The 57,671-nt window shown below is 46.0% G+C and carries 55 protein-coding genes (2 of these 55 cut by a window edge); 29 read left to right on the top strand and 26 right to left on the bottom strand.

Translation table 11 applies throughout. The features are described 5' to 3' along the window. Positions 1–1,572 carry the 3' portion of an aconitate hydratase gene (locus F8C67_RS03710; protein WP_151666444.1) on the top strand. 693 nt of this gene lie to the left of the window's left edge, so the window shows 1,572 of its 2,265 coding nt (coding positions 694–2,265); the start codon falls outside the window, past its left edge; its stop codon occupies positions 1,570–1,572. A 72-nt stretch (positions 1,573–1,644) separates the two neighbouring features. Here the strand turns inward: F8C67_RS03710 and F8C67_RS03705 are convergent, their stop codons facing one another. The 12 genes from F8C67_RS03705 to F8C67_RS03650 all read right to left on the bottom strand — a co-directional run bounded on the left by F8C67_RS03705 (position 1,645) and on the right by F8C67_RS03650 (position 11,916). Further along, positions 1,645–2,520 (bottom strand): DUF3575 domain-containing protein, encoded by an 876-nt coding sequence (locus F8C67_RS03705; RefSeq protein ID WP_151666443.1) that lies wholly within the window; start codon positions 2,518–2,520, stop codon positions 1,645–1,647. 85 nt (positions 2,521–2,605) lie between these two features. Then, positions 2,606–2,830, bottom strand: coding sequence for a DUF6095 family protein (locus tag F8C67_RS03700; protein WP_151666442.1), 225 nt, complete (start codon positions 2,828–2,830; stop codon positions 2,606–2,608). A 74-nt stretch (positions 2,831–2,904) separates the two neighbouring features. Beyond that, positions 2,905–3,852 (bottom strand): hypothetical protein, encoded by a 948-nt coding sequence (locus F8C67_RS03695; RefSeq protein ID WP_151666441.1) that lies wholly within the window; start codon positions 3,850–3,852, stop codon positions 2,905–2,907. A gap of 108 nt (positions 3,853–3,960) precedes the next feature. Beyond that, positions 3,961–4,479, bottom strand: a complete 519-nt coding sequence (locus F8C67_RS03690) for an EXPERA domain-containing protein (protein WP_151666440.1) — start codon at positions 4,477–4,479, stop codon at positions 3,961–3,963. Further along, a complete protein-coding gene (locus F8C67_RS03685; protein WP_151666439.1) occupies positions 4,476–5,378 on the bottom strand; it encodes a DUF1295 domain-containing protein in 903 nt (300 codons plus the stop codon). The genes F8C67_RS03690 and F8C67_RS03685 overlap by 4 nt, the downstream gene beginning before the upstream one ends. A 51-nt stretch (positions 5,379–5,429) precedes the next feature. Then, positions 5,430–6,608, bottom strand: coding sequence for an aspartate aminotransferase family protein (locus F8C67_RS03680; protein ID WP_223277506.1), 1,179 nt, complete (start codon positions 6,606–6,608; stop codon positions 5,430–5,432). Between the two features lie 30 nt (positions 6,609–6,638). Next, positions 6,639–7,115: a periplasmic heavy metal sensor gene (locus F8C67_RS03675; protein ID WP_151666437.1), complete on the bottom strand. Its 477-nt coding sequence runs from the start codon at positions 7,113–7,115 to the stop codon at positions 6,639–6,641. Continuing rightward, positions 7,115–7,498, bottom strand: coding sequence for a hypothetical protein (locus F8C67_RS03670; RefSeq protein ID WP_151666436.1), 384 nt, complete (start codon positions 7,496–7,498; stop codon positions 7,115–7,117). The genes F8C67_RS03675 and F8C67_RS03670 overlap by 1 nt, the downstream gene beginning before the upstream one ends. After that, entirely contained in the window at positions 7,495–8,058 is a 564-nt protein-coding gene (locus F8C67_RS03665; RefSeq protein ID WP_151666435.1) for an RNA polymerase sigma factor, read from the bottom strand. Before F8C67_RS03665 ends, F8C67_RS03670 begins: the two co-directional genes overlap by 4 nt. 679 nt (positions 8,059–8,737) lie before the next feature. Beyond that, on the bottom strand, positions 8,738–9,688 hold the full coding sequence (locus F8C67_RS03660; RefSeq protein ID WP_151666434.1) for a transketolase family protein: 951 nt from the start codon (positions 9,686–9,688) through the stop codon (positions 8,738–8,740). A 4-nt stretch (positions 9,689–9,692) separates the two neighbouring features. Further along, entirely contained in the window at positions 9,693–11,066 is a 1,374-nt protein-coding gene (locus F8C67_RS03655) for a vWA domain-containing protein (RefSeq protein ID WP_151666433.1), read from the bottom strand. Positions 11,067–11,076: 10 nt separating this feature from the next. Beyond that, entirely contained in the window at positions 11,077–11,916 is an 840-nt protein-coding gene (locus F8C67_RS03650) for a transketolase (protein ID WP_151666432.1), read from the bottom strand. A 150-nt stretch (positions 11,917–12,066) separates the two neighbouring features. On the opposite strand from F8C67_RS03650, the gene F8C67_RS03645 reads away from it, so the two are divergent. Continuing rightward, on the top strand, positions 12,067–14,820 hold the full coding sequence (locus F8C67_RS03645; RefSeq protein WP_151666431.1) for a T9SS type A sorting domain-containing protein: 2,754 nt from the start codon (positions 12,067–12,069) through the stop codon (positions 14,818–14,820). 15 nt (positions 14,821–14,835) lie between these two features. Here F8C67_RS03645 and F8C67_RS03640 read toward each other — a convergent pair whose 3' ends face one another. Continuing rightward, complete coding sequence (locus F8C67_RS03640) at positions 14,836–15,354, bottom strand: YfiT family bacillithiol transferase (protein WP_151666430.1); 519 nt, start codon at positions 15,352–15,354, stop codon at positions 14,836–14,838. A 615-nt stretch (positions 15,355–15,969) separates the two neighbouring features. Here F8C67_RS03640 and ychF point away from each other — a divergent pair. The 6 genes from ychF (at position 15,970) to F8C67_RS03610 (ending at position 24,991) form a co-directional block, all read left to right on the top strand. Beyond that, positions 15,970–17,061, top strand: coding sequence for a redox-regulated ATPase YchF (ychF, locus tag F8C67_RS03635; RefSeq protein WP_151666429.1), 1,092 nt, complete (start codon positions 15,970–15,972; stop codon positions 17,059–17,061). Between the two features lie 143 nt (positions 17,062–17,204). Continuing rightward, on the top strand, positions 17,205–19,061 hold the full coding sequence (locus F8C67_RS03630; protein ID WP_151666428.1) for a DNA topoisomerase IV subunit B: 1,857 nt from the start codon (positions 17,205–17,207) through the stop codon (positions 19,059–19,061). After that, entirely contained in the window at positions 19,058–19,546 is a 489-nt protein-coding gene (locus F8C67_RS03625) for a hypothetical protein (protein WP_151666427.1), read from the top strand. Before F8C67_RS03630 ends, F8C67_RS03625 begins: the two co-directional genes overlap by 4 nt. After that, positions 19,536–22,214, top strand: coding sequence for a DNA gyrase/topoisomerase IV subunit A (locus F8C67_RS03620; protein ID WP_170266347.1), 2,679 nt, complete (start codon positions 19,536–19,538; stop codon positions 22,212–22,214). The genes F8C67_RS03625 and F8C67_RS03620 overlap by 11 nt, the downstream gene beginning before the upstream one ends. 3 nt (positions 22,215–22,217) lie before the next feature. Continuing rightward, positions 22,218–23,810, top strand: a complete 1,593-nt coding sequence (locus tag F8C67_RS03615; RefSeq protein WP_151666426.1) for a choice-of-anchor B family protein — start codon at positions 22,218–22,220, stop codon at positions 23,808–23,810. Positions 23,811–23,821: 11 nt separating this feature from the next. Next, on the top strand, positions 23,822–24,991 hold the full coding sequence (locus F8C67_RS03610; protein ID WP_151666425.1) for a glycosyltransferase: 1,170 nt from the start codon (positions 23,822–23,824) through the stop codon (positions 24,989–24,991). Here the strand turns inward: F8C67_RS03610 and F8C67_RS03605 are convergent. Beyond that, positions 24,971–26,245 (bottom strand): glycosyltransferase, encoded by a 1,275-nt coding sequence (locus F8C67_RS03605; protein ID WP_223277500.1) that lies wholly within the window; start codon positions 26,243–26,245, stop codon positions 24,971–24,973. The genes F8C67_RS03610 and F8C67_RS03605 overlap by 21 nt on opposite strands. 75 nt (positions 26,246–26,320) lie before the next feature. Between F8C67_RS03605 and F8C67_RS03600 the strand changes: the two genes are divergently transcribed. Genes F8C67_RS03600 through F8C67_RS03585 form a run of 4 tightly spaced genes read left to right on the top strand, consistent with a single transcriptional unit; the run spans position 26,321 to position 29,838 of the window. Continuing rightward, positions 26,321–27,562 carry an oligosaccharide flippase family protein gene (locus F8C67_RS03600; protein WP_151666424.1) on the top strand — a complete coding sequence of 414 codons (1,242 nt, stop codon included), beginning with the start codon at positions 26,321–26,323 and terminating at the stop codon, positions 27,560–27,562. Continuing rightward, entirely contained in the window at positions 27,559–27,954 is a 396-nt protein-coding gene (locus F8C67_RS03595; RefSeq protein ID WP_151666423.1) for a response regulator, read from the top strand. Before F8C67_RS03600 ends, F8C67_RS03595 begins: the two co-directional genes overlap by 4 nt. After that, the gene (locus tag F8C67_RS03590; RefSeq protein ID WP_151666422.1) at positions 27,951–29,087 is read left to right on the top strand and encodes a sugar transferase; all 1,137 of its coding nucleotides are present in this window, start codon (positions 27,951–27,953) and stop codon (positions 29,085–29,087) included. The genes F8C67_RS03595 and F8C67_RS03590 overlap by 4 nt, the downstream gene beginning before the upstream one ends. Continuing rightward, positions 29,080–29,838: a TolC family protein gene (locus F8C67_RS03585; protein WP_151666421.1), complete on the top strand. Its 759-nt coding sequence runs from the start codon at positions 29,080–29,082 to the stop codon at positions 29,836–29,838. Before F8C67_RS03590 ends, F8C67_RS03585 begins: the two co-directional genes overlap by 8 nt. A 1,958-nt stretch (positions 29,839–31,796) precedes the next feature. Here F8C67_RS03585 and F8C67_RS14465 read toward each other — a convergent pair. Genes F8C67_RS14465 through F8C67_RS03570 form a run of 3 tightly spaced genes read right to left on the bottom strand, consistent with a single transcriptional unit; the run spans position 31,797 to position 34,145 of the window. Further along, on the bottom strand, positions 31,797–31,997 hold the full coding sequence (locus tag F8C67_RS14465; protein WP_407675830.1) for a multicopper oxidase domain-containing protein: 201 nt from the start codon (positions 31,995–31,997) through the stop codon (positions 31,797–31,799). Further along, a complete protein-coding gene (locus tag F8C67_RS03575; RefSeq protein WP_151666419.1) occupies positions 31,912–33,390 on the bottom strand; it encodes an O-antigen ligase domain-containing protein in 1,479 nt (492 codons plus the stop codon). Before F8C67_RS03575 ends, F8C67_RS14465 begins: the two co-directional genes overlap by 86 nt. Further along, the gene (locus tag F8C67_RS03570; protein ID WP_151666418.1) at positions 33,387–34,145 is read right to left on the bottom strand and encodes a hypothetical protein; all 759 of its coding nucleotides are present in this window, start codon (positions 34,143–34,145) and stop codon (positions 33,387–33,389) included. The genes F8C67_RS03575 and F8C67_RS03570 overlap by 4 nt, the downstream gene beginning before the upstream one ends. A 50-nt stretch (positions 34,146–34,195) precedes the next feature. On the opposite strand from F8C67_RS03570, the gene F8C67_RS03565 reads away from it, so the two are divergent. The 6 genes from F8C67_RS03565 to F8C67_RS03540 all read left to right on the top strand — a co-directional run bounded on the left by F8C67_RS03565 (position 34,196) and on the right by F8C67_RS03540 (position 41,287). Then, a complete protein-coding gene (locus F8C67_RS03565) occupies positions 34,196–35,101 on the top strand; it encodes a glycosyltransferase family 2 protein (protein ID WP_151666417.1) in 906 nt (301 codons plus the stop codon). After that, entirely contained in the window at positions 35,098–36,219 is a 1,122-nt protein-coding gene (locus F8C67_RS03560; protein WP_151666416.1) for a glycosyltransferase family 4 protein, read from the top strand. The genes F8C67_RS03565 and F8C67_RS03560 overlap by 4 nt, the downstream gene beginning before the upstream one ends. Positions 36,220–36,248: 29 nt before the next feature. Beyond that, on the top strand, positions 36,249–37,058 hold the full coding sequence (locus tag F8C67_RS03555; RefSeq protein WP_170266346.1) for a glycosyltransferase family 2 protein: 810 nt from the start codon (positions 36,249–36,251) through the stop codon (positions 37,056–37,058). Continuing rightward, on the top strand, positions 37,058–38,221 hold the full coding sequence (locus F8C67_RS03550; RefSeq protein WP_151666414.1) for a glycosyltransferase family 2 protein: 1,164 nt from the start codon (positions 37,058–37,060) through the stop codon (positions 38,219–38,221). Before F8C67_RS03555 ends, F8C67_RS03550 begins: the two co-directional genes overlap by 1 nt. Beyond that, a complete protein-coding gene (locus tag F8C67_RS03545; RefSeq protein WP_151666413.1) occupies positions 38,218–39,114 on the top strand; it encodes a sulfotransferase in 897 nt (298 codons plus the stop codon). Before F8C67_RS03550 ends, F8C67_RS03545 begins: the two co-directional genes overlap by 4 nt. A 151-nt stretch (positions 39,115–39,265) precedes the next feature. Next, positions 39,266–41,287, top strand: coding sequence for an LruC domain-containing protein (locus F8C67_RS03540; RefSeq protein WP_151666412.1), 2,022 nt, complete (start codon positions 39,266–39,268; stop codon positions 41,285–41,287). 125 nt (positions 41,288–41,412) lie between these two features. On the opposite strand, the gene F8C67_RS03535 is transcribed toward F8C67_RS03540, so the two are convergent. The 4 genes from F8C67_RS03535 to F8C67_RS03520 all read right to left on the bottom strand — a co-directional run bounded on the left by F8C67_RS03535 (position 41,413) and on the right by F8C67_RS03520 (position 46,464). After that, positions 41,413–41,778: a hypothetical protein gene (locus F8C67_RS03535; protein WP_151666411.1), complete on the bottom strand. Its 366-nt coding sequence runs from the start codon at positions 41,776–41,778 to the stop codon at positions 41,413–41,415. Positions 41,779–41,786: 8 nt separating this feature from the next. Beyond that, positions 41,787–42,494, bottom strand: coding sequence for an LOG family protein (locus F8C67_RS03530; protein WP_151666410.1), 708 nt, complete (start codon positions 42,492–42,494; stop codon positions 41,787–41,789). A 75-nt stretch (positions 42,495–42,569) separates the two neighbouring features. Next, a complete protein-coding gene (gene uvrA, locus F8C67_RS03525) occupies positions 42,570–45,422 on the bottom strand; it encodes an excinuclease ABC subunit UvrA (RefSeq protein WP_151666409.1) in 2,853 nt (950 codons plus the stop codon). Between the two features lie 73 nt (positions 45,423–45,495). After that, positions 45,496–46,464: a lytic transglycosylase domain-containing protein gene (locus F8C67_RS03520; protein WP_223277499.1), complete on the bottom strand. Its 969-nt coding sequence runs from the start codon at positions 46,462–46,464 to the stop codon at positions 45,496–45,498. Positions 46,465–46,524: 60 nt separating this feature from the next. On the opposite strand from F8C67_RS03520, the gene F8C67_RS03515 reads away from it, so the two are divergent. From F8C67_RS03515 to F8C67_RS03500, 4 genes are all read left to right on the top strand, one after another. Continuing rightward, a complete protein-coding gene (locus tag F8C67_RS03515) occupies positions 46,525–47,142 on the top strand; it encodes an outer membrane beta-barrel protein (protein WP_151666408.1) in 618 nt (205 codons plus the stop codon). A 15-nt stretch (positions 47,143–47,157) separates the two neighbouring features. Next, positions 47,158–47,802, top strand: a complete 645-nt coding sequence (locus F8C67_RS03510) for a hypothetical protein (protein WP_151666407.1) — start codon at positions 47,158–47,160, stop codon at positions 47,800–47,802. Between the two features lie 292 nt (positions 47,803–48,094). Further along, positions 48,095–48,403: a hypothetical protein gene (locus F8C67_RS03505; RefSeq protein WP_151666406.1), complete on the top strand. Its 309-nt coding sequence runs from the start codon at positions 48,095–48,097 to the stop codon at positions 48,401–48,403. Beyond that, complete coding sequence (locus tag F8C67_RS03500; RefSeq protein ID WP_151666405.1) at positions 48,393–49,262, top strand: hypothetical protein; 870 nt, start codon at positions 48,393–48,395, stop codon at positions 49,260–49,262. The genes F8C67_RS03505 and F8C67_RS03500 overlap by 11 nt, the downstream gene beginning before the upstream one ends. A 398-nt stretch (positions 49,263–49,660) precedes the next feature. Here the strand turns inward: F8C67_RS03500 and F8C67_RS03495 are convergent, their stop codons facing one another. Genes F8C67_RS03495 through F8C67_RS03475 form a run of 5 tightly spaced genes read right to left on the bottom strand, consistent with a single transcriptional unit; the run spans position 49,661 to position 52,459 of the window. Continuing rightward, the gene (locus tag F8C67_RS03495) at positions 49,661–50,068 is read right to left on the bottom strand and encodes a hypothetical protein (protein ID WP_151666404.1); all 408 of its coding nucleotides are present in this window, start codon (positions 50,066–50,068) and stop codon (positions 49,661–49,663) included. Beyond that, complete coding sequence (locus tag F8C67_RS03490) at positions 50,065–50,982, bottom strand: hypothetical protein (protein ID WP_170266345.1); 918 nt, start codon at positions 50,980–50,982, stop codon at positions 50,065–50,067. Before F8C67_RS03490 ends, F8C67_RS03495 begins: the two co-directional genes overlap by 4 nt. A 39-nt stretch (positions 50,983–51,021) precedes the next feature. Beyond that, positions 51,022–51,390: a hypothetical protein gene (locus F8C67_RS03485; protein ID WP_151666402.1), complete on the bottom strand. Its 369-nt coding sequence runs from the start codon at positions 51,388–51,390 to the stop codon at positions 51,022–51,024. A gap of 44 nt (positions 51,391–51,434) precedes the next feature. Continuing rightward, the gene (locus F8C67_RS03480) at positions 51,435–51,902 is read right to left on the bottom strand and encodes a type I restriction enzyme HsdR N-terminal domain-containing protein (protein WP_151666401.1); all 468 of its coding nucleotides are present in this window, start codon (positions 51,900–51,902) and stop codon (positions 51,435–51,437) included. Continuing rightward, positions 51,902–52,459, bottom strand: a complete 558-nt coding sequence (locus F8C67_RS03475) for a 1-acyl-sn-glycerol-3-phosphate acyltransferase (protein ID WP_151666400.1) — start codon at positions 52,457–52,459, stop codon at positions 51,902–51,904. The genes F8C67_RS03480 and F8C67_RS03475 overlap by 1 nt, the downstream gene beginning before the upstream one ends. A gap of 94 nt (positions 52,460–52,553) precedes the next feature. Here F8C67_RS03475 and F8C67_RS03470 point away from each other — a divergent pair, with 94 nt between their 5' ends. The 7 genes from F8C67_RS03470 to F8C67_RS03440 all read left to right on the top strand — a co-directional run. Further along, a complete protein-coding gene (locus F8C67_RS03470) occupies positions 52,554–53,042 on the top strand; it encodes a Dps family protein (RefSeq protein ID WP_151666399.1) in 489 nt (162 codons plus the stop codon). Between the two features lie 5 nt (positions 53,043–53,047). Beyond that, positions 53,048–53,713 (top strand): NUDIX hydrolase, encoded by a 666-nt coding sequence (locus F8C67_RS03465; protein ID WP_151666398.1) that lies wholly within the window; start codon positions 53,048–53,050, stop codon positions 53,711–53,713. A gap of 52 nt (positions 53,714–53,765) precedes the next feature. Continuing rightward, positions 53,766–54,542, top strand: a complete 777-nt coding sequence (locus F8C67_RS03460; RefSeq protein ID WP_151666397.1) for a lysophospholipid acyltransferase family protein — start codon at positions 53,766–53,768, stop codon at positions 54,540–54,542. 107 nt (positions 54,543–54,649) lie between these two features. Then, positions 54,650–55,405, top strand: coding sequence for an MbnP family protein (locus tag F8C67_RS03455; protein ID WP_151666396.1), 756 nt, complete (start codon positions 54,650–54,652; stop codon positions 55,403–55,405). 4 nt (positions 55,406–55,409) lie between these two features. Then, a complete protein-coding gene (locus tag F8C67_RS03450) occupies positions 55,410–56,138 on the top strand; it encodes an MbnP family protein (protein ID WP_151666395.1) in 729 nt (242 codons plus the stop codon). Continuing rightward, positions 56,135–57,112: a cytochrome-c peroxidase gene (locus F8C67_RS03445; RefSeq protein WP_151666394.1), complete on the top strand. Its 978-nt coding sequence runs from the start codon at positions 56,135–56,137 to the stop codon at positions 57,110–57,112. Before F8C67_RS03450 ends, F8C67_RS03445 begins: the two co-directional genes overlap by 4 nt. Positions 57,113–57,150: 38 nt before the next feature. Continuing rightward, positions 57,151–57,671, top strand: partial view of a UDP-N-acetylmuramate--L-alanine ligase gene (locus F8C67_RS03440; protein WP_151666393.1) — the 5' portion only. The gene runs 835 nt beyond the window's last position; the window shows 521 of its 1,356 coding nt (coding positions 1–521); its start codon is at positions 57,151–57,153; its stop codon lies off the right edge, out of view.

Genomic DNA, 57,671 nt, shown 5'->3' with positions numbered 1-57,671 from the left:
ATCATCGAATATTTCGGCGAAGGTGCTAAATCACTTAGCTGTACTGGTAAAGGAACCATCTGTAACATGGGAGCTGAGGTAGGTGCTACTACTTCTACTTTCGGTTATGATGACTCGATGGAGCGCTACTTGCGTTCAACAGATCGTAACGATGTCGCTGATTTGGCGAACGGCGTGCGTGAGCATCTTACAGGTGACGACGAAGTTTACTCGAACCCTGAGCAATACTTCGATCAAGTAATCGAAATCAATCTTTCTGAGTTGGAGCCGCATTTGAACGGTCCATTCTCTCCAGATATCGCTACTCCAATCTCTAAGTTGGGAGATGTTGCTCGCGAAAATGGATGGCCACTAGATATCGAAGTTGGACTAATCGGTTCTTGTACGAACTCTTCGTATGAAGACCTTACACGTGCCGCTTCAGTAGCTACTCAGGCGAAAGAGAAAGGCATCAAAGTAAAGAGCGAGTTTACCGTAACTCCAGGTTCTGAGCAGGTACGCTTTACTGCTGAGCGCGACGGAATCCTTCATGACTTTGAGGAAATTGGCGGAAAAGTATTTGCAAATGCTTGCGGTCCATGCATTGGTCAGTGGGCGAGAGCAGGAGCTGAGAAAGCCGAGAAGAATACAATCGTTCACAGCTTCAACAGAAACTTCGCAAAGCGTGCCGATGGTAACCCGAACACGCACGCCTTCGTAGGTTCACCTGAATTGGTGACCGCCATGGCGATTGCCGGAACATTGGACTTCAACCCGCTTACAGATACGCTTACAACAGAAAGTGGTGAGCAGGTGAAACTCGACGAGCCAAGCGGAATCGAGAATCCAGAGAAAGGCTACGCAGTAGAGGACAACGGATATCAAGCACCAGCGAAAGATGGTAGCAGTGTTGAAGTTGTTGTAAAAGAAGGATCTGAGAGACTTCAGCTTCTCGATCCATTCTCGCCTTGGGACGGAAAGAATATATCTGGTGCCAAGTTGCTCATCAAAGCGGCAGGCAAGTGTACGACCGACCATATCTCAATGGCAGGTCCGTGGTTGCGTTACAGAGGTCACCTCGATAACATCGCTAACAACACACTAACTGGAGCGGTGAACGCTTACAACAGCGAAACCAACAAGGTGAAAAACCAATTGAACGGCACTTACGGTGAAGTTCCTGCGGTACAACGTGAATACAAAGCTGCCGGAATCCCAACTATCGTGGTTGGTGACCATAACTACGGAGAGGGTTCTTCCCGTGAGCACGCTGCAATGCAGCCACGCCACCTCGGTGTTCGTGCCATCCTAGTGAAGAGCTTTGCGCGTATTCACGAAACAAACTTGAAGAAGCAAGGAATGTTGGCTTTGACTTTTGACAATGAATCTGACTACGACAAGATTCAGGAAGACGATACCATCAACTTCCTAGATTTGGAAGCATTCGCTCCGGATCGTCAGCTTACGCTAGAGTTCGTTCACGCAGACGGATCAAGTGATCAAGTGAAAGTAAATCACACATACAACGAGCAGCAGATTGGCTGGTTCAAGGCTGGTTCTGCACTCAACCTTATCAAGCAGCAGAACGCATAATTGAAAGGTTTATAAAAAGAAAATCCCAGCCGCGAGGCTGGGATTTTTTTTGCTCTAGTGATTCGGTCGCCATCAGAACATGAAGCCAATGCTCAATCGTGCTTTAATCACAATTGGCACCTCATTTCCGAAATGCAGGAAGTTGTAGGTTGTTGAAGGAAAGGCATCAAAATCGTCGACGTAATCAATTACGTCCTGATTGTTCTTAAACTCATCATCGCTTACGGAAGAAGTTCTGAATCCGTACCCAGCACCGATGCTGTAGTCTAGCAAGATTCTTTCACCGAAAACGTACTGCTTACCGTAACTTACGATAAGTGCACCTGCGAAGTTGGAAGTGCGAACGTCTTGGTACTGGTAAAACCCGTTATTGTCGTAATAACCCACCATCTCGTCTACACCATAGAATGAAGTAGCCGCTTCTAGCATGAGGTATGATCCCATCATTCGGTGTGCACGCTTCTGGCGCTCGAGATAATAAGAAGGGCTAGTCATGAACTTATAGCCGAAGTTCAAACCAAGACCTGCTTGGTTAGACTCGTAAGGATTCAGGCCAAGTCCAATGATGTTTGCCGAGGCCATAATCGATCGTCCCGGTCTTAAGTTCTGCTCGTACTCTACGCGGAAGCTACCCATTACAGGGGTGAACATTCCAACCTTGATTCCTCTGCTATACTGCTCCTGGTAAGGAACTGTGCGGAATTCAAGAGGATCGCTCTCGAACTTGTACATTCGACCATTTTCCATGTCGATACGAACGATTTCAGACTTATCTACGGTGATACGAAGATCATCGCCAGTTTCTGAATACGTCACTTCGTGTACTCCAATTTCGTGAACAGTTCCTTCGATGAGGTCACCGTTTCGAAATTCGATAAGGTCTTGTGCCTGTGCAAAATAGCCCAGAGAAAGGGCCATTACTGCAAAAAGGAGTTTTGAGAGTTTCATAAGTATTGGTTTAATGATATACGAATGTACATCAAGAATTTAACCAAAATGTTAACTCACCAAAGAATTAGTAAACGGCGGGTTTTCAGTGCTTATCGAAAAAGGCATCAAGGATGATGGCCAAAGCACGAACGGTGAAGGCGATTGCTACGAACATGAGGATGATGGCCGCTGCAGCCCATATCCAATTGCCCTCGCGCATTTCGGGAGCGCCCTTCCAATAATAGAAGGCAGGTCCAAAGAAGTAGAATGGAAAGGAGATGGCCAGAATATTCAGGCCTTTCATCAATTTAGCTTTATCCGTAGGCATAGGACAAAATTCAGCGAATTGAATGAAGAAAGAAAGGGTTTCCAATTTTATTTTGAAAACCCTTTCGCAATGTGTTATTCGCCATAAAGGCAATCGAGCCAACGCTCTTCGGAGAGATAATATGTCTCATTCGAGAATACTGGCATACTGCTCATAATACACTCATCACCATCTTCATCGATCATTTTAAAATCGTAGTTACCGGCTGGGAGTGTCAATGTAAGTCGGTTTCCATCGGCTAGAATATTACTACCGAGGTGATCGCTTCCCCAATTCGTATCCGAGCTAAGCGAAGCATATACATACGTGATGTCCCAACCACTGTTGTTCACTAAGGTCACTTGATGAACTGCACTAGTAGACTCATCTGGGAAAAGGCAGTCTAGCCATTCTTCTCTTGTGATAGATACTGTTTGGCTTCCTGATATTTGGATATCCTCTAGGATGCACTCGTCTCCATCTTCATCAATAAATTTGAAGTCGTACTCGCCGACAGGTAATGAGAACGAAAAGCTCGAACCTGTTTCCAGGATATCGCTTCCCAAGTGGTCGGTTCCCCAAGTGTCGCTGGAGGTTGAAGAGGCGTAAATGTATCTGATATCCCATCCACTTTCATTGTAAAAAGTGAGGTTTGCTGAACTTGAGCTGCTCGATGAGGTGGTGGTGCTAGAGCCTTCATCAGGGAACAAACAGTTTAACCATTCATCGTTGCTGTAGTTGAGAACGACGTCACCTGAAAGTCTCAGCCCCATTTGGGTGCAGATATCTCCATCCTCATCAACAATCTTCAAATCATAGGTTCCTGCAGAAATCAGGAATGAAATCTCTTCACCCGGGTTGAGCAATTTCGACCCAAGTCGGTCATTGCCCCAATCTTCAGAATCAGAATCTGAAATGTAAACGTTCATAAACGTGTACTCAGAGTTGTTCGCCAACGTAAAGTTGATCATAGGAGTGGCGAAACTCAGTGTGGGTAATACAATGGCTATAACCAGCCAGTTCAAGTAGCGTTGTACTCTCATCACTATTAAATGTTAGGTTAGTTGCAAGTGGGTGTGGTCGCTCCCACCACATAAAAATAACGAAAAACTGGTTTAGAGAGATTCTAAAAACGTGCCAGAATGCTATTTCTAGTTGAAAGGGTTTGGTTTCCACATTCTTATGATCATCAAGAAGGGTACGAGTAAGTAGGGCAAGTTCGTGAAGAAGTAGTACATGGTGTCCGGCTGTTGCACGAGTGGCAATTGACTCCAGCCCTCTGTTGCCCACCAACCGAACATCCCTTCGGACATGTACGTAATCATTCCGTGTGTAAGCGCACCGCCATAAATTAGTCCCGGTACTCGAATGCTGTTCCAACCTTTGACGAAACCAAGTACAAAGAAGATGTAGAGCGGCAGCCAAATAAACGCCGAGATCCATGCGCTCACTCTTACCTGAGGTGGGTTCACAATGAGGAGCGGATCTGCCTTCGCGGCGTAGTTTGTATAGATGAATCGCTCTACCGCGTAACTGCTCTCTGGGTCAAGCTGACCATTAAGGCCGTTGACAGAATCTGTGACAATCGATGTGATTGTGAAGAAGGTAAATGCGATGATGAAGAACCAATCGCCCTTGCGCTGTCTCAGTGGTTTTGGAAGTCGTTTCATTTTGAGAATCTTTTAGGGAGGAGCATTCCTGTATTTGCAACATATTCTTGCCAGCCAGGTTTGTGAGCTTGACGTTTCTCCATCATTGGAATACTGATGAAAACGAACATCAATACCATAGAAAGTGGACAAAGGATCCCTGGCCAGAAAGGCATTCCAGCATCCAAGCCGAATAAGTAGACGGAAACCCACAGTAGTATTTCACCGAGATAGTTTGGATGCCGAGAGTACTTCCACAATCCACTTTTATTCACCCCACCAGAACGTCGCCTTCTGAATTGGTGCATTTGATAGTCGGCTGTGCCTTGTAGCAGGACCGCAGCTAAACCCACTACAGTTGCTAGAATGGTTAACCATCCCACGTGGTACGAAGCATTATTAAACACATAAATGGCGGGGATGAACGCAATGAAAACCATAAGAGTGGGGAAGAGATGAATGCCAAAGAAGTTGACTAGTGGATATGCCCACTTTGACTTTTCTCTTAGTGCTGTATACCTCCAATCTTGATGATGTAAACCTGGCCACGTGTAGATCCAGTTTCCTGTGAGTCGCACAGACCACGCTACAATCACAAACGTGATGAGAATTTCATTCCAATGCAGTTCGTATCCCGAGTTAAGGAGTGGGAGCACAAGGACAAAGTACAAAGGAGCCACGCTCCAATACGCATCATACATACTTGAGTTACGTGCAAGTATAGAAGCGATGAAGATGACGACAGTCATCCATAGTGTCGCATAGAAGATGATATTGTAAATAGGAGGGAGGGGGAGTTCCAACATCGTCAATACCCTGAATACAGGGTTTTGAGGCCAGTTGAATAACTGAATGAAAGAATATGGTGCAAGTATGTACCAGAATAGAACGGTGAGCAATCCAATAAATCTCTTCCCCATGTGTGGTCGTTTGGAGAAAGATAGGAAAGCTCAGGCACTTAATACCCTTTCTTAAACCGTCCGGTCAATTCCTTCCACAATCACCTCACATGCCCTTCGAATTTCATCGTCTGTAATAATCAACGGTGGAGACAACCTTAGTGAGGTGTCGTTGAATAAGAACCAGTCAGTGATCACGCCATGCTCAAGGCAGTATTCAATTACTTTTTGAACGCGTTCGAATGTGTCGAGTTGAACCGCAAGCATAAATCCTCTACCGCGAACTTCCGTGATGAGAGGGTGAACGAGCAATTCTCGGAAGAGCTTTTCGCCTTCGAGTGGACGTTTCCAAAGCTCCTCTTCTTGAATCACCTGCAGTGAGGCTAGGGCAGCAGCGGCCGATACGGGATGGCCGCCGAAGGTTGTAATATGCCCGAGAATGGGATTCTCCTTAAGGCTATCCATAATCTCCTTTCGGCTAGCAAAGGCCCCAATCGGCATTCCTCCACCCATACCCTTAGCGAGCGTAACAATGTCAGGGTGAATGTCTTCAGTATGAAAAGCGAACAAGCTTCCGGTTCGGCCAAAGCCCGCTTGGATTTCGTCTAGAATGAGAAGTGCGCCCACTTCATCACACTTTTCCCGCAGGGCTTTCAGATAGCCAGCGTGAGGGGGAATATATCCTGCTTCGCCTTGCACGGTTTCGACGATGACGGCCGCGGTGTTTTCTGTAATGTGTTGGAATTCAGCAGTGTCGTTGAATTGGATGTGGCGAATACCTGGTAATAATGGACGATAGCCTCTGCGAAATTCTTCATCACCAATGATGCTCAACGCACCTTGCGTACTGCCGTGGTAGGCCTTGTCGAAAGCTATAAATTCTCGTCTTCCAGTGTAGCGTTTCGCCAATTTCATGGCGCCCTCAATGGCCTCGGAGCCGCTGTTTACGAGGAATAAATTATCGAGATTCGAGCCAAGTGCCTGCGACAATTCGTTGGCTAAAAGCACCTGTGGACTTTGGATGAACTCTCCGTAGACGAGGAGGTGCATGTACTTGTCTACCTGGCCTTTGATGGCATCTACAACCTTAGGATGGCGGTGGCCGATGTTGCTCACCGAAATGCCGCTGATTAAGTCGATGTATGCTTTTCCATTAGTATCCCAAATGTGGACACCTTCAGCTCTCTCCATTTCGAGAGCAAGTGGAAAATCTGTGGTTTGCGCCAGATTGGCAAAAAAGAGTTGTTTGATGCTCGCCATGCGGCGAAGGTACAAAAGAGGTTACTCTCTGCGGCCTTCGGAACGACCTCCTTCACGACCTCCTTCTCGGCCAACTCTGCGGAGTAGCTCTCGCTTAAACTCTTCTTCTGCTCTGTAAATTAGCGCTACTTTTTGGGCGCTGAGCACTTCTAGGAACCGTGTGTGGTATTTTTTGCGAATGGCAAGTTCCTCGGCTTCAAGTTCGAAGAAGCGTTCCATCATTTCTTTGAGATCGTCGCTATCCGCATTTTCAATGGAAGAGGAGGATCTATATCTTCTCAAGAGCTGATGTCTTTCCTCTCTGGTTTCTTTGAGTTCTTCGCTCATTTCATTGTGTATGGGCCAAAACTTCTCGGCCTCCGCGCTTGTGAGATTTACCTCTTGGGTGATGTATGCCGTTCTTAACGCTTCGAGGCGTTCACCACGTCCCTGTGGCTGTGCGAAAGCGGTGTAGCTAAAAGCCAAGAACGCGAAACATGTAAGTAGTAATGATTTCATCAGTTCAAGATATTATATAGTTCTTCGTCATTGAGGTCGTCAAGTAGCAAGTCGAGCTCCTCTTCATTCGGGTCTATTTCTACCGTAAAATCGTCCACCGAAGTATACTCCATGAGCAAATCGGTTTCAACATCGATAAGTCCGGAATCATAATATTGGTAAACTTCTTCGGAAGTTACATCGGCAAAGAGGTCCGTGTTCTCTGAAGGCTGGAGTCGGAATACAAGTACAGCGGCTAAAGCTGCAGCTACAGCACCGAAAGTGAAACCGAGGCGCAGAGGAATAACTCTTCCTTTAACCGGGGTATCTGGTATCCCTTTGAGTTTTTTGGCATTCTCAAGCAGGAATTGCTCTGAAATATTTAGTCCGTCGTTCTTTTTCATGACACTTCTTTGATGTCGGAATGACCTCCAGGTTTAAAATTTGAAACTTCAGCCTCAATCTTTTTGACGGCATGGTGATAGCTGGCCTTAAGAGCTCCAACACTCGTATTTGTTATTTGTGCGATTTCCGCGTAGGGCAGATCGTCGAAATACTTCATCTGAAATACCAACCTCTGCTTGGCTGGTAGCTTATCCAATGCGGAGTAAAGAGCTGCCAAAGCATCATCCCCATCGAAAAATGAACCGGCCGTAAGCTGTTCGGTAACAATAGGGTCGGATGTGGTCAGGAACTTCTTTTTCTTCCTCAGGTGCATCAATGCTTCATTGCTCGCTATTCGATAGGTCCACGTACTCCATTTGCTTCCACCTTTGAATGAAGCCAGATTCTTCCAAATCTTGATGAAGGTATCCTGAAGTACATCCATGGCCTCATCTTCATCTCCTACAATTCTTAGAATTATGCGCAGGAGTTGGCCTTGCTGAATATCAACAAGCGCTTCAAACGCTTTGCGATAATCTCCAGCATTGTAGGCTAGCCAGATGCGGTCTTCGTTGTGCACGGCAGTGTGATGCTGTGAAGGGGTAAAGGTTTAAAGGTAGGAAGAGATTTGGAGGTTCCGACTGGAAGGAGGAATCCCGAGAGGGGGGAAGCTGATTCGGGAGTTGGATGATTGGAGGTTCCGACTGAAAGGAGGAATCCCGAGAGGCGAAGCCGATTCGGGAGTTAGACAGCTAGAGGTTCCGACTGAAAGGAGGAATCCCGAGAGGGGAAGCTGATTCGGGAGTTGGACAGAATAGCTAAGGCTAAGAGGCCACGGGCTGAAGCCCTGTGGCAATTGGATGGGCCTTACCGATACCACGGGCTAAAGCCACGTGGCATTCGGAGGAAACCTTTTTGGTACCACGGGCTAAAGCCCCGTGGTACTTGGATTCAAGTTAAACCCGAGGCTAAATCTTAAGTCTAATGGCTAGGCCTAACTTGCCGAGGAACGAGGACTTATTGATCGCCGTAGGCGACAATCCTTGCGGCCGAAGGACGCCTTGTGCATGCCGAAGGCAGGCGCCTTATCCTCCGCCGAAGGTCGGAGCGATCCCTTGCCGACCGCAGGGAGGCACCTTTCGACCGCCGCAGGCGTCGACCTTTCGCCTACGCGGCAGCGGAGCGCGATCCTTATCCGCCGGTAGGCGGATTCCTTTGCCGACCGGAGGGAGGCATCCTTTCCGCCGATAGGCGGATCCTTATCTTCTACCCATCACCTTTTCTGCAGCAGCAATGATACTCGCTTCGTTCAAACCGTACTTTTCAAGTAGTTGATCCGGCGTTCCAGATTCTCCGAAGCTGTCGTTTACCGCAACAAATTCTTGTGGAGTCGGAGTAGAAGTCGCCAACAATTGGGCAACAGAGTCTCCAAGGCCACCATTCATTTGGTGCTCTTCTGCTGTAACAACACATCCCGTCTTGCGTACAGACTTCAAAATGGCCGCGTCGTCTAGTGGCTTGATTGTGTGAATGTTAATCACTTCTGCACTGATGCCCTTAGCCTCGAGTTGATCTGCAGCCTGAAGTGCCTTCCAAACGAGGTGTCCGTTTGCAATAATGGTAACATCTTTCCCTTCTTGAAGAAGCTGAGCTTTTCCGATTTCAAACTTCTCATTGGGATCGGTGAAGTTGGCAACTTTCGGACGACCGAAACGTAGGTAGACAGGACCGTCATAGTCAGCAATCGCAATAGTTGCAGCTTTTGTCTGGTTGTAGTCGCATGGAGAGATAACGGTCATGCCCGGAAGCATTTTCATGAGACCAATATCTTCCAAAATTTGGTGTGTCGCGCCGTCTTCCCCAAGTGTGAGACCAGCGTGAGAAGCACAAATCTTCACGTTCTTGCCACTGTAGGCAATTGACTGACGAATCTGATCGTAAACACGACCTGTGCTGAAGTTTGCAAACGTTCCCGTGAATGGAATTTTACCACCGATGGTCATACCCGCGGCGATTCCCATCATGTTCGCTTCGGCAATGCCAGTCTGGAAAAAACGATCAGGAAAATCGTTCTTGAAGGCATCCATTTTCAACGAACCAGTAAGGTCTGCACAAAGTGCTACCACATTTGGATTGGATTTTCCGAGCTCGTGTAATCCTGCTCCGAAACCTGATCTTGTGTCCTTGCTACCGCTGTCTGTGTATTTCATCTTACTAGAGTTTGACTGTGGTTGAGCCGCCCGGGCTAACGGTAAACGACTTGCTTTTAGAATATAAACTTGACTGCGCCGTGGTTGGCCTGTGAATTACCGTGTAATCACCTGGCTGAAGCGCAAAGGTATGACGTGTTTCTTCTGCTTGGAGTTCTGCAACCCAAATTAGCTCATCTCCTCTTCTTACGTACACTCCTCCAGGACCAGCACTACTGGTTTGAATGAACACCGTTCCCGGAGCCGGAATACTTACTGTGTTTGTTTCATCCTGAGAAATAGTAACTGTCTCATAGATTCTAGGCAACGTAAGTATTTCAATTTCATACGTTCCAGTGAGGTATTCCTGAGTTGTGTTGAAGGTCTGAACGTGTAGTGTTCGAGATTCGCCTGGTCGACGGACGAGCACTTCTGGGGTTTGGGCAGATCTTGACCCGCTCATACGAAGGTCAAGAGTTCCTCTTCCCGCAGGAATGTTGATGTGATTATGCGTTCCCTCTTGAACTTCAACTCCACGTTGGTGTACGGTGGGGACGGTGAAAACGGAAACATCATAGGTCACTAAAGGGTCGAGCACTAGCGTATCTGGATTTCCATTGGCATCGAGCGTATGCACGAAGCTTTCGATAAGCTTTCCGGAAACGGCATCATATACCGCTAAAGGGACATCCGTTTCGATAGGCTGACCATTATCATCGAGGAGATTGATTTGCCCGCTTGTATTATTCAAGGCTTGGCTAATAACTACTCCGAGTACCTTTTTGAAAGTGGATTCTTCGGCGGCGTCAAAATAGTTTCCAACACATTCAAAGGTTGAACGAAACTCTGGGTCTAGTCCAATTCCAATCACAAAAGGTTTCAATGCAATACCGCGTTCTTGAAGCATTCTGGACACCGCGCAGGGGTCTTCATTGCACTCCTCGAGTCCATCTGTTATTAGGATGATGATGTTTCTGCAATCATTGCATGGCGTGAAGTCATCCGCAGAAAACTCCAAGGAACGCGCAATAGGCGTAGTACCTTTTGGGATGATGCTTCTGAGGACCTGCTTGATTCTCACATAGGTGTTGTTCCCAAATGGAACTTCTAGATGAGTATCATTACAGTCTTGCGGTGGAGACGGCTTATTATGTCCGTACACGCGTAGTGCGAGTTCCAAATTCTGAAGCCTCAAGGATTGAAGGCTATCGAGCATTTGGGTCATCAAGCGTTGTGCTACATCGATTTTCTTACCCGTTTCCCAGCGTCCCTGCATGGAACCTGATCCATCGAAAATGAACAGAATGCGGGTCGTTGGCGCATCGTTTTGTTGAGCGAAACCAGCGAGGGGGCTCGACAGAACGAGAGCAAATACTAAACCGTGAATAAAACGCTTCAAAAGAGACTTCTTAGTAGTCGGTCAATGTTGAGGATAGCTGACCAAGAGCATCTGCCAATTGATCATCGTTTGGAGCAACCCCATGCCATTTGTGTGTACCCATCATGAAGTCAACACCTGCACCCATTTCAGTCTTCATGATGATGCAAACTGGCTTTCCTTTTCCTGTGCGACTTTTGGCTTCGTTCAAACCAGCAATTACACTGTCGAGGTCGTTGCCATTTTCAATGGTCATCACATCCCATCCGAAGGCCGCGAACTTCTGACCGATATCTCCCATTGGAAGAACATCGTCGGTAGATCCGTCGATTTGTTGACCGTTTGCGTCGATGGTAGCGATGAGGTTGTCGACATTCTTGCCAGCGGCATACATAGCAGCCTCCCAGATTTGTCCTTCTTGGAGTTCGCCATCACCGTGCAGTGAGAAAACGAGGTGATTGTCGTTGTTCAACTTTTTTGCTTCTGCAGCTCCTATGGCAACAGACATGCCTTGTCCGAGTGAACCTGACGCAATTCTCACGCCTGGAAGCCCTTCGTGGGTTGTAGGGTGACCTTGAAGGCGGGAATCGATCTTTCTGAACGTATTTAGTTCATCAACCTTGAAGAAGCCATTGCGTGCGAGAGTGCTGTAGAAAACGGGAGAAATGTGTCCGTTCGAAAGGAAAAAGAGGTCTTCGCCTTTTCCATCCATATCAAAATTCGCTGCATTGTATTCCATAATCTCTCCGTAGAGAGCCACGAAATACTCGGTACAACCGAGGGATCCGCCTGGGTGACCAGAATTAACAGCGTGCACCATACGTACAATGTCTCTGCGAACTTGAGTGCAGAGGTTCTTCAAATCGTTCATGTCCAAAGTGGGTTGAAATTGAATCTCGGGTGCAAAGATATGCAAAGTGGGCGGTAGGGAATTGGGAAAATGATCCCATTTATGAACGTGATACTAACGACACGGTCAATTCTTTTCTGTTATCTTGCAAGAGCTATCAAATCTTGACAGATGAATTCTCTATCTCTCTCTATTTCTGCCCTTTTCTGGAGCTTGTTTGCCTCATTATTAGTCTTTAGTGCTGATGCTAACGCGCAATGCACAGCGGAGACATTGCCTTATCAGAATCAGTTTGGTAATTGGGCTACCTTTCAATGTTGGTCGACATCAGGAGGTACACCAAACGTTACTGCGACTCGAGCGAATAATAGATTGACAATCAGTTCAACCGGAGGATACCTGGGGAATAAGCCCGTTCACACGCCATATTTCGCAATCACGCACAAGGCTGTCTTGAATTTTACATTGAGACACCAATACACATCGACATCAGGAGTAAATGACTTTTTTCGAGTGTTTGTCCAAAGGCAGAATGACTCCAGTTGGAGTGTGTTGAGAAAGGTGGGACCATCCTTCCGTAGCTGGAGTCCAGGTGGAACCGACAATACGAAATACTTAGAGATCTTTCTTCCTGATTCTCTAGTTGGAGATACGGTGAGGTTTCAGCTCAGATTTGAGATGAGTGTTTCATCGTCCCCTTGGGAACTAGCGAATTTCAGATTGTTGAGGTCAGAAACTGATTCTGTATACAGTTTGCCTTATGCGGAAGATTTCGATGGCAGCGATTGGGTTCCAGACCAAACGCTCAACAATACTGGTATTCCTCAGTTTTCGCATTCGGCAGATTGGAGGTTTCACCCATGGCCTAGCACTGATTTGCGTGCTGTGAAATGGGTGGTAAGAGAGGACTCTACCAATTCTATAGAAACTGGACCTCAAGCCGATAAATCAGGCACTGGGAATTACTTGTACACAGAAGCGTCAATGGATAGTGGAGATTCGGTTTACCTGTATTCTCCCCGTATTGACTTCTCGGGTATCCAATACCCCGAATTGAAGTACAGCTATTACATGCGTGGCTCTGAAATTAAAGTTCTCTATGTCGGCCAAAAAGTTGACGGTATCTGGATTACTGTCGATTCACTAGTGGGAGAACTACAACCAAGGAAAACTGATCCTTGGAGGGACCGATACGTACTTCTTGATTCAACAGGTGAAAGTCAAATACGATTCATCATGGTATTTGATATAGACCCTCTTTCTGCTTTTCAACAAGATGTTGCGATTGACGAGGTTTCAATCACCTCAAATCCATGCCCAATTCGTCGTGATATGGGCGTCACTTTTTCAAACCTCACAGCAACCTCGGTTGATGTTTCATGGAATTCCGGACTCTCTTCAAACAACTTCATTTTCCAGTATGCACCAGCGGGTACTTTTTCTGGAAATAGAACAACTGTTAATCTAAACGCAACGTCTTATTCCGTGAGCGGTTTAACGCCGAATACTGAATACGAAGTCTTTCTTCGAGAAGATTGCGGTGCCTCTGGAACGTCCGCGATTAAAGGTCCTTATTCTTTTTGGACCCCATGCTTGCCAATATCAGCTCCATTCATTGAAACATTTGACGACACTATTATTCCAACATGTTGGAGGACAGAACCTTTGATTGAAGGCAGAATGAATTCGGCATGGATACCAACAGGTCTGTCAAACGCATACTTTCCAGCATATGGTGCTCAAAATCAGGTTGATTATACTGGAAATGGAGGGTATGCCATAGGGGTTGATGGAAGTTCTCCAACACCTTTAGATAGTGTCTTCATTGTAACTCCACTTATTGATGTTTCCAACTTGCAAGTTCCTCAACTCTCGCTTTGGTTATACAGTAACAACACCAATTACCCTGGGGATAACAATAGCTTCTACATAGATTATTATGATGGCGCTACTTGGCACTACGATGTAATAACCTACAGCGGTGACAGTGCCGATTGGGTCAATATCAAATACATCTTGAATCCGCCACAAAATCCGGATAGCATCCAGTTTGTATTAAGGGTAGATATGGATGCCGTGAACCAAACCTTCTACAACGACATTCTCATAGATAACTTTGAAATTTTGGAAGGGGTGAACAATGCCTGTCCTCCGCCGACAAATATCTATGTTTATATACCGGATTGTGGTGTTGCAGAAGTCACATGGACAACGTCGAATCTCAACACCAATTTAATTTATGGTCCTAAGGGATTTGATCCATCATCGAGTGGTACGACGATTACTTCAGTAACGAGTCCACACAGGTTGTACAATTTGGTTCCTGGAGACTCTATTGATATCTATTTGATTGACTCTTGTGCTCTCGGTCGATGGATTGAATATGTAGAAGCGAATGTGGATATCGTTCCACCAGTGGTCAATGACGGATACGTGTATGTATCCAACACCGACTCAACGGTCACATATATGTTTTATGCACAAGTAAATAGTGCAGATTCTATAGAATGGAGATTCGCTGGACTGCCGGCAATGATGGGTGACACCGTGTTTGTGACGTTCGATGACGAAATCTTGAATTATTACAACATCCTACCGCATACGCCTTGTGGACAACCGGTTGTATCACGCTCTATCTTAATCGAAAACATTAGTGTGCGGGAAGAATCTGTGGTTCGCGCCATGTTACTATCACCAAACCCGACGGATGGTGTTATTCAAGCATGCATTCCGAACGCGTCTTCCGGTGAGAGAGCTTTTGCTATTTACAGTCTGAATGGTGACTTGGTGAGGACTACAGGCAAAGCAAACTCGCCTGATGGCTGCTACACTTTAGACCTATCTGACCTTCCGAAAGGAATGTATGTTTTAAGTGTGAAGGATGAATCTGGTGAAGTTTTGAGGGAAAAAGTAGTGTTGAGGTAGCCCCGTGACCTTCGATTAGAGCTTAGATATACCGAGCGCCAACTTCACATGTGCCAGATGGTGATCCCCGTGCCACGCATACATCTCTGCATGCTGAAACAGCTTGTACTCAACATTCCCATCGGGATGAATGAAGACCTTGTTCAATTCCTTCTCAGAAAGGTTTCTGAATAAATAGGTCCATCGCGTGTGGATGGATTCTATCAGATTCAAGCTTACCTCAATCGGTAGGTCCAGAACATCAGGCTGTTCGGTCCACTTTTTTTCATCGTAAGGCTTTATCACTGGTTTAGACTCTGACAATGCCCATTTCGTCCTCACAAAACCGTTCATATGACTGTCAGCAATATGATGAACCACCTGCTGGATAGTCCATGAATTTTCACGGTACTGGGCTTGGAGTTCATCCGCATTCAATCCTTCAACTTGACGCTTAAGTATTGCCGGAAGCCTTTCGATTCTATGAATAGCGTTGGTAAAGATTTCATTGTTGAGTTCCGAAGAAAATTGGGCTTTGCCGATGGGATATTTCATGGGGTGCGCTGTTGGAGGGTTGGATTGTCAGAGGGTTGGAGGGTTGGAGGGTTGGAGGGTTGGAGGGTTAGAGGGTTGGAGGGTTAGACTGTTGGAGGGTTAGATGGTTGGAGGGTTGGAGGGTTAGACTGTTGGACCTTTTAATTTGCGTTGATTTAACGGGGCTTATCAGCCCCTCCCCGGTCTCAAGTTCGAGATTTTATTCAAGACAACCAGACTTTTCAGATGGACAAATCGGGGACAATAGCTATCGTTTAGAATTATTTATGTGAATCCCGCGTTCATGTTCGTAACTAAGCGTTTGTAAACGTTTACCATCCGACTTGTTTCAGCTTTGATGCGTAGCTTGAGACCGGGGAGGGGATACATAGCCCCCACAAAAAATCCAAGCATCCTCCACACATTACACTCCTCCAGTCACTAGCACCAGCCTGAAGCCCCATGCTTATCGGCTCACTTCAGTCGCCGCGCGCCTCACGCTTGTTGCATGTCGCCAACTCCCTCAGCCTATCGCACAAGCCTCGCGCCTGAGCCTGTTGCTTATCGCCTGACGCTTCCAATCGAAGTTTTCTCGCGCCGAATAAGTACCTTTGCGGCCTCTAAATCACGCAACGTATGAAATGTGGCATTGTCGGACTTCCGAATGTGGGTAAATCAACCCTCTTTAACTGCTTGAGCAACGCAAAAGCGCAAGCAGCAAACTATCCATTCTGTACAATCGAGCCCAACATGGGCACCGTCAATGTTCCAGATCCCAGAATATATAAACTCGAAGAGCTTGTAAACCCCGAGCGTGTGGTTCCCGCTACTGTAGAAATTGTGGATATCGCTGGTCTGGTTAAAGGAGCAAGTAAGGGCGAAGGTCTTGGCAACAAATTCCTCGGTAACATCCGAGAGTGTAACGCCATCATACACGTCCTCCGCTGTTTTGAAAATGGGAACATTACGCACGTAGACGGCAGTATCGACCCTGTTCGTGATAAAGAGACTATCGACACCGAGCTTCAGCTCAAGGATCTTGAAACGCTAGAAAAGCGACTCGAAAAGGCCAAGAAGAACGCCAAAGGGTCAAACAAAGAGGCATTCAGAGAGGTTGAAATGATTGAGCGTTTGACTGCATTCATTGAACAGGGAAAATCTGTTCGTTCCTTCGAAAGAAATGAAGAGGAAGCAGAGTGGTTAGACGACTACCAATTATTGACCGATAAGCCGGTGCTTTACCTCTGTAATGTTGAGGAAGCCAATGCTGCAAAAGGCAACGCACACGTCGATGCCGTAAAGGCCGCTGTTGCCGATGAGAACGCAGAAGTTATTCACATTGCCGCTGCCACAGAGGCCGATATCGCCGAACTTGACTCATTCGAAGAACGCGAAATGTTCCTCGAAGAAGCTGGACTTGAAGAACCAGGTGTGAACCGTGTAATTCGTGCAGCTTACCAGCTCCTTAAACTTCAAACCTATTTCACAGCGGGTGAGAAGGAGGTTCGCGCATGGACCATCGATATGGGAAGTACTGCTCCTCAAGCCGCAGGCGTGATTCACACTGACTTTGAGAAAGGCTTCATCCGTGCTGAGGTAATCTCATACGACGACTATGTGAAGTATGAAACCGAAGCCGCAGCTCGCGATGCAGGTCGACTCCGTGTAGAAGGCAAAGAATACATCGTGAAGGACGGGGATGTGATGCATTTCCGCTTCAACGTGTAATCATTTTTCACTTCAAATTACTAGTTAACAGTCTGTAAGCCAAAGCTGTTAAAAAGTTGATTCCCGAGCGCCTTCGGAGGCTTGGCTAATTGTGTATTTTTAGCCCTTATTGAGGATAAAAGCGTCAATTAGCCTAATCACCTATGTCCGAAACTAAGTATACGGAAGACAATATTCGGAGTCTCGATTGGAAGGAACACATCCGCCTTCGTCCTGGTATGTATATCGGGAAACTTGGCGATGGATCATCTCCCGACGATGGTATTTACATTCTTCTCAAAGAAGTTATCGATAACTCTATCGATGAATTCGTCATGGGGTCTGGTAAAACCATTGAGGTTGCCATAAAGGACGGCGTAGTAACCGTTCGCGACTATGGTCGAGGTATTCCACTCGGAAAGCTGGTTGACGTTGTTTCCAAAATGAATACAGGTGCCAAGTATGATTCGAAAGCTTTTAAGAAGTCTGTCGGTCTGAACGGTGTAGGTACAAAGGCTGTAAACGCCCTTTCCAGCCATTTCAAAGTGCAAGCGGTACGCGACGGCGAAACCAAATTTGCCACTTTCGAAACCGGCGCCCTTATCGAAGAGTCTGCACCAGAGGCAAGCTCACTGCGAAAAGGTACCAAGGTTCAGTTTACTCCTGACCCAAGCATCTTCGTGAACTACAAGTTCCGCAGCGAGTATGTCGAAAAGATGCTCTGGAACTATGTGTACCTGAATCCGGGCCTCACCATCATGTTCAATGGTGAGAAATATTATTCCGAAAACGGACTAAAGGATCTCCTTAGCGACAATATCAACGGCGAGATCATGCACGATATCATTCACCTCAAGGGCGAGGATATCGAAATTGCACTTACACACGCCGAGCGTTCCCAGAGTGAACAATACTATTCCTTCGTCAATGGTCAGCATACCACCCAAGGTGGTACGCACCAAAGCGCCCTTCGAGAAGCCTTGGTACGCACGATTCGTGACTTTTATGGTAAGAATTACGATGCTGCCGACATCCGTCAAAGCGTCATTTGTGCGGTGAGCGTTAAGGTGATTGAGCCAGTGTTTGAGTCGCAAACAAAGACCAAACTAGGCTCCAATGATATCGGTCCAGATGGTCCGACACTCCGCACTTTCGTAAACGATTTCTTGAAGAATAACCTCGATAACTTCTTGCACCGAAACGCAGATGTTGCCGAAGCAATTCAAAAGAAGATCGTTCGGGCTGAGCGAGAAAGAAAGGAACTGAGCGGTATCCAGAAGCTAGCTCGAGAACGTGCGAAGAAGGCAAACCTTCACAATAAGAAGCTTCGCGATTGCAAGATTCACTACACGGATAAGGATGAGCGTCACAGCGAAACCACACTCTTCATTACGGAGGGTGATTCTGCATCTGGTTCCATCACCAAGAGTAGAGATGTAAAAACGCAAGCGGTATTTAGCCTGAAGGGTAAACCGCTCAATTGCTATGGCCTGACGAAAAAGGTCGTTTACGAGAATGAGGAATTCAACCTTCTTCAAGCTGCATTGAATATTGAAGATGGCTTGGAGAATCTTCGTTACAACAACGTAGTAATTGCTACGGATGCGGATGTCGACGGTATGCACATTCGTCTACTATTGATAACATTCTTCCTGCAGTTCTTCCCAGAGCTCGTTCAGGAACGTCACCTTTATATCCTTCAAACTCCACTTTTTAGAGTTAGAAACAAGAAGGAAACCATTTATTGCTACAGTGAAGAGGAGAGAAGGGCAGCCATCCTAAAACTTGGATCAAAGCCTGAGATTACTCGATTTAAGGGACTTGGTGAAATCTCACCTGATGAGTTCAAACACTTCATCGGTGAGGAGATTCGCTTGGAACCTGTTCTTTTGGGACCTGGCCAAAAAATCGAAGATATTCTCGCCTTTTACATGGGCAAAAACACCCCCGAGCGCCAAGAATTCATTATCGACAACCTTCGTGTTGAAAAAGACACGGAGGAAAACCTAAAAGAGGTATGAGACTGAATACGATCAAGCGCTACACTTATTATCGCTACATCTACCTAATCTTGATTTTAGCCGTAGGTTTTGATATCCTGCTCATCAATATCGACGGATCTATCGGGAATCAAACACCGGTGATAACAATCCTAGTTCTCGCAATAGCATTGGTATTGATATACCGAGGGAATCCGGTGTTTAGATATGATAGCGATGGAGAGGTCTTGATCTTGGACAGCAAAGAACCCATATTAGGAGGTTTTCTTCGCTCAAATAAGCTCTATGAGTTTCCCAAGCGAAAACTTATCGGATTCCGAATTATTAGATGGCCTCTCCGAAAGGTTTTAATCTTGAAAATCAAGAGCAAAGAGGCAAAGTATAAAACACTCAGAGTAGTTATATCCAGCTTAAAAAGCTCAGAGGTACGCGATTTGGGAAGGTCGCTAGACTCAGTAGCAAAAGCGAATAAGAAGCTCAATCTCGACGAACACGATGATGATTGAAAATGAGGATGGGGTCAATATGAATGAAGACCCAAACAACGATTCACATAATGAAGAGTCTTCCAATCCGGAAGAACTAGAAAATCTCTCAGATGAGTCCGATTCTCAAGAGCGGATCTCGAAGGTTTCCGGTATGTACGAGGATTATTTCCTCGATTACGCTTCCTATGTAATCCTAGAACGTGCCGTTCCTTCTCTCGAAGATGGTTTTAAACCCGTTCAGCGCCGACTACTTCACGCGTTGCGCGAAATGGATGACGGTAGATTCCACAAGGTGGCCAACGTTATTGGTCAGACCATGAAGTATCACCCCCACGGTGATGCCTCTATTGGTGATGCTCTCGTTCAACTGGGGCAAAAAGAACTGTTAATCGATACCCAAGGTAACTGGGGTAACGTGCTCACAGGAGATAATGCCGCAGCTCCTCGTTATATCGAAGCTCGACTTAGCAAGTTTGCACTTGACGTTGTCTTCAACCCAAAAATTACAGATTGGCAGCTTAGTTACGACGGTCGAGGCAAGGAACCCATCCACCTCCCAGCTAAATTCCCGTTACTTCTCACCCAAGGCGTTGAGGGTATCGCGGTCGGTTTGAGCACACGTGTGCTTCCGCATAACTTTAACGAGCTTATCGACGCAAGTATTAAGATTCTTCGCGGTAAGAAAGCGACTATCTATCCCGATTTTCCAACAGGTGGCATTGCAGATTTCACCCAATACAATGATGGTGTTAGAGGGGGTAAAGTTCGCGTACGTGCGAAGATTGCTCAGCTGGATAAGAAGACGTTGCAGATTACCGAGATTCCTTTCGGCACTACCACTCAAAGCCTCATAGATTCTATCGTTAAGGCCAACGAGAAAGGGAAAATCAAGATTAAAAAGATTGAGGATAACACGGCCGAGTTCGTTGAAATCCTCGTTCACTTGCCTGCCAATATTTCGCCGGATAAAACCATTGATGCACTTTACGCTTTCACGAATTGTGAGAACTCTGTGTCGCCTTTGTGTTGCATCATCGAAAATGACAGACCACTCTTCATTGGCGTATCCGAACTCTTGAGAAGAAGTACGGAGCATACGCTAGAAATGCTGAAAGCGGAGCTTCAAATTACACTCAAAGAGCTTGAGGAAGCCTGGCATTTTGCAAGTCTAGAGAAGATATTCATCGAAAATCGCATTTATCGCGACATCGAAGAAGCCGAAACCTGGGAAGAAGTTATAGGTAACATCCGAAAAGGATTGGAACCTCACATCAAACACCTCATCAGGTCGGTTACAGAAGAAGATATCGTTCGCCTCACCGAAATCAGAATTAAGCGTATTTCTAAGTTTGATTCCGACAAAGCAAATGACAAAATCGCTTCCCTCGAGGGCGATATAGCCGAGGTGAAAGACAAGTTGGCCAATCTCGTAGACTATGCGGTCGACTACTTCAAGAACCTCAAGAAAAAATACGGCGTAGGTCGCGAGCGCAAGACTGAAATCAGAACGTTCGACGATATCGTAGCAACCAAAGTGGCCATCGCCAACGAGAAGCTCTACGTTAACCGAGAGGAAGGTTTTATTGGAACCGGTCTTCGAAAGGAAGAGTACGTTTGCGATTGTTCGGATATCGACGACATCATCGTGTTCCGTAGAGACGGCGTAATGTTGGTAACAAAGGTTGATACCAAGACGTACGTCGGGAAGGACATCATCCATGTGGCCGTATTTAAGAAAGGCGACAAGCGCACGGTTTATAACATGATTTATCGCGATGGAGGTCCTAAGGGAACTTCTCTCATGAAGCGATTTAACGTGACTTCCGTAACGCGCGATCGAGAATATGACCTCACTGCGGGAAACAAAGGTTCGCAAGTATTGTACTTCACGGCTAACCCGAATGGAGAAGCAGAAGTCGTAACCGTGTATCTCAAAGCCCTTCAGCGCCTGAAGAAACTCAAGTTTGATGTTGATTTTTCTGAACTAGCCATTAAGGGTAGAGCAGCGAAGGGGAACATCGCTTCCAAATATCCAATCCGCAAGATTGAGATGAAGGAAGAGGGCGTGAGCACATTGGCCCCTAGAAAAGTTTGGTACGATGAAACGGTAAAACGCCTGAACTACGAAGGTAGAGGAGAGCTATTGGGCGCGTTTAGGGGAGATGACAAGATTCTCACCATTTTGCAGAGTGGACATTATCGTCTGACCGGTTTCGATGTGAGCACGCACTTCGATGAGGACATGATTTTGATGGAGAAATGGCGTCCCGATGCTGCCATCTCAGCCGTATATTGGGATGGGGTGAAGGAACGCTACTTCGTGAAGCGCTTCTTGGTTGAAGTGGTGAACGCTGAGAAGAACCTCTTTATCTCGGATTCGAATGGAAGTCATCTCGAGTTGGTGTCGACTTCACCGAACCCAAGTATCGAAGTGATATTCAAGAAGATAAAAGGAAAGCAACGAGATGCGGAAGAAACCAACCTTGCGGACTTCATTTCCGTTAAAGGATGGAAGGCTCAGGGGAATCAATTGACGCCACATGACGTGAAAACCATTAACTTGCTTCCTGAACCTGAGCCTGAAGATGTTGAAGAAGAGGAATCTATCGACGACAATTCAGAAGTTCAGAATGAGAGTAAATCTGAAGATGGAGATGGTCCATCTCAGATCACCTTGGAATTTTAAGAGATGAAAAAACACTTACTCGCCGCGCTATCACTACTTATTGGAGTTGGATCATTCGCACAGAATACTCCTGTCAATACCGTTCTTCTCGGTCAGCGTACCTACACTGCCGACCTAAACGACGTTTGGGGCTATGAAGATGGAAACGGGAATGAATACGCCCTAGTTGGCGTTAGAAACGGTTTCTCCGTTGTTGATGTGACCGTACCTTCAAATCCGGTTGAACAGTTCTTTATCCCTGGGTCGAACAGTACTTGGAGAGATATTAAAACGTACGATCATTACGCTTACGTAATGCATGATTTCTCTAGCAGCCCTTCGAACAATGGTCTTCTAATCGTGGATCTCGACAGCATGACGAATCCGACATTCCAATTCATTTACCCAAAGGCAATCATCAATACAGTTGAAGATTCAGCTACACGAAGCCATAACCTTTGGATCGATGAAAACGGGGTACTCTACATCTTTGGAGCCGATGTTGGTCTAGGCGGTGCGCTCATGTTCGACTTGACGAACGATCCGTGGAACCCGTCATTCTTGGGGATGTATAATTCATCCTACTTACATGATGGATTTGCCAGAGGAGATACGTTGTGGGGAGCAGCACTAGGCAATGGCATGGTGGTTAGTGATGTGACGAACAAGTCTCAACCCGCCTTCAGAGCTCAATGGAACACGCCTAGCACGTTTGCACACAATTGCTGGCCAAGCGATGACAACCAGACGATTTTCACCACAGATGAGGTATCCTCAGGATACATCGCCGCATACGACGTGAGCGATTTTAGCAATGTGTCGGAAACAGATCGTTTCAGAGTTGTTCCGAACAATCAAACCATCCCGCACAATGCCCACGTTCTTGGTAACTTCGTTGTAACGAGCTATTACACTTACGGTCTGCATATTTTGGATGCTCAAGATCCGACTTGGTTGATAGAAGTGGGGAGCTACGACAGTTCACCACTAAGTGGCGATGGCTACGATGGGGCATGGGGAGCTTATCCTTATCTGCCTTCAGGTAATATTCTCATTACCGACATCCAAGAAGGCCTATTCATATTTGAAGCCAACTATACACCGGCTGCGCGTATTTACGCTTTTGTGGAAGACAGTGTGACTGGATTACCTCTTCCTGCTGCTAAGGTTTACCTTCAGGCTGACAATGATTCCGTAGCCCTAGACCCAGTGGATGCCGGTTTCCGCCGTGCGAAGATTGGATCGTTCGGTGATAGCGCGTTCGTATCACTTGCGAACTATCATCCAATTGCCACCACTTTTAACTATCAGGGTGGCGTAGTGGATACCGTAGTATTCAAAATGCTTCCGATTGATTTTTCAGTTGAAGAGGGTGACGTGAACGCATTGTCGCTTGCGCCTAATCCTGCAAAGGATTTCACGTTGATTACCGCACCTAGAGCATTGGCGGATGGCGACGTGAGAATCATGGATATGAACGGTAAGTTACTCTACACAGAAGCGTGGACCTCTAATAGCAATACGCACAAAGTTGCATTGAACTTGCCAGAAGGTTTGTACATTGTAGAAGTACAATCTGGCCAAACTACTTGGACGCACAAGTTGGTGAAGCACTAACAACTATCTAAATGCTTAAAATCGTTCTGAACGTCATATTTATCCTATTTGCCGTTCAGACGTTTTACCTCTTTTTATATGCCTTCGCTTCGATGTTTTATCGGAAAAGAAGGCGCCACGAAGAAACAGCCCATTTTTCATGGGCTGTTCTCATTCCAGTCTACCGAGAAGATGAGGTCATTCTGCATACCGTAGAAAATGCGATTTCTGACACCTCAGGATTATTGGACGTACATATCTATGTGCTCTCTGATGGACTCCAAGACGAAACCAATACGAAGTTGGAGAAACTAGGAGCACGAGTGATTCCCATTGTTTTAGATAAGAGTACCAAGGCCAAGAGCTTGCGAATTGCCGCGAATAGATTGGAGGAGGCGAACTATGACAAAGTGGTTATCCTCGACGCAGATAATCGAATGACGGCTGAGAACTGGAATTTTCTACTCCATTCTGTTTATGCTGAAAAGCCTGTGGTACAGTGCAACCGCTCTGCCTTGAACTCTGATACGCCCATGGCCTTTCTCGACACCCTCAATGAGGCCATTGGAAATTCGATTTTCAGAAAAGGCCACAATGTGCTGGGGATTTCAGCTGCGCTTACGGGATCAGGAATGGTATTCGATTTTCGAGTATTCCACGAAATGGTGAACGGTATTGACGAGGAAATGTCAGGAGAAGACAAGTTCTATGAGCTCTACCTTCTTGAAAATGAACATTTCATCACCTATGCTCATGAGGTGGTTGTCTTAGACGAAAAGGTTTCCAACACCCAACAATTCTCGAAGCAACGTACTCGATGGATCAGCAGTCAATACGCTGCTTTCTTTTCGTCTTCGGCCATGGCATTTGTTCAGCTGGGAATGGGCAACATTGGGTATTTCGACAAATGGCTCCAGTGGGGCTTCCTGCCGAAGTTTATACTCTTCGGCTTGCTATCCGTAATCGCCGTAATAGATCTCGTGTTGAACGGGCTCGGCGCATGGGTTCAATTGTACGTATTCCTAGTTCTCGCATTTATGATGGCCATTCCTAGAGCTTATTATGATGCTCGAATGATCCAGGCCATATTATTTGCACCAAAAGCCATGGTGGCCCTTATTAAAGGAATCCTAGGAATAAAAAAGGACAGTGCAAGAACCTTTAACGTAACAGAAAAGGGGTCAAATCGAAAGTCCGACTGAACGCATCGCCTCGTACATCTTCTCGATGGAATTCTCCCACGAATGGGTGAGGGCGAATTTTCTGCGATCCTCTTGAAGTTCAGCAGAATTGTCATTTAGCGCTTTCTCAAAAGCGGCTAGATATCCATCGGCATCTTCCGCCAAATAAACATGGTCGCTAAACATCTCCATCGCTCTCGTAAGTGTAGCTACTGTCGGCTTACCCAGCGCTAGGTACTCATCAATCTTTCTGGGATAGTTTCCTATCGTCATTGGATGAATGCGTTGTGGATTGATGCATACGTCGAAGTGAGAAACGAATTGCGGAGCATCTGTTGGCTTACATGGCCCGGTGAAGGTTACATTCTCCATCCCGTGAAGTTTCGATTTCTCAAAAGCAGCATCCTGTGGACCTGTGAATACAAAATGAAGATGCTGTGCCCTTTTCGCTAACTCCTCGAGTAGCGGGATATCGAGACGTAGCTCAATGAGTGCACCTACGTATCCAATTATCGGGGCTTGGGTATCTGGAAAAACGCTAGGGCGCTCGTGTGAAATACTGGGATCAAAAGCCGAAAGATCGCACCCCTGGCCAATGTCATAACTGTTGGCGTTGAACTTTGCGCACTCATCTCGCAAGTAGGCGCTATTGGTCACGCATGCATCCGCTTTTGCCATCAACAGTGGTTCGATGCGCGTTCCGTGCTTTTTAAAGTAATCTACCTCGCGAAGGTTGTCTCTTGAATAATAGATGAATCCCGATGGGTTTAACAGCTCCTTCATGTAGTACCCTCGAAACATGTCGGAATCATTCAACAAATAATACGAATCCCAGCCAAGCTCTTGCACAGCGCCTAGTATTACTGCACTCAGCTTGCGATTGTTCCACATGTTGAGTTTGTCAAACAAGGAACCATCGGGAAGAGTATTAATGGATTCCAGAGTGATGCCAGGGGTTAGTTGCCAGAGATTTTCACGAATTTTCTCTAGAGGCTTTCGACTTCCATTGGCCACCTCTTTTCTTCTTTTGAGGAAATCACGGTCCTCTTCCTTATTCCTCAATTTGGTGATACGGTCCATTGGGATATTCACGTAAAGCACCTCGTGACGCTTTGAAATTTCGTAGGCCATATCGATCGCATTGCTGCCGATTTTGGTGTCCATTGGCTGTTGAGCCATAAAAATGAACCGAGATTGAGCCATAAGTCCGTATCTTTTCGATGAATGTATCAAGTTAGCCGAAAAACGGTAATTGACGAAGCAGTTGTGTGTCATAACTTTACAACTCTGATTTAGAGGCCTTTGAAATCACTTATTCACAAGATTCTTCGATTCTCGAAATTTCAGAGTGTGGCAAGCTCAGTCGCTTCCGCTCTTGTTGGAATGTTGGTTTTCGCCTTTTTAGCAAGAACACTAACTTCAGATGTGTTCGGAGATTGGCTGTTTTTTCTTCTCGTATACGGCTTGTACGATATGTTCAGAAGTGGGTTCATTCAGACTTATTTTGTGAAGCACTTCAAGCATGAAGATGAAAGAGTGGATCTGAATTCATCAGCCTTCTTATTGCAATTGATTCTATCGGGAATTGCACTTTTAGTCGTTGGTGTGGTAAGCATCTTGCCATTTGAAGTGAATAGCGCATGGCTTATAGGCTGGGCTATTATTCCAATTGTTTCAATCCCCATGTCGATGGCCCATATTCGATACGCTGCCCGCGCGGATTTCATCGGTATGGGATACTCTCGCGTTCTTTTCCAACTCATCATGCTCATTGCCGTAGCTTTGGTGATGCCAGTGGATGTGTACAGCGTCATTTTAATCTATATCGGATCCAATCTCGCAATTGCTTTGTGGGAAGGTTTTCGCAGAAAGCTTGGAGTGATTTCGTTTTCGAGTTACACACATTTGAAGCCTATGTGGCGATTCGGTAGGTATACGAGTACGACGCTGGCAGCGTCAAATGTGTTGCGTTCCTCTGACGGTTATATTCTCATGGCCTTTTTGGGAGGAACTGCGGTGGCTATCTATGGGGTTGCAGAGCGACTGGTTGGAACGGCGTACATTGGAGTGAATGCACTTATGGGCGCTGTATTGCCCAAATTATCTTCGGCCTATGAAGTAGAGCACCCTGAGAAGTTGATGAAGTTGGCCGAACGTGAAATGGGACTTCTCGTCTGGCTTACCCTTCCGGTAGCACTAGTTTTAATCTTTGCAGCTCCGCAACTCGTGTGGCTCATTGCTGGAGATGGATACGAAAGTTCGGTATGGCTGCTGAGGATTTTTGGAGGGTATATCTTGCTAGTTCCTATCGATAGAACGGCGGGTGTGATTTTAGAATTGACGAATTCTCCACAGAAAAACTTGCAAAAGGTCGGATTGATGTTGACCTTTAATATAGTTCTCGACATACTCGTTCTCGCTTTGGGGTATGATTGGAATGCGGTTGGACTAGTCACTTTTGGGACCCTTTTCGTGGGTATTCTCTATGGAATGTGGCAAGTAAATCGAATATCCAATTTTAGTGTATTCCGCAGTTTGCGAGTTGGTTTGAACGCCATACTAGCCTTTAAAAACAAACATGAGCAATCATGAGAGACCAGCCTATTCCTAACATCTTTGTTGTAGATGATGACAAGGTTATGCGCACCTTGGTGAATGGTATTTTGAAAGATAGATATCAGATTAAATTATTCGAGAACGGCAAGGATGTTCTTTCCTCCTTGTACGACGGGGAGCTTCCGCATCTCATGATTCTCGACCTCAACATGCCAGAAGTGTCAGGCCTCGAAACCCTCAAGCGAATTCGGGAAAGCGCATTTTATAAGGAGCTCATGGTCGTTATGCTTTCTGCTGAGGAATCGAGCAACGAGCGTGTCTCTTGCTTCGAAGCTGGTGCGAACGATTACTTAGTGAAGCCCTTTAACCCCAAAGAGCTGCACTTACGTGTAGATAACCTATTAAGAATCAAAGGGTATATCCTATGAATCTTGCCTATATCGGAGCGGATGAGAGCCTCGTGGCTCACCTGAAGGCGGCCGAAGGTCATCAATCTAGCGTGTTTTCTACACTGGGTGAGTTCATAGATTCTTCTGCTTCAAGTAACCTCGATATCTTGTATCTGGATGCACTCTCAGATGGAAAACATTGGACCGATGTTCTGCCAGTCGTAAGAGGTGTCTTGAGTTCGAGTACCTCAATCGTCCTTCTAGGTAAAGAAGGCTTCAAGCCCAATCCCATGTTGTTAAAACAGGGGGTCGATGATGCGTATGTGCGCCCTTTCGATTCTGAAATTCTCACAGAAAGAGCGGAGTTCATCGTTAAATTGAAATCGTGGAAATCGGACAAAGAGAGTGATGTTGACCTCGTCGGCAGACCAATTAGCCGATCAAAAAGACTGTTTGATATCGTTTTTGCTGGTTCGGTTTTACTTGTGATTTCGCCCATCCTGTTGCTAGTCATTATTGCAATTCGACTTGAATCAAAAGGGCCAATCGTTTACAAGTCGAAACGCGTGGGTACCGGCTACCGTGTATTCGATTTCTTGAAGTTTCGATCGATGTACCCTGATGCCGATAGAAGGCTAAAGGAATTGGCCCACCTGAATCAATATGCGGAGGATGTAATCGTTTCAGAACCTAATACCCTTCCCATTGATGCTGCGGTTCCTGAAAATGTCCCATACCTCGTAATGCCTGATGGAAGCAAAATGAGCGAGGACGAATACAGAGACTGGAAGAGCAGACAGGCAGGATCTGCTTTCTTCAAAATCGCCAATGATCCACGCATAACCAAAGTGGGTAAGTTTATTCGCAATACAAGTATTGATGAGCTTCCACAGCTCATTAACGTGCTTAAAGGAGATATGTCCATTGTTGGAAACCGTCCTTTGCCGCTCTATGAGGCAGAGAGTTTGACTTCCGACGATTGGGCCGAGCGTTTCATGGCGCCTGCCGGAATTACTGGCCTCTGGCAAGTTGAGAAGAGAGGAACATCGGAGATGTCTGATGAAGAGCGCAAACAGCTCGACAATACCTACGCTCAAAAGCATTCGTTGTGGTTTGATATCAAGATCATTCTGCGCACGATACCAGCGTTAATTCAAAAGGAGAATGTTTAGACCCAAGTTCACGATATTTCTATTTACCCTGTTCATTACTCAGGTTGCGCTTGCTCAAACCGAGGCCGAAATAGATTCGGTCGAGGCCCTACAAGCGGCATTGACAGAAGAGCCACCTGAGCCCGAACAACCCGAGCTTTTCACATACATTCCGCCCTTGCACCTACTTATTGATTCGGCTCTAGTTAACAGTCCAGAAGTGGCTTACTACAATTACCGAGCGAAGGCACGTGAGTATGAGGTTTCCATGATTAGAAAAGATTGGTCGGAGAATATCGCGGTTGGAGCCCAATACAACTTTGGTAACCAGGGAGCATTCTTGAATCAATTGTTTCTAGGATATCAGTTTACGGTGGGTATACAAATTCCGCTTTCAACGTTCATTGGGAGGAGCGATCGAATTAATCAGCGCGAAGCAGAGATGTATTCCGAACAAGCCAAACAGCTCGAAATGGAGCGCAAAGTGGAAGAGCAGGTTATTCAGGAGTACAACAACCTCGTACTTCTCAAGCGACTTCTAGAGATTCAAGCCGAGGCCAAAGAGAGTGCTAACCTCATTATGGAGATGTCCGAAGAACGATTTAGAGAAGGTGAGCTTTCGTTGGACCAACTTGGCGCGAATACCGACCTCAAGGCTAAGTCAAATTCGGAGTATGAAAGATTGAGAATTGAGTTCTCCAATGCCTACCAACGTTTGGAAAGACTTGTAGGTGTGCCGTTTAGCCGATTCCAAAATACAGTAGAACCATGACCCTTCGCCAATTGATAAGCTTACTGGGGAAAAACTTGAAGTTCCTGATTATAGGAGCTGTTGGCGTTTCAGCGCTCGTGTTCGTTCTAACCATGAATGAACAAAAGGTCTATGAAAGCAAAACCGAGATTTACACGGGTATTGCGAGTGGTATCTCACTGGACAATGTGGAATCTGCGAAGTCTGACTTCTTCTCAATCAACAGTGAGTTTGACAATATGACGAACGTGATTAAGTCTCGTCAGACTCTCGAGGATGTAGGTATTAAGCTCTTAGCAGAAGAGGCCCTCGGTTGGTCAAAGGGGATGTATCTGGATCTAGAGTATGCAACTTGGGTGCCCGAGGAGATATGGTCAGCATGGGTTACAGATACCAATGCCTTAGCTATCGAGGCGCAAGTAAGAAAATTCAAAGTCCAGGAGCACGGCTCCGAATTACACAAGCAATTGTTCTCTGTGGAATGGAGCCCTTTCAGCGCCCAGGCCATCCAAGCTGTAAAGGTCAACAGGTTAAATAACAGCGATTTTCTTGAGATTCAATACCAATGGTCTAATCCGCGCATCGCACAGAGAACGCTTGAGATTCTGAATGAGGTGTTTTTGGATAGAATGGCTGTTATCAAGAAGCGCCAAGCTAACAATGTAGTTGAGTATTTCAGATTGCAGACGGAGGCGGCGATGGCTCGTTTGAAAGATGCGGAAGAACGGTTGAAGGATTTCCGTATTGACAATAACATTATCAATTACATCGAGCAAACGAAACAACTCGCTGTAATGAAGGAGCGCTTGGAAGATGAGCGCCAGAAGGAAGTGGCTACTTATGAGGCCTCAAAGGCCGCTGTAGAAGAGTTGGAGAGTAAGCTGGCAAACCATAGAGAAATTACCCGCTTTAGCGACGACTTGCTCAGAAAACGTCAGGAATTGACGGATCTCAATACGCAGATTGCTCTTCTTGAGGTGTACTACCGCGATCAGGACGAAGTGGATGAATTGCGAGAGCGGTCTGAGGAACTTCGCGAAGAACTTAGCCACGTTCTGGCGACTCGATACGATTTGGGAAAGAGCACAGAGGGATTGCCTATTGCTCAACTTCTAGATGAATGGCTGATGGCTACGCTTTCGGTGGATAGAAGCGCTGCTCGACTGGAGGTGTTCCAAGAACGCATGCGTTATTTCCGCGCACAATATGAGGAGTTTGCACCGCTTGGTTCGCAATTAGGCAGAATGGAACGAGAAATAGGTGTTCATGAAAAGAACTATTTGGAGTTACTACACAGCTATAACCTAGCCTTAATGCGGTTGGAGAACGAAGAAGTGAGTAGTGGGGGAGCCGTTGTTACCGTTCCGCCAAATTATGCGCTTGATCCACTTCCCACAAAGCGTAAACTTCTCATAATCGTAGGCTTTATCGTAGGAGCTATCATCCCACTTTCCGTGCTCATTCTCCGTGCTTTTCTCGACCGCGCACTTCGTACGGCCAAGTTTGCAGAAGGAAAGATTGGCATTCGGGTTATTGGTGGGTTCCCTTCGTTCGAGGAGGTGGAAAACAAAAAGATCGATGGTAAGTATGCCCTTCAACGTGCCGGCGTAATGGTTGCTCAGAACTTCCTGCCGCGTGCGGTGAACGAACACAAAGTGGTGACCTTCTTCGCCACAAGTGAACACGATAGCACGCCTGGTGTGGTATTGCAAATACGCGATTACCTCAAACAACACGGGCTTGATGTGGCCACCGTAGGATATACGGAGGAGTTCGACCAGCAGATAGCGTCTTCCGACATGCTAGATGCAGCCAGAATTGAGTCTATGATTCAGGATGCGCGTGGCAACGCCTCATTGGTTCTAGTGCTCTTACCACCCTTGCTGAATCAGCCTTATTCTCCACAGTCCTTGTCGCAAAGTGATCAGTTCGTCCTGTTGGCAGATGCCTCTCGCGAATGGTATAATTCAGACGCACTTTCATTGAAGGAGCTCATGGATAAATCGGAGAAAACCCCGGGTGCTGTGTTGTTCAACATGAGAATAGAAGACGTAGAATCGCTTATTGGCGAGGTGCCACAACGCTACAACTGGTTTATTCGGAAGCTTTTGAAGTACTCCCCGAAATAGGCCATCCCTTAGATTGTAAAGCTCTGGCCTTGTCGAACTTTCCGTCTTCATCCCAATACGGTGCACAGAACAAGTAGACGATTCCGAAATAGGTGACAAAGTTCAGCGGGAATTGTGTCATCAAGCTATTGGAGTAATTGGCTAGCAGTATGCCCGCGAAGGTTGCTAGAATGGCCATGCCGATGTATCGATCTACTCCATCTGGCATCTTCCAAACTCTAACCGCACCTCCAAATGCGATTGCCAGGAATATTCCAACAAAGACATTCCTACCAATCAATCCTGTTTCAGCCCGAATTCTGGTATAAAGACCATCTGGCTCAAAGTGAGCAAGCCACGTGTTTGGAGAAAATCGTTTCCCAAAGCTACTCGTAGTTCCGATGCCGCCACCTATAGGTTTATCGGCCAAATAAACCGTCAGCCTCGCCCGGTTTATAAATCGAATTTGAAGGGATGGGTCATCTGAATTGAGCGAGGTTCTCAATCGCGCAATGTCGTAATTGGATTGCCCAATGGTGGTGAATTTCAAGAAGCTAAACGCCAAAACTAGGACCGTAATCCCCGCAAAGAAGATTTTGAAATTCTTACTTACGAATAAGTATACAAGTCCACCTAAAGCGGGTATGGCGATGGCGCCACGCGTTCCACTGATGAGCATGCCATAGAGACAAAGCACTGCGATTCCTCCATAGATGATCCTTCTCTTCATGGAATATGGGGCAATGGCAAGAATCGCGCTGGTTACCGCTGCTTGGGCCATTGCTGCTCCATACGTTCCCGCATCGTAGTAGTAACTGAATACGCGCAGTTTCCCGAATAGGATGTGGGTCTTTGCATTTCCTTCGTCGAGCCACGCTTGCTCCGCGGCGGAAACTCCAAACATCTGTTGCTTAATTCCCCATAAAACACCTAACAGAGAAAGACCTAACCAAATGTGGAGGATGTTGTAGAAGTGCTTGCGGTCTGGAATGAGTTTGAAAGCTAAGATGAGCACGAGCAATTGGTAGAGTGCTATGCCTCGCATGGCGTAGAACCAAGCAGCCATGCTGTGTGCTTCGGGATTGAAAAGCTGAAAGAGGACATACATCATCCAGATCATCAACAAAATAGTGCTCCAATGCATGGATATACGGAGGTCTAGATCCCTGAAATACTTTATGAAAAGTATGATGAGCGCGGCCACCAGTATGACATCAACGAGTAGTCCGTATGGAATTCCGGATGGGACGTACCTACCGAGAATAGGAAGGATGAAACTCAGCACAAATGCCGAATAGAGTAGAATGGCGGGCTTCTTATATCCGAAGTAGACAAAGAAAATTAGAAATGGAAACGCCGCCCAAACTACACCGATTCCCATTCCATTGGTGGCAATAGAGTACCCTGCCAATCCAATGAAGGCGAAGAGGACAATCCAGTCAAACCAACGGAATTCCTTTTTCATTTATGGAAAGCGGCTTCAAATACTTTAGGGTCGCAAGCGTAGTATGCAATCCTGAACATGCGATCAGTACCCAAAACGGATTTGGAGTTTGAAATAATGGGGTTAATCAAGCCGCGCTGCTCATCAAACAAAGCGTGTGACTCGTAGATCTGCCAACGAACTTCAGAGGTGTCTGAAGTACATTGAGTTTCAATAATCAATTCATACGGATGGCTGTCACGAGGTTGACCTTCGCTCGAAACTGTGGGCAAAATGTCATCTAAATCATCTGATTTTATCTGGCCCGAAGCGAGTAGCGGAATGGACGTTCTTGTAATCTCTCCCAGTCGAAATAGCGTGTCTGGAAGTTCGGATTGCTTAAAGACGTAGTAGTGGCAAAGTGGGAAATCTTCCCAATCTTGTTGTGTTTCTGGATATCGAAAACGACCAGAGTTCATAAACTTCAACCAAATGAGCAACGTGTCATTCTGGTACTTTATCGAGCGAAACTCCCAATGGTCGAAATTATCCAACCCTACCTCAGACAATTCTTTACTTTCATCTTCTCTTGCATAGGTTTTCGACCGCAAGGGTATCATATTCAGCTCATTAAACCACTGTCCGTCTAATGAAATACTCCAGCCCACAACACCTTCTTCCAGTATACGCGACGGCTCTTCAGGAATCGAAAGGAGTGGCCGATCTACACGTTCGTCTTGTCCAACGCCGAGCAACGATAAACTCAGCAGCCCTAATGTGTAAAGTGTCCGAAGCATAGTATATTGTATGTGACAATTTGACTACCTTAAAGGTAACAACCTTTTACATGACTGGAGACCTACCCACAGTAAGTATTGTTACTGTCAACTTCAACGGTTATAAGTATACCGAAAAATGCCTTGAAGCTCTCGAGGCGTTATCCTACCCATCTGTAGAAATTATCGTGGTTGATAATGGCTCTACCGAGTCTGCCGATTGGTCAACTCTTCAAGCGCGATTTCCCAATGTGAATTTTCTCTACAGCCGGGCAAATTTGGGATTTGCTGGAGGGAATAATTTAGGTCTCGATAAAGCCACAGGAGAGTTCGTTTGGTTGCTGAACAACGACACAGAACCAGAGCCGGGGTCATTGTCTATGCTCGTGGAAACGATATCAAGTGATTCTTCTATCGGCATGGTTTCCTCGCTATTGTTGTACTTCGAACCTCGAGGTTTGGTGCAATATGCCGGTGCAACAGACCTAAATCCGATAACCATGCGAAATCGCTCTTTGGGATATCGAGAGGATATGCAACCAGATTTCAAGAAGGTGTACCCCACCTCGTACATCCATGGTGCATCCGTTTTAGTTAGAAGTGAGGCCATAGAACGTGTAGGGCGCATGCATGACTTCTTCTTCTTGTATTATGAGGAATACGACTGGTGCTTCAGATTCAGACAAGCGGGTTACAAGATATTTTACGACGGTCGAGCGATAGTTTATCACAAAGAATCAGCAGTGACGGTCCCGGATAGCCCTCTAAAAACATATTACCTCTTGCGAAACAGGTTGCTGTTTATCCGATTGAATTACAAGGGGATGACTAAGTTTTTAGCCGTGCTGTTTACCTCTTGTGTGGCTGCCCCAAAGGCCATTCTTGTCAATCTACTAAAAGGAAAATTTCAGAACGTCCGTGCTGTTTTTCGGGGACTAATTTGGAACTTGAAGCATCCTAGAACCGGCCAACTATGAGAAGAATTGGGATTGAGGCGCAACGAATCATGCGAAAAGACAAGCATGGGATGGATATGGTTGTCATCAACCAAATCAAGCAGTTGATGGCCCATAAGCCCGAAGGGTTCGAATTCTTCATCTACATAAATGGCGTTCGGAACAAGACGGAATGGCCCGATGTAGAGGGGTTTCATTGGAGATCATTCGAGGCATCTTATCCTGTTTGGGAACAAAATTGGCTTCCGAAAGCGGCCTCAGAAGATAATCTCGACCTGCTTCATTGTACTAGTAATACCGCTCCGGTTTATGGAGAAACGCCATTGGCGGTTACCGTTCACGATATTATTTACTACGACATTTACCCCCTCTTTGCCAAAGGCTTCACACCCTATCAGAGGTTTGGAAACATGTACCGGAGATGGAATGTAAAGCGCGTCATCAAAAAAGCAAAGTGGGTCGCAACGGTTTCCAATTTTGAAGCGAAACGCATTGCAAATAGATTTCCAAAGGTAGAAGGTAAGCTGCACACGCTTTACAACGCAGTGAGTGATTCCTTTAAGCCGGCACCTAAAGAGGTCTGTGATACGCTAAGGAGCACGAACAACCTTCTTGAACCTTTCTTTTTGTTCCTGGGAAATACGGATCCTAAGAAGAACACAGCTGGAGCTCTCAAGGCGTTTGCCTTGGCGTTAAAAGATGTTCCAGATATGAAAATGGTGGTTGCTGATCTCGACGAACAGTTCATCAGAAAGGTGCTGGGCTCAGATGCCGACAGGGTAATGGAAAACATCAAAGCGGTTGGATATATTCCCAATGAAGAACTTCATGTGTGGATGACAAGTGCTCGCTTTTTTCTCTATCCTTCTCTCCGCGAAAGCTTTGGAATACCAATTATTGAAGGCATGGCCAGTGGAACACCGGTTATTACTTCAAATACTACCTGCATGCCGGAGGTCAGCGGTGGCGCTGCGCCATTGATTAATCCGTCTGACCCTTCGGAAATTGCCGAAGTGATGCTGAACCTTTGGTCTGACCCAGAAGAAAGACAAAAGTGGATCGCCAAAGGATTGGAACGAGCAAAGGTGTTCTCTTGGCAAGAGAATGTAAAACAACTACTAGAGCTGTATAAATCATGAGTTTCGGACCATTCAACATACCGAAAAATGTGCGCAAGCTCTCTGAATTGAGAGCTAAGCCATTGTCAGAGTGGCCAGAAGACCTCGTGAATAGTGTAAAACTGGATTCACGGCAATCTGAGAATCCAACCGTCAGCATAGTACTAATCGCCTACAATGAAGAAGACGGTATCCTTCCGACCCTAGCGAGTTTAGCATTGAATGATATTGTGGATGCAGAGTTCATTGTAGTGAACAATAACTCAAAGGATCGCACTGCTGAATATGCTCGAGAAATTGGAGCAATTGTCGTCGATGAAACTCAGCAAGGCTATGCTTTTGCACGTCAGGCCGGATTGAACGCTGCTAGAGGTGAAGTAATTGTAACTGGAGATGCCGATACGATTTATAGCGCGGAATGGGCTTCGAGTTTGAGTAGACCATTGCTGAAGAATCCACAAGTAGCGGTGACGTATGGCATTCACGTATTGCTCCCTGAAAATGGAAAGGCAACCGCAGGATTACAATTCTATCAAGTAGCAAAATGGTTGTCGCAACGCCTAAAAGGTATTCGTCGTCCGCATTTGAACTGCGGTGGTGCAAGTATGGCTTTTCGGAAATCTGATGCCATGGCTGTGGGAGGATATTTGAGTGATGCGGAAAGAGGAGAGGATGGCAAATTGGCTTGGCTCCTCAGTGAGAGAGGAAGAATTGTGCGCGTTGGAAAGCGAAGTGCACGCATTTACACGAGTGATAGACGCACGAATCTCGATGGCAGTTTATGGAAGGCCTTTTGGATTCGGTTTATTGGAACCATGCGCTATTTCACTCATTATTTCAAGAAACAAAAAGAGCACTAATGGAGGTTTTGTTTTGGATACTTCTGGCACTTGTAGTGTACACCTACCTTGGCTTTGCCGTTATTACGGCCTTTTGGATTGTGCTTAGAGAACTGTTGTTTGGAAAGCGCAAGCTCGCTGAAAAGGGAGAATTCCTACCGGAAGTTACGCTAGTAATACCCGCATGGAACGAGGCCGATGAAATCGAAGCAAAAGTGGCCAATTCATTGAAACTGAATTATCCAAAAGAGAAGCTTCGCATCGTATTTATTACCGACGGTTCGAATGATGGAACTCCAGATGTGGTCCGAAAGTTTGAGCCAGATGTTGAGTGCATGCACATCGACGATAGAGGTGGGAAATCGGCTGCCGAAAACCGAGCCATGAAGTCGGTAACATCACCATATGTCGTTTTTTGTGACGCGAATACACAGTTAGATCCAGAAGCCATTCAGTACATCGTGCGTCACTATAAGGATCCAAAGGTAGGCGGAGTAAGTGGCGAGAAGCGCGTACTGGCCGCTGATGGAGTTGAGAATAAAGAAGGGTTGTATTGGAAGTATGAATCCACGCTTAAAAAGCTCGACGCTCGACTCTACAGCATCGTTGGTGCCGCCGGTGAGCTTGTTAGTTTCAGAACAGACCTGTGGACGGATTTGGAGAAGGACACGATTCTGGACGACTTCATGGAATCACTACGAATTTGTGCGAAAGGCTATCGCTTCGCTTATGAACCGCTAGCCATCGCTTCGGAATTGCCAAGTGCCAATGTAAAAGAAGAGCTGAAACGCAAAGTGAGAATCGCAGCTGGGGGATGGCAATCTATGTCGAGGTTACCTCAGCTTTGGCGTTTTTGGAAACATCCCCGACTTACGTTTAGCTATGTTTCCCACCGTGTACTGAGATGGTCAATCACTGCATTTGCGCTGCCCGTACTTCTTGTTGTGAACCTACTTCTCTTTAATAGTGGAGAGGTTTTCGAATGGTTGCTGTACGGACAGCTTGCCTTTTATCTAGCTGCACTCTTGGGCTATTTCAGTTCTTCAAAAGGAGTTCGAATTCCACTCGTAGGAGTTTTCTACTATTTCTGTGTGATGAATTACGCAGTGATTGCAGGGTTTTTCAGATGGGCAAAAGGTGGACAAAAGGCTCAATGGGAGCGCTCTAAACGCATGAAGTCGTGAATCCGAATTTCTTCCTCATAGGTGTTGCTAAGGCAGGTACAACCGCCGTTTTCGAAAACTTGAAGAACTCAAGTGATGTGTTCTTTCCACATGTTAAGGAGCCAAAGCACCTTTCTGTTAAGGGATTGACATTTCCTTTCAAGGGACCTGGAGACGATGAGGCGGAGAAGAACATCGTAAAGGAAAGAACAGCGTATTTGAGCTTGTTTGAGGAGGCAAATGCAAACTATGCTTGTGATGCGAGCGTGGACAGTTTTTACTACGCTGACACTTGTATTAATGAGATATCAAAGCTCTGTACTCATCCCAAGATTGTACTCATTCTAAGGAATCCATACGAGCGTATGTATTCTGCATATCAGCATCTGGTACGTGACGGAAGAGAGCAGTTGAGCTTTGCTGAAGCGCTTAAGGCGGAGGAACTCCGCATATCAGAGAATTATGAATTCATTTGGCATTATCTGAATGCAAGTCTATATGCCGATCGACTCGCTAAATGGAAGAGTGCCTTTCCCGACATGCTCGTCCTTCTGAAGGATGACCTAGATTCTGATCCAAACAGTTTTTATTCTACGCTTTGTAATTACCTGGAAATACCAATACCGGAAGTTTCGAATATTCGCTTCAACAGTTCGGGTAAACCCAAGAATGCACTCTTGCATAGATTCTTGAACTCGACTGACAACCCTGCCTTTCAATTTACGAAGCGCATGGTGCGGTCTGTAGTAGGTGGTAGGGCTACTTATTTGTTGAAGAGCCGAATTAATTCACAAAACCTTGTAAAAGAAGGGGTTGTAAGTTCGGATTATGACCTAGTTGTGGGTCGTGTGAATGAGGACATCACACGGACTTCAGAGATAATTGGTCGACGAATGGACCAATGGCTTCGATAAACGGAAGCGAAAAATAACATTTCCCGTTTAGGACGTTTTCCTGCTCATTTTCTACGGATTGTCGAAATGTGTCCGTAATTTAATATGGTACTAACGATGTTTGTCGTGTTGCTGATGAGACCTGCAACCGAGACCTAAAAAACCGACGATCATGAAAAAAGTACTAATCGCATCATTTGCCCTCCTCGCTCTTGCATCGTGCAAAAGAGATGATGTTATCGACGAGCCTCGCGGAACGGCAGAGACTATGGACGAACTTCGCGTTCCGTCTGATTTTTCATTTTCGACCTTTGAAAACCACACACTTCAAGTGAACATCGAAGACCTTGACGATAATCCTATGTCTGGGGTTAGAGTTGATGTATTCGAAGGTGATTCTATTCATGATGATTATTTCATTGCCTCTGGTATCACGAATGCATCGGGAGTATTTGTATGGGATGGCCGAGCAGCTCAGCACTATGAAGACATTACAATTAGAGCTCGTGTACTCGGCATTCCTTCCATAGTGACAACAGCGAAGCAGTCAGCCATGGTGGTTGAAATGGGCGGTTCAGAATATGCCTCTGCAGGTAAGCGTGCTGGAAAAACGAACAAAGTGAGTGGAGGTAGAATCCACCTTTCAGAGAATATGTACTTCATGGATACCTATGACAATCAAGGTGTTCCGAACAACTTAGAGGCAGTGAGCGATGTAATTGATGCAGGAATGCTAGCCGACGTTAACGCGTCCCTTCCTGAATCAGCACCCGTTCCTGTTTACAATGCCCATTATTTGGCTTCTGGTAATGAAACAGATGTTGTTATTACTGAGACGGCCGATGTTTGGATGACTTTTGTGCACGAAGGTGCAGGCTACAGAAACACGATGGCATTCTACGTATATCCGACGAATAACCCACCGCAATCACCATCACAAATCGATACACTTTTCCTTGTGTTTCCAAACTTGAGTTTTGCAGGTAGCGGAGGCGGATTGTTGAGTGGTGATAAAATCTTATTGGGACAATTCCCTGCAGGAACATCGATTGGATTCGCGGTAATTCCAAATGGTTGGAATCCATCGACTCAGACTGTAAAGACGAATGTAACTCCTTACTACAGCAATCCAGATTTTAACCCAGAGGCCTCGGCAAGCTTGCGCCAGCACAATGTGCAGCTCTATGATCAAACTAGAAATCTGATGCTTACGGGCTTTGAGGACATCAATCGATCTTGGAGTTCTTGCGACAACGACTTTAACGACGCGATTTATTATATCTCATCTAATCCTGTGACTGCGATCGACGCATCTAATGTACCTCCAACCACATCTGTGGCTGCTGATGCGGATGCCGATGGAGTGCCAGATGTAGATGATGATTATCCAAATGATGCCGGCAAGGCTTTCGATATGCACTACATCGGAACACTAGGTTTTGAAGACCTATGGCCGCACAAAGGAGATTATGACTTTAACGACCTCGTGATGGGGTACGATATTACGCAGACCACTAATGCGCAAAATCAAGTAGTAGCGATTCATGGAGACATGGCCGTAAAGGCCATAGGTGCCGGTAACACACTGGGCTTTGGATTGATGTTGGGAGATGTTGTAGAGTCCCAAGTTCAGTCTGTTACAGGTGGCCAACAAGGCTCCGTACCTACTAATGCAAATGGAACAGAAGCAGGTCAAACCGATGCGGTGTTGGTGCTGATTGATGACGTATACGACTTCATCGATCGCCCACAAGGCTTGTTCTTCAACACCGATCCTTCTAGACCCGCCGAAGATGCTGTCCTGTTCTCATTCGATGTGACATTCGCTACTCCGGTTGACCAATCGGTATTGGGAGCAGCGCCTTACAATCCATTTATCGTTCCTGGAGGAATCAGCACGGGTACAAGGAGAGAGATTCACCTTCCAGATTTCGCGGCCTCCGACCTACACGATACAGGAGATTATGGGTTCGCTCATGACGACTCAAACCCGTCTTCGGGAAGATATTTCAGAACAGATACCCATTTGCCTTGGGCAATCAATGTCGACGGTCAATTTGATCATCCTATTGAATATGCACCAATCATTGAAGCGTACAACAATTTTGCTTCTTGGGCTGAAAGTGGAGGTTTGTTAAACGAGGGTTGGTTCTTAGACAACCCGGGGAATAGAGATAATTCTAAGATTTGGTAAGACTCAGTGTAAACGGACCGGGTGGTAATTGTAGGGATGCTTGTCTGCTCGGTTCGTTTTTCCAAAATATAGGTTAGGTAGTTTCAGGTTGAAAGTGGCTGTTGGATTTTTTCCTTCAGCCACTTTTACCTTTTATTGAAGAGTGTGAAGAGGAGAGGAGCAACCAAGCCCGCACCCCATACCGCCCAAGGCTGCCAATATTCCAACCCATTGTATCGAAAGATGATGAGTAATCCGGAGCCAATTAGCGTGATTATCCATGAGAGCACATAAATCCCACCTTTAGGAGACCTAGCAATGAAACGAGCCATGAGATAGCCCGTGAGGACCCCACTAGAAATCATAACAAACAACGCCATAACCTGGAACCCTGCAAATTCGAAGGAAATACACACCATAGGTGCAATCGTCAGAATCAACAAATGTGTCCTGTTGTATATAGGAAGAGTGTTGTCTCTTTTCTCGTCGAAATCTAATAGATCGTCACTCATAGAGCTACTTAGAAGTTCGGCTTCAACAAGTACTTCGAGTAGAATTGGTCAATTTTATCAACCGCCTCTTCTGGCGTGTCAACCAGTTGGAAAAGGTCCAAATCCTCTTCTGAGATGTTGTGGTACTTTTTAAGAACCGTCGCCTTAATCCAATCGATTAATCCTCCCCAGAAATCCTTGCCTACCAATACAACCGGGAATTTCCCAATCTTGTGGGTTTGAATAAGGGTCATCGATTCAAAGAATTCATCCAGGGTGCCAAATCCTCCGGGCATAACGATAAACCCTTGACTGTACTTTACGAACATCACCTTTCTCACAAAGAAGTAATCGAAAAGCAAGTTCTTATCCTCATCGATGAAAGGGTTGTGATTTTGCTCAAAAGGGAGTTCAATATTTAGACCTACCGATGCGCCGTTGCCTTTCTGGGCACCTTTGTTACCAGCCTCCATAATTCCTGGTCCACCGCCAGTAATCACCCCGTAGCCCTTTTTAGCTAGGCGTTCCGCGATGTCTTCTGCAAGTATGTAGTTTGGATCGTCCGGCTTTGTTCTCGCCGAACCGAAGATGCTCACGCAGGGTCCAATTCTCGACATGTGTTCGTAACCGTTTACGAACTCACTCATTATTTTAAATATGGCCCAGCTATCGTTGGTCTTTGTTTCGTTCCAGTTTTTGCGCTTGAAAGCTCTTTTGATTCTATCTTCTTCGGTCATGTGTTTTCCATGGTTTAGTTCTTTAAAGTACGCTAAACCGGACACATTGTTTTATATCTCAGAAAAGAAATCTGCTCAGAGCTCGACTTTCAGGAACTGACCAGTAAGGCTGTCGGGATTTTCAATAATCATTTCCGGAGTGCCCGTGGCAACGACTTGTCCACCAGCTCCGCCACCATCCGGACCAATGTCGATGATGTAGTCAGCTTGCTTAATAACGTCCATGTTATGCTCAATGACCAAAATGGTGTTTCCGCGTTTCACAAGCTTCTGTAGAACCTCCATCAACACTCTAACATCTTCAAAATGAAGCCCCGTAGTCGGTTCGTCTAAGATGTACATGGTGTTTCCTGTATCCCTCTTGGAGAGCTCAGTTGCGAGTTTGACGCGCTGGGCTTCCCCTCCAGATAGGGTTGTGGACTGCTGACCTAAAGTGATGTATCCAAGACCTACGTCGTTGAGTGTCTTGAGCTTGTTCTTAATCTTCGGAATCGGTTCGAAGAAGGTAAGTGCATCCTCCACACTCATGTTCAGAACGTCAGAAATAGATTTGCCCTTGTAGCGAACTTCGAGTGTTTCACGGTTGAAGCGTTTGCCCTGACATGTTTCACATGGGACGTATACATCCGGTAGGAAGTTCATTTCAATGACACGGACACCAGCACCCTCACATGTTTCACAACGTCCACCTTTCACATTGAAACTAAAACGCCCCGGTTTATACCCACGGATCTTAGCCTCAGGCAATTGGGCAAACAAGTTTCTGATATCACTGAACACTCCAGTGTACGTGGATGGGTTTGAGCGTGGCGTTCTACCTATCGGACTCTGATCGATATCAATAACCTTGTCAATGTTGCCAATGCCCTCAATTTTGTCGTAAGGCAGTGGTTTCTTGACCGATTTGTAGAAGTGCTGGCTCAGAATAGGGTAGAGGGTCTCATTGATGAGTGTCGACTTACCTGATCCACTCACTCCCGTTACAACGGTCAGCGTGCCAAGTGGAATCTCGATGTCAACATTCTTCAAGTTGTTGCCCTTAGCTCCAAATAGCTTGATAGACTTTCCAATTCCGTCTCTGCGTTCAGATGGAATTGGAACCTCTTTAACTCCTGTAAGGTATTCAGCTGTTAAGCTTCCTGACTCAAGGATGTTTTCGAGCTTTCCTTCGGCTACAATATGTCCGCCATGCACACCTGCTCCAGGACCGATGTCCAAGATATAGTCGGCGGTTTCAATCATGTCTTTATCGTGTTCAACTACCAATACGGAGTTGCCCACATCCCTCAATCGTTTTAGGGAATCAATCAATTTGTGATTGTCTCGCTGATGAAGCCCAATGCTAGGCTCATCGAGGATGTAAAGCACATTGACAAGTTGAGAACCAATCTGGGTAGCGAGACGAATGCGTTGAGCTTCTCCGCCGGAAAGACTTTTAGCCGGACGGTCTAAGCTGAGGTAGCCTAAGCCAACATCCATCAAAAATCCAGTGCGGTCGCGTAGTTCTTTGATGATTTCGGTGGCGATAATGCGTTGGTTATCGCTCATTCCGCTCTCTGCCGTTTGAAGCCATTCCGCAAAATCGCTGATAGGCATTAAGGTGAGTTCGGAAATGTTCCTATCATCTACTTTGAAATGAAGGCTTTCTTTTTTGAGTCTGGCTCCGTGGCACTCCGGGCATGTTGCGGATTCCATGAATCCATCGGCCCAGCGTTGAATGCTCTTGCTTTTGGAATCGTGGTACTGACTTTCGATGAAGTTGAGAATTCCCTCGAAATCGATGCGGTATTTGCGCGTAACTCCGAGCGTTTTACTCTGAACTTCGAAAGTTGTCTCGAGACCATTGAGGATGGCATCCATACCATCTTCGGAGATGTCTTCGATAGGAGTGCTCAGGTTGAAGTTGAATTTCTCTCCAATCATTTCAATCTGATTGAAGATCCAGCTTCTTTTATATTCACCCAGCGGTGCTAATCCACCTGCTTTAATTGAAATCTTTGGATTCGGGATCACCTTTCCCAGTTCCACTCGTTGAACCTTGCCTAAGCCGTTGCATGTTGGACAAGCTCCTTTAGGGCTGTTGAAAGAGAAGGTGTTTGGTTCGGGATCTGGGTATGCAATTCCTGTAGATGGACACATCAAATGTCGACTGAAATATGCCACTTCATCTGAGTCGAGATCCATCACCATCATGATACCCTTACCGTGGTACATTGCAGTGCCAATGGAAGACTGAAGTCGCCCATCCTTTGGATCCTCGAGTTGAAGTCGATCAACCACAATCTCGATATCGTGTGTCTTGTAGCGATCGAGGCGCATGCCCTTGGTGATTTCTACGAGCTCCCCATCTACTCGGGCTCGAACGAATCCTTGTCGTGCAACCTGTTCGAATAGTTCGCGATAATGCCCTTTTCTGGAACGAACCATTGGGGCTAGAAGAGCGATGCGTTTGCCGGCGAAGCGTTCGGCTAGACTCTGACGAATCTGGTCGTCGGTATAGCTCACCATTTTCTCGCCTGTGTTGTACGAGTAGGCTGTTCCGGCACGGGCAAAAAGTAGACGAAGGAAGTCGTAGATCTCGGTCACTGTTCCAACGGTAGAGCGAGGATTCTTGCTCGTCGTTTTTTGCTCGATGGCGATTACGGGGCTGAGGCCTTCGATTTTATCCACATCGGGACGCTCCATTCCGCCGAGGAATTGACGTGCGTAGGCGGAGAACGTTTCGATATATCGACGTTGACCCTCTGCGTAGAGCGTGTCGAATGCCAAAGAAGATTTCCCGCTGCCGCTAAGTCCGGTTATGACAACTAGGGAACGACGAGGCAAGCTCACATCCACATTCTTTAGGTTGTGTACGCGCGCTCCATACACGTCAATTTGGCCGTGTTTAGTGGTCGTTTCTGGGGTCAACGTTTGGGTGTCAGACATGCGGGATTTTTTCAGAAATGCAAAGGTACAATCTACCTCTTGGAAATGAACGAATCTGATGGATGGATGTTCACTACTCCTCTTCTGAAATAAAGCTCTTATCTACAGGTACTTCGATGAGATAGGTTCGCTTGTTTTTATTCTTAAGATAGGCCTCTCTCAACCATGGGTTGTGGTACTTGAGCGTCTTGTAATTGATGCCTAAATCGGTCGCAAACTCTGGGAAGCTAGCAATGGCAGAATCTATTTCTACCGTTGTAGTTTGAATCTGGGGATAGTAATCTTCTTCATCTAGAAGGAAGCCGTATTTCGCGGGGTTCGAAACGATTTCTTTTACAGCAACGATTCGGAATACGTATCGAGCAGTTTCAGAATTCAGTAGGAGATCGTAATAATCATCTACGCCTTGACGCTCGAGCTGTCTAGAAACACCGGCTTTACCCATGTTGTAACTCGCAGCGGCTAGCGTCCATGAACCAAACTCTTCTTTGGCATCTTTGAGATATTTTGCGGCTGCAAGAGCTGCTTTTTCAGGATGGTAGCGCTCGTCAACTTCGTTGTCGATAATGAGTCCGTATTCTTTTCCTGTCGACTCTAAGAACTGCCAGTACCCTGCAGCTCCTGCGGGTGATACGACGTTTTGATAGCCACTTTCGATGAGTCCGAGGTAGACCAAGTCGCTTGGAACGCCTTCGGCTTCGAAGATGGCTTCAAATTTTGGAACCCATCTGTGGGCTCGCTTGATCATCAACAGCGTATTGCTTTGCCAGTATGTGTTTACAAGAAGCTCACGGTCAAGTCTTTCATACACCTCTGGATCATTCAGCGGAATGGATTCACCTCCTAGCGTAAGGTCGGTAGGAATTGACAAGGCGTGGATTCTGTAGTCCTCAGTAAACCCGGTACTGTGATTTGTGCCACCGTCTCCATTGTGCGGAGTTCCAGCAGTTAGGGTGAGGAAGAGTGCGCCTAGAATGATATGTTGATTGCGAATGTTCATCTGCATAAAGTCTTTCTTCTTCTCAAAAATATGAATAATCATGGCTGCTAATCCTTGACCATTGACCGAGTTGAGCTATATTTATTCACAAGAACTATTCCTATGAAGTTAAGATTACACCTAACCATTCTAGCTTGTTCACTCGGGTCACTATCAGTTTTGGCTCAAGACATCAGTTTGCAGGCCTACAACGGGTATCAATTCTTTGGACGATTGAGAACGACAACCGGTGAACTCTATCTCGAGGATAGCTACGCGTTTGGATTTGGTTTGGATTTCGGGTTGAACAAGAGTCTCGGTTTCAACATCATCTACACCTATCAAGGAACCGATTTGAAGTTCGACGAGAGGGGAAGTTTTGGAAGTGAGACGATTACGCGTATGAATGTGAACTACATCATGGCAGGCTCGACTTACCATCTCGAAACGAATTCTAAAATTGCTCCTTTCGGAGGCGTGTTGCTTGGCTTAGCCATCTTTGACCCTGCCAACCCACTGTACGATACAGAAACGTTTTTTGCCTTCGGCGGACAGTTCGGAGCGCGATTGTCATTAACCGATAAATTTGGCGTCAACTTCAGAACACAGCTTTTGGCACCTGTACAAGGCTTAGGAGCTGGATTGTGGTGTGGCGGAGGCGGATGTGATGTCGGACTTAGCGCCGTTTCGAGCATTCTGCAAATGAATCTCATGTTGGGCATCGACCTTAAATTGCACTAATTGAATTCCTTGAATATGAAGTTTTATTCTAAGCTATTGGCCATTGCGGCCGTATCTGTAATGGTGGCTTGCGGGGCATCCACCAAGTTTGTTGGCGCTTGGAGCGCACAAGAACCTTCTGCGAACTTGCCGTATAAGAAGGTGTACATCATTGGACTATCAGAGAACATCCAAGCTCGAACTGCTTTCGAAAATGCAGTTGCCGAAAAGCTTGCTAAAGCCGGAGTAGCAGTGGAAATGAGTACTACGCATTATCCCCCTACATACAGAGCTGATACAGACCAGAAAAGAGAAGAGGTACTTGTGAAAATTCGTGAACTCGGATGCGATGCAATCATGACCATGGCGCTTAAAGACGTGATGTCAGAATCCCGCTATGTTCCAGGAACTCGCTCTTACCCAGCTGTAGGCATAGGGTACTACGGCGGTTGGGGTACATATGTAGGCTACACGTATGGCGCTGTATATGAGCCGGGCTATTACACCGAAGATCAGACGTACTTCTTGGAGACGAACGTTTTTGATGCGAATGACGAATCCCTTCAATGGTCGGCCCAATCTAAGACGTACAACCCAAGTTCGATGAACTCCTTTTCCGAGGATTTCTCGAATGCGTTGACCTACGAATTGACAAAGAATAAGATTGTGGCGTCTAAGTAAAAAGAGGTCGCTTATTGTTTCTTAAAACCCTGCCATCTGCAGGGTTTTTTTGTTGGTGAGAAATGGACCGTGTTTGATGATTTTTTGTAGTAGCGCTAGCGTTTCAATATTAATCCATTGATTTTTAATTAATTACGATTTCCTGCATAAATAAAGCGGAGAATCTAATTGTTTAAATTGTCGAGAATACTGACAAATTCTGCAGTAAATAATGACACGTTAAGTTGAAGGTTTCGGATAGTTTGGTGATGCAGTTAATGCACAGTAAATGTTTAACCAAACCTTTTGTTTAATGAAAAGATTTAAAGAGGCTCTCATTCCGAAAGCAAGAGTAGGTCGCGGGTTGGCTGCGACTGTAATGGTATGTGCCGCTATAGGTGGCGGAACAGCTGGCGTTGGAGTACAATCTATGGGAGCATGGCCCAAGTGGTTAGGAGGTTCCTACGTGAGCACCGTTGGCTGTGAATGCAAGAACTACGCAAATTTTGGAGGCCATTGGGTAGCTTGTCCTGTTCGAAGCTTGTGGGGGATGAACAACACTGGGACATGGTCTACACCTGAAATCCATTTAGACGCAACGTGTGATGATCATGGACATTAAAAGAGTCCTTCTAGCTTTCCTTGTGTCGAGTCATTTACTCTCGGCACAAGGTTTTTCGGTTGTGTTATTGAATGAGGAAGGAGTACCCCTATCTGAGCCTATAGTAGCTAAACTCGATTCCTACGTTTGGATGAGCTCCGAAGATGGTATCTTGTTTATTCCAGACTCTACAGTGTCAATTTCGCTACATTCATTGACATATCGTGATACTACGATTGTGGTTTTTCATGGCGACAGTGTGATGATGAAACTCGATGAGACCGCTTTAAAAGAAGTGGATGTGTTCGCACATGAGGAAGTTAAGTCTATTCGCCATCGTAGATGTCGTGGTGAGTACCAGAGAGAGCCTGGGGATATCAGATTGTTGGGCTATAATGCAGATAGCGTAGTCTTTCTTGATTCTCTAAAATTACGAATCGTGGAGGTTCTTCGCAGCTCCGCTAGGTTTCGAGTGGTGATATACAATGCAGATACGTCAAGGGTGTTTGCTTCTTCGTTGTTTCAAATTGACCCCGACTTGGCAGATGAAGACTGTGTATTGCCTATTCAGTTCAATCGTGCTTTGATGGGGGAGTTCTATTTGGGAGTTCAATTCTTTGAAGAGGGACGGGACCCGTACAATTGGAACAGCCACTTATATCAAAGTAAAAGAGGAGGGTTGTACACCGTGTTTAACAATGGTGTTACAATTGGTTCTATTAGGTTGAAAAGTGGTGAGCGAATTATGACCGCTGAGTATTTTGAAGGTGGACGAGTAAAATGGTGGAAGGGAAGCGGTAGTGATAGGCGACATCGAGCTCCCTACTTCGTCGTCTACTACCATGGCCCCGGCGACCTACACACAAAATTTGATGATTAACCTTCCAATTGAACTCATGAAAAGTGGAAAGTTACTCCTGATTACTGTTGTGATAATCCTAGCCAGTTCCACATTTGCAGTAATTCTAAATAATGGAGGACTCTGGCCTAAATGGTTAGGTGGAAATTATATTAGCGAAAAGGGATGCCGTTGCGAGGATTATGCTAGCAACGGGAAGGAGCGTGATTTCCATTGGCTCATCTGTCCGATCAGAAGCGCCTGGGGATTGAACAATACAGGAATGGAGTCAACTGCAATCATCCATTATGATCTTTCGTGTTTGGAGCACGGTCACGCTAGCAACAAAAGAGAACATAATCATACCAACTGACTATATCACGTGCTAAAAAACAAAACCCCGCGAAATGCGGGGTTTCTTGTTTGGTGTGAAGCCTCTATTACATAGGGTGACAATGAAAACGAACCGTGTCCGACTCAGTGTCACCTTCGTGGTTCACGGCGGCTGATACAATCAAGAGCATATCGCTGTGGTGCATGACATCATTCACCCAGAATTCGCTAAAGTTGATTTCTCCACCATGTGCATGCTCATCCATGTAAAACACAGTTGAATCCATATGAGTATTGATTACCTCTAGCGAATAGCCGTGTAATCCAGGCTCATATGCCACGCTCCCCTCAATTTTTACCGTATCCCCAAGCATGTACATAGCACCTTCTGCGGGATTCATTATAGAGAATTCTACCGTAGGCATTGGGTTGTCTTGAATGGGATCTTCTTGAGTACAAGCAACAAGTGATGCCATTAGACCAATGGTTGCAATTTGGATGATATCTAGTTTCATGATTCTTTCTTAAAAGTGTAAACGAAGTTGATTTGCGCCGTTGGCTGCGCGGTCACCCATCCATCCGCAAACGATTGCGAGAAAGGGATGCCAACAATTCCCCTTACCATAAACTGACGTAGGCGATAGGTGATTCCTAACGTCAGACTGTGAAATTGACCCGAAGTTTTCTCGACCGGAGTTCTTCTGCCATCAACGGAAATGTGGTCGACACCGTCGAGCATTCCGACATATCCAAGCTCGAATAGGGCCAAATGATCGCTTTCGCTGAAGAACTCAAAATAGCCAGAGGTCCCGAAGTTCATCCGCGGACCAAATTGCTCTCCATCAGAGTTCTCACCCGGAATCACAGCTCCGGCAAAAGCATCTACTAACCATCGTTCAGATAGCGGCTTCCACACTCTTGCACCGAAGTTGAGGTCCCAAGACCCCGTTCCCGGCAAGATGGCCGCAGGCAAGTAAAGAGGATTATCTTCCCATTCTCCCGTAGGGGTTTTGAGAGATATTTGTCCATCCATACCGAGGTCACGCTCTTTTTCAGGCTCGATTATTCGGTACCGAACTCCTACTTGAATATCCCCTAAAGAGGATACCGTATTGTACTCGCCGTCGATGTCATAGACATTACTCACCCACGGAATGGATGCCACCACCATCCATTTTGGATGGATGACAAAACCTCCGTTGAGTTGAAACTGTCGGAACAACTCTTGTGACGTAGAAATGGCTTCAGGGTCAAATATTCCTGGATGCCGACTGTGAAATACGGCTTGTTGATAGCCCAAACCAATGGACGAGTCGAAACCATGTCCAACTCCCCAAATCCCTGAGTTTGGTCTGCATCCACAAGCATCACAGCCCAGCGCGGAAGCACTCATAAGTGTTAGTGCTACCGCCATGTGCAATGGCTTCATAAATTTAAAATTGCAGTATTACGTAATCAGCGACTGCAATTATTTGGGAGGGGGAGTAGGTATGTCTGTCGGTTGAATTCCCCAGGTACTTGGCGGATAAACCGTTTCCTGAGTTGGAGCGAAACCCCACTTAGGTGATACGTTGAAATCATCCAACGATAATAAGAACTCCGACAGTCTGTGAATCTTAGGAGATACAGGCGAGTCATCGTCAGACCCAGTAGTAATGGCAATCTCCTTCTGAAGGTGACAAGAGCCATGACATTCAAGCTCTGGCTTGGCTTTGTTCACGCAATACGCCTCCTCAATTGCCTCCATGTGTATCACATAGTTTGTCACCAAAAAAGCCTGAGCTATTTGGGGAAACAACAATACGTGAATCAAAAGGATAGCACCAAGTCTGCGCATGGTGCAAATTTAAACCGTGAAGCGCTCGAATGTTGTGTGTTTCGTCACAAATTTGACTCCCAATCCAACTTATTTGGGATACTCTTTACAAACTGTATTTGTCCGGTGTCGAAGCTTACAATCGCAACTATAGTTTGGAGACCATTTGATAAGATTGTCATCGGTGCCTTTAACTGCGAGTTGTATCTACACGCTTGATGAAAGACGCTTTCCGTGAGGGGCACATTAGGGGCCTTGCACTCTATGAGTATGGCCGGAGTTCCTTTGTGATAGATGAGTGCATCAAAGCGTTTAGGCATACCGTTGATATCTACCTTCTTTTCAATGGCAATGGTAGAAGGTGGATAGCCTAACTCGTGTACGAGATGGCCTAGCAGGTGCTGACGAACCCACTCTTCTGGAGTGAGGTGCAGCCACGTATTACGGATTAGATCTTTGATTTGGTCTCCACCTTCATTCCGACGTAACGTGATGTGCGTAGAGGAGTAAATGAGCTCGGGATAGTCGGGCATCAGTAGATTTGCTCATTGTAGTTTTCGGGGTACTTACCCGTATACTGCTTGTAGGTGTCTTGAAGCACTTGGAAATCCGCTTCCTCGTCATCCGTTGGCCAAAAGGCACCTGCAACGCCACCTATCTTCTTTTCATAGTCTAAGAACCCCATCGAAATGGGAACATTCGCTCCTTTGGCAATGTGGTAAAATCCCTTTCGCCATTTGTCAACCTTCTTTCTCGTACCTTCTGCTGGCACAAGTATCACCATCTGGTCGTGCTCATTGAGCAAATCAATGGTGTGTTGAACGAGGTTGTTTCGCGCCTCTCGGTTAACCCCAAGTGCTCCTGTCCATTTGAACAAAAAGCCTACAACCGACTTAGTGTAATTGTCCTTGATGAAATATCGAACGTCCAGCTCCAGGATCCAGAATCCCGCTAGGGCGAACAGGAAATCCCAGTTGGAAGTATGCGGTGCGGCGACCATAACCGAATGTCCATACTCGGTTTTATCGCCTAAAGCAGAGAGCTTCCAGCCGAAAATGAAGTAAATGAATTTCCCAATCGATTTTTTCAAAGAGTAAAGGGCATTAGATGGTTATTAACTATGACAATATAAAGGCTTTTTATAGCATCTTCCCGACCTTTGAGTCAAACAAAAATCAGAAAAGATGACGACTAGCGAGAACATGATAGGATTAAATGAAAACGATTCCAACGATCTCGGGGCTAAGTTGAACCAATTGTTGGCGAATTTTCAGATTCATTATCAAAATTTACGCGCGGTACACTGGAACATCCGAGGTAGAGACTTCTTTGAACTTCACGTGAAATTTGAAGAGTACTACACGGAAGCACAGGAGAGCGTCGACGAAATTGCCGAGCGAATTCTCACTCTCGAGAGTGTTCCCATGCATACATATCAAGATTACATCGACAATAGTTCAATTCCGGTGGTGAAAAATATTTTCACAGGGGAAGAGTCGGTTCAAGCTGTGGTAAGCGATCTCAAAACGCTCATCAAGCTAGAAAGAGAATTGATTAGCCTAGCCGGCGACAACGGCGATGAAGGTACCATTGATATGTTGACCACCTACGTTGCGCGTCAAGAGAAGCACGTATGGATGCTCAACGCGTGGTTAGGTAAGCCAAAGGTTTAAGACGAGTGAATCGTTCAGAAATATTGAATCACACCCGCCTTTTGCAAGTGATGCAGGAGGCGGGTTCTTTCTCGTTGCCCGGACAAGATGCCCAGTATAGAGCCGTTCCTCCAAATCGGCCTAGAACGAGTTTGCAAGAGGCTCGAGAGAATCCCGATGCCCGGAATGCTGCCGTCCTTGCCTTGCTTCATCCAATACAGGACGAGACGCATGTGGCACTTATTCGACGGAACACTTACCCTGGAGTGCATTCAGGTCAGATTTCATTTCCTGGCGGAAAGGTAGAAGACTCAGACAGCGATTTAATTGAAACAGCTATTCGGGAAACTCACGAAGAAGTAGGTGTGTCAGCCGACAATTACTCGGTTTGGGGTGAGTTGACCCAAGTCTACATACCTCCCTCTAGATTTTTGGTCCAACCCGTTGTTGGCCTAGCAAAGCACGAATTGCAGTTTGTGCGTGAAGAACGAGAAGTAGAGGAGATTTTGCACGCACCTCTATCGCTGTTCACAAATGAAAACTCACTGGTGATGGAGAAGTTGGACGTGGGAGGCTTCAATATTGAGGTTCCTGTATTCAAATGGAACGGACACATCATCTGGGGGGCGACTGCGATGATGTTGAGTGAGCTTGGAACGCTCATCAACTCTATATCAGAGAGTTCCAGCTAAAACTTCCTGCTATCTGAAGATGTGTATCTTTGGCACCTTCAGAACGACCCCCATGAAGTTGAACCCTTTCAGTCAGGATACATTTGGAAATAACCTTCTCATCAAGCGGGTTATCATCTTTTTGTTCGGCTCTATCACGTGGTATCGATTTAATATCGCCAACAAGACCGTGGTGGAGGGAACCGAGAATCTGGCAGAGTTACCACCCAACAAGGTGCTTTTTGTGAGTAACCACCAGACCTATTTCGCCGATGTATCTGCCATGTATCAGACCTTCAACCACGTGAAGTGGAAGAAGTACAATAGAATCAATTCAATTTGGACGCTCCTAGCTCCTAAACTGAACGTTTATTTCATCGCCGCAAAGGAAACCATGAGCGCAGGTATTCTGCCAAGACTAATGGCCTACGCGGGTTCCGTATCCATCAAAAGAAGTTGGAGAGAGGCTGGGAAAACGGTAGACAGAGGAGTGGATCCAAAAGACATCGAAAAAATCCGATCAGCCATCAATAGCGGTTGGGTGATTACCTTTCCACAAGGTACTACACGTCCGTTTGTGAAGGGGAGAAGGGGTACCGCGCATCTCATCAAGGAAATTGAACCTATCGTCATTCCGGTTGTAGTTGATGGTTTCAGAAGAGCCTTTGACCGCAAAGGTTTGCTCATGAAGAAGAAGGGTACAACCTTGAATTTGAGATTCAAAGAGCCCTTGGATATCGACTATTCCGCAGACGCACAATCCATCATGAAACAAATCATGGATGCCATTGAGCAAAGCGATGAATTCAACATCGTGAACCAATTGAGCTTGGTTCCAGAGGAGATTTAACTCATTCAGACTCTCTCTAACTCATTGATACAAGGCGATGTGATATTCGTTACACATCCGCGTTAGTACTTTTAATATCTTGCTACTTCAAAACACAAATACTCGAAATGAGAAAGTTCGCACTCGCCACTTTAGCACTTAGTACGCTCTTCCTTGCCTCTTGTGAGGAACAAAGCCTCGTTCCAGAAGATCAACGCAACATGGACAACAGAAACGTTGAGGCCTGGGTGTTTACCTATTGGGGTGGAGCTGATTTGAAAAAGGATTCAATTTATACCTTGAATGACGCCCAAATCAAAATCGAAAATATCCGACTTGCCTTCTCGAATTATGAGTTTTCTCTTTCCACTGGAGATACAGTAAACGCTGATACATCCTACGGCGTTACATCGCTCAGTAGCGTAGATCACAAAGTGGGGTTACTTCCTGGTGGAACGTACACAGGCGAGCATCAATTGCTTCTTGGCTTCGACAGCGCAACGTACTACATGCCGTATACGGACGCTCCAGACGTACTTCTTCAGAACGATATCTATCGCGGTACCGAAGGGTATAATCACATGGTTATTCGCGGCAAGTATCGACTACTCAATGATACCGTGAATCTCACTCCACACCTTGATTTTTCATACCGACTTGCAGGAGACGACTTCAATATCCTGTTTGAAAAACCAATGAGCTTTTCAGTGACGGCGAACAATCCGGTTACCATCTTCTTTAATTTCAATGTGGATGTGTTGTTCCAAGGAGGATTGTCTCCCGCCATTATCGACGAAATCACTTCGAATCCAAATAACAACGATGATTGGTTAGCCTCTCAATTCCTATTCGGCAATTTAGAGCAAGCCCTCACGTTGGATTAGCATCATGAAAAAGATACTCGCAACACTTGTACTCGCAAGCCTGCTACTCACAGGCTGTAAAGATGATCCTGAACCGGGGTCAATGATGGTTCGTTTCAGTATGAACCAAAATGGAGAAGCTGTTAATCTGAATGAAACGTTCGGAACAGACAGTGTTGCGGCGCTTCGAATCGAAGCTTTGAAGTTTTACATCTCGTCATTGAAACTCAATGGCCATGGTCAGCTTGCTGCTGTGGAAGTCGTAGATTTCTCTGAAGGTCGAGTTGATTTTACCTTTAACAACATTGAAGCTGGAAGCTATTCCGGTTTGAATTTCACTCTTGGTCTTTCCGAAGACCAGAACGCGAGCAACCCGATTGATTATGCTACGGGTCATCCACTAAGCGCCTCATGGGGCCTATATTGGAGTTGGGCGATGAAATACCGCTTTGTCCTTCTCGAAGGGCGCGGCGCTACAGATGGCACTATCGATGGTTCATCTTCGGATTTCTTCATTGCCCTGCATCCCGGTGCTGATGGCCTTTCACAATACGTGAACTTGGACCAAGGAATCACCGTATCAGAAGGCACAACCGTCATTTACGATGTTGCAATTGATGTTGATGAGCTCTGGGATGGTCCAGGTGGATACATCGATTTGCCTAATGAGAATCAATCGCACACCACCCCAAGCGATTATTACTTAGCTGAGAAGTTCATTGAGAATTTCGCTGCCGCTATGCACAAGAGATGAGAATCTTGCTCGGGATTAGCCTAGTACTAGGACTTTCCCAATGTTCCAATCCTCAAGAGTATTTGCCTGAACCCCATCCGATTGATGTAAAGGCTGATTTAGACGAAGCTGCGCAAATTGGAGAGTTTCTATTCTCTTCACCTATGCTCAGTCTAGATTCCACTATATCCTGTTCTAGTTGTCACATTCCACAGTTTGCTTTTGCAGATTCTGCACGAGTGAGCTCAGGAGTTCATGCGCAAGCAGGCTTCCGCAATTCGCCATCGCTTTTCAACGTAGCTTATAAGAAGCACTTCTTTGCAGAAGGCGGGGTAGAGGGACTCGAACGTGCGACTTTAGCACCTATGCTCACCAATTTCGAAATGAGCTTGCAGGCTCCAGAATTGATGAGCCGAATTGCTTCAAACGAGACGCTCCATTCAAATTTTGTTGAGGTTTTTGGGGAGGATTACGACTATGCTCACGTGGTTCGCGCATTGGTCGCGTATCAGTTCACGTTGCGGAGTACCGATTCAAAGTACGACCGCATCATGATGAATGTCGAAACTCCCGACTCACTATGGCTAGCGGGTAAGGAGTTGTTCGAGTCAGATCGGTTAGATTGTAGTCGCTGCCACGCTGGTCCGCTTCAACGAGACACACTGTACCACGACCTAGGCCTTCCGACTGATACCGTCATCGAAGGAGGCCCAGATTACGGACGAGGCAGGCTTACGCACAACCCGGAGGACTTTTTTCACTTCCCAACTCCCTCACTCCGGAACGTTGAACTCACCGGCCCGTACATGCACGACGGTTCTATTCCAACATTGGATAGCGTCATTCGTTTTTACGAGGCGGGAGGAGGGCCTAGAGAAACGAATAGCTTGAGGGTGAGCTTCGAGCTAAATGACCGAGAAAGGGAAGCGTTGATGGCATTTTTAACCTCACTCACCGGAGAAGAAGCAAGAAAGCTGAATCTCTCGGGAAATTAAGCCCATCACCTTATCTTCGCAGGAGAAATCTTTTCCACATGCGCGTACATTTTATTGCCATCGGAGGAAGTGCCATGCACAACCTAGCTCTAGCTCTCAATGAAAGAGGAGATGTTGTAACCGGCTCCGACGATGAAATCTTCGAGCCAAGTAAATCTCGACTTCAGAAAGCAGGACTACTTCCAGAAAAAATGGGATGGGATGCGGAGAGAATTACCTCGGATCTAGAGGCAGTGATTTTGGGTATGCACGCGCGAGAAGACAATCCCGAACTCCTTAAAGCCAAGGAACTCAACATCCCAATTTATTCCTATCCGGAGTATCTGTTTGAACGCACAAAGGACAAGACACGCGTAGTGATTGCAGGAAGTCACGGTAAGACTACGATCACCAGTATGATCTTGCATGTACTTCACTATCACGACAGGCATGAAGACTATATGGTTGGTGCCCAATTGGAGGGGTTCGATACCATGGTTTCACTTGAGGCCGATACTGATTTCGCCGTTCTCGAAGGCGATGAATACCTGAGCTCACCCATTGATAGACGTCCAAAGTT

The organism is Phaeocystidibacter luteus (assembly GCF_008933115.1).
Classification (GTDB): Bacteria; Bacteroidota; Bacteroidia; order Flavobacteriales; family Schleiferiaceae; genus Phaeocystidibacter; species Phaeocystidibacter luteus.
This window is presented reverse-complemented; position numbering and strand designations above follow the sequence as displayed.

Bases quoted from the DNA above. Each gene is read 5' to 3' on its own strand.
- F8C67_RS03530 (WP_151666410.1), bottom strand. From the start codon at position 42,494: ATGACCGAAGAAGATAGAATCAAAAGAGCTTTCAAGCGCAAAAACTGG.
- F8C67_RS03505 (WP_151666406.1), top strand. From the start codon at position 48,095: ATGAAAAGATTTAAAGAGGCTCTCATTCCGAAAGCAAGAGTAGGTCGC.
- F8C67_RS03565 (WP_151666417.1), top strand. From the start codon at position 34,196: ATGACTGGAGACCTACCCACAGTAAGTATTGTTACTGTCAACTTCAAC.
- F8C67_RS03535 (WP_151666411.1), bottom strand. From the start codon at position 41,778: ATGAGTGACGATCTATTAGATTTCGACGAGAAAAGAGACAACACTCTT.
- F8C67_RS03455 (WP_151666396.1), top strand. From the start codon at position 54,650: ATGAGAAAGTTCGCACTCGCCACTTTAGCACTTAGTACGCTCTTCCTT.
- F8C67_RS03650 (WP_151666432.1), bottom strand. From the start codon at position 11,916: ATGAACGATTTGAAGAACCTCTGCACTCAAGTTCGCAGAGACATTGTA.
- F8C67_RS03480 (WP_151666401.1), bottom strand. From the start codon at position 51,902: ATGCCCGACTATCCCGAGCTCATTTACTCCTCTACGCACATCACGTTA.
- F8C67_RS03620 (WP_170266347.1), top strand. From the start codon at position 19,536: ATGATGATTGAAAATGAGGATGGGGTCAATATGAATGAAGACCCAAAC.
- F8C67_RS03500 (WP_151666405.1), top strand. From the start codon at position 48,393: ATGGACATTAAAAGAGTCCTTCTAGCTTTCCTTGTGTCGAGTCATTTA.
- F8C67_RS03495 (WP_151666404.1), bottom strand. From the start codon at position 50,068: ATGAAACTAGATATCATCCAAATTGCAACCATTGGTCTAATGGCATCA.
- F8C67_RS03515 (WP_151666408.1), top strand. From the start codon at position 46,525: ATGAAGTTAAGATTACACCTAACCATTCTAGCTTGTTCACTCGGGTCA.
- F8C67_RS03560 (WP_151666416.1), top strand. From the start codon at position 35,098: ATGAGAAGAATTGGGATTGAGGCGCAACGAATCATGCGAAAAGACAAG.
- F8C67_RS03605 (WP_223277500.1), bottom strand. From the start codon at position 26,245: ATGACACACAACTGCTTCGTCAATTACCGTTTTTCGGCTAACTTGATA.
- F8C67_RS03470 (WP_151666399.1), top strand. From the start codon at position 52,554: ATGACGACTAGCGAGAACATGATAGGATTAAATGAAAACGATTCCAAC.
- F8C67_RS03520 (WP_223277499.1), bottom strand. From the start codon at position 46,464: ATGATTATTCATATTTTTGAGAAGAAGAAAGACTTTATGCAGATGAAC.
- F8C67_RS03570 (WP_151666418.1), bottom strand. From the start codon at position 34,145: ATGCTTCGGACACTTTACACATTAGGGCTGCTGAGTTTATCGTTGCTC.
- F8C67_RS03660 (WP_151666434.1), bottom strand. From the start codon at position 9,688: ATGAAATACACAGACAGCGGTAGCAAGGACACAAGATCAGGTTTCGGA.
- F8C67_RS03585 (WP_151666421.1), top strand. From the start codon at position 29,080: ATGTTTAGACCCAAGTTCACGATATTTCTATTTACCCTGTTCATTACT.
- F8C67_RS03595 (WP_151666423.1), top strand. From the start codon at position 27,559: ATGAGAGACCAGCCTATTCCTAACATCTTTGTTGTAGATGATGACAAG.
- F8C67_RS03670 (WP_151666436.1), bottom strand. From the start codon at position 7,498: ATGAAAAAGAACGACGGACTAAATATTTCAGAGCAATTCCTGCTTGAG.
- F8C67_RS03685 (WP_151666439.1), bottom strand. From the start codon at position 5,378: ATGGGGAAGAGATTTATTGGATTGCTCACCGTTCTATTCTGGTACATA.
- F8C67_RS03540 (WP_151666412.1), top strand. From the start codon at position 39,266: ATGAAAAAAGTACTAATCGCATCATTTGCCCTCCTCGCTCTTGCATCG.
- F8C67_RS03490 (WP_170266345.1), bottom strand. From the start codon at position 50,982: ATGAAGCCATTGCACATGGCGGTAGCACTAACACTTATGAGTGCTTCC.
- F8C67_RS03695 (WP_151666441.1), bottom strand. From the start codon at position 3,852: ATGAGAGTACAACGCTACTTGAACTGGCTGGTTATAGCCATTGTATTA.
- uvrA (WP_151666409.1), bottom strand. From the start codon at position 45,422: ATGTCTGACACCCAAACGTTGACCCCAGAAACGACCACTAAACACGGC.
- F8C67_RS03690 (WP_151666440.1), bottom strand. From the start codon at position 4,479: ATGAAACGACTTCCAAAACCACTGAGACAGCGCAAGGGCGATTGGTTC.
- F8C67_RS03675 (WP_151666437.1), bottom strand. From the start codon at position 7,115: ATGAAATCATTACTACTTACATGTTTCGCGTTCTTGGCTTTTAGCTAC.
- F8C67_RS03625 (WP_151666427.1), top strand. From the start codon at position 19,058: ATGAGACTGAATACGATCAAGCGCTACACTTATTATCGCTACATCTAC.
- F8C67_RS03610 (WP_151666425.1), top strand. From the start codon at position 23,822: ATGCTTAAAATCGTTCTGAACGTCATATTTATCCTATTTGCCGTTCAG.
- F8C67_RS03645 (WP_151666431.1), top strand. From the start codon at position 12,067: ATGAATTCTCTATCTCTCTCTATTTCTGCCCTTTTCTGGAGCTTGTTT.
- F8C67_RS03630 (WP_151666428.1), top strand. From the start codon at position 17,205: ATGTCCGAAACTAAGTATACGGAAGACAATATTCGGAGTCTCGATTGG.
- F8C67_RS03590 (WP_151666422.1), top strand. From the start codon at position 27,951: ATGAATCTTGCCTATATCGGAGCGGATGAGAGCCTCGTGGCTCACCTG.
- F8C67_RS03450 (WP_151666395.1), top strand. From the start codon at position 55,410: ATGAAAAAGATACTCGCAACACTTGTACTCGCAAGCCTGCTACTCACA.
- F8C67_RS03510 (WP_151666407.1), top strand. From the start codon at position 47,158: ATGAAGTTTTATTCTAAGCTATTGGCCATTGCGGCCGTATCTGTAATG.
- F8C67_RS03460 (WP_151666397.1), top strand. From the start codon at position 53,766: ATGAAGTTGAACCCTTTCAGTCAGGATACATTTGGAAATAACCTTCTC.
- F8C67_RS03615 (WP_151666426.1), top strand. From the start codon at position 22,218: ATGAAAAAACACTTACTCGCCGCGCTATCACTACTTATTGGAGTTGGA.
- F8C67_RS14465 (WP_407675830.1), bottom strand. From the start codon at position 31,997: ATGAAGACGGAAAGTTCGACAAGGCCAGAGCTTTACAATCTAAGGGAT.
- F8C67_RS03485 (WP_151666402.1), bottom strand. From the start codon at position 51,390: ATGCGCAGACTTGGTGCTATCCTTTTGATTCACGTATTGTTGTTTCCC.
- F8C67_RS03700 (WP_151666442.1), bottom strand. From the start codon at position 2,830: ATGCCTACGGATAAAGCTAAATTGATGAAAGGCCTGAATATTCTGGCC.
- F8C67_RS03550 (WP_151666414.1), top strand. From the start codon at position 37,058: ATGGAGGTTTTGTTTTGGATACTTCTGGCACTTGTAGTGTACACCTAC.
- F8C67_RS03640 (WP_151666430.1), bottom strand. From the start codon at position 15,354: ATGAAATATCCCATCGGCAAAGCCCAATTTTCTTCGGAACTCAACAAT.
- F8C67_RS03445 (WP_151666394.1), top strand. From the start codon at position 56,135: ATGAGAATCTTGCTCGGGATTAGCCTAGTACTAGGACTTTCCCAATGT.
- F8C67_RS03705 (WP_151666443.1), bottom strand. From the start codon at position 2,520: ATGAAACTCTCAAAACTCCTTTTTGCAGTAATGGCCCTTTCTCTGGGC.
- F8C67_RS03575 (WP_151666419.1), bottom strand. From the start codon at position 33,390: ATGAAAAAGGAATTCCGTTGGTTTGACTGGATTGTCCTCTTCGCCTTC.
- ychF (WP_151666429.1), top strand. From the start codon at position 15,970: ATGAAATGTGGCATTGTCGGACTTCCGAATGTGGGTAAATCAACCCTC.